The organism is Streptomyces sp. NPDC023157 (assembly GCF_055560575.1).
On record NZ_JBVHIL010000014.1, the window covers coordinates 1 to 57,671 of the forward strand.

The following is a 57,671-nucleotide window of genomic DNA, read 5'->3' on the forward strand; positions in this document are numbered from 1 at the left end:
TCCGTGCGGTGAGTTCCTAGACAGCTCCCACCACACCGGAGGTCTTCGCCATGTTCAAGACCAGACCAGTGTCAACAACGCTCGTGATCAATACAGCTAGGGCCTGTTGTGAAAGTGGATCGGCTGTCAGACCTGCCTGGCATGCTTCGCGCATGGAGATGACAGTGCAGCTAACGATCGACTGCTCCGATCCGCAGAAGATGGTGGCCTTCTGGGCCGAGGCCCTGGGCTATGTGCCTGAGCCTGCGCCCGACGGGCATGCCACGTGGCGTGCTTATTGGGCGGCGATGGGGGTGCCCGAGGAAGAGTTGCCGGCCGGCGCAGGGGACATTCCGGAGTCGATCATCGATCCCGAGGGACGCGGTCCACGGGTGTGGTTCCAGGAGGTTCCGGAGCCGAAGGCCGCCAAGAACCGGTGGCACTTCGACCTGAAGGTCGGTGGGGGCCGTGACGTCCCACTGGACGTCCGCATACAGCGGGTCAAGGCTACGGTGGAGCGGCTGGTCAAAGCCGGCGCCACCGTGCTGCGGATCAAGGACGATCCGGATGCGGGGTTCTACGCCGCCGCCATGCAGGACCCCGAGGGCAACGAATTCGACATCGCCTGAGGGGCGTTGGAACGGTACTGGTCACAGCCATTCGTTGATGGCTGCGACCAGGACGGTTGCTTCGTAGCGGACGGTGAGTTTGTCGTATCGGGTGGCGACGGCCCGGGTGGCGTTTGAGGCGGTTGATCCCGCACTCGACCGCGTGCCGCTGCTTGTAGTCGTCCTTGTCGAACTTCGGCGGCCGCCCGCCGTGCGAGCCGAGCTTGAGCCGGTTGCGGCCCCGGTCCGCCGGGGCCGGGATCGTGGCCTTGACCCCGCGCCTGCGCAGGTAGGACCGGTTGCGGCGGGACTCGACCGCGAGGTGAATCTTGCTGGTCAGCCCGCCACGGGAGCGTCCGAGTCCGTGGTCGGCAGGCTCGACGAAGACCCCGCCGGCGGCTCCTTCTGAAGATCCCCCTCTTCACCGCCCCGGCGGCGTGCTGATGGGCCCGGCAGACGGTGGAGTCGACGTTCCCGGCCCAGGTGATCAGGCCCTTCGCGTCGGCTTCGGACTGGAGCTGGGTGAGGATCCTGGCCCAGGTGCCGTTGCGCTGCCAGCGCCGGACAGGTCGTAGACCCGGTCCCACGGCCCGTAGCGTTCGGGCACATCCCGCCACGGAGCACCGGTCCGGGTCCGCCACCGTATGCCGTCTATCAGCTACCGCCGCGTCCACACCTGCGGCCGGCCCGGTTTGATACCCGTCGGCAGCAACGGCGCAAGCCGGGCCCACTGGCCGTTCGTCAGATCCCCACGTCCCACGAGACGTGATCATCAACGAACAAGATCCACTTTCGCAACAGACCCTGGCGAAGCTCCCGTCCGTCGCGGGTCTGGTCGGCCGGCCACGGCGACGGCCAGACATGCTGCTGGCCGACCGGGGCTACGAGCATGACAAGCACCGGCGCCTGGTCTGGGCCCGAGGCATCAAACCGGTGATCGCCCGACGCGGTGTCCCGCACGGCTCCGGTCGCGGAGTGCACCGGTGGGTCGTCGAGCGCACGATCGCCTGACTTCACGGCTTCCGACGCCTACGCGTCCGCTGGGAACGACGCGACGACATCCACGAAGCACTCCTGGGACTTGCCCCCTGCCTCATCGTCCGCTGACACGTCCAGCGGCCTTGTCAGCACCGCCGACGATCGGGGAGGTGCCCGAACAGTGACAGACCCCATCGCCAGGCCACCCTCCTCCCTGCATATGCTGCTGAAGTGCAGTTGGAATTGAGACATCTCGAAGCTGTCTGCCGGATAGCGGAAGCGGGCAGTCTGGGGCGTGCGGCGGCCCTGCTCGGAGTGTCCCAGCCGGGCCTGTCCGCCCAGCTCCGGCGGATCGAACGCGTCACGGGCGGAGAGCTGTTCGTCCGCAGCCAACACGGTGTCGAGCCGACACCACTGGGCCAGTTCGTGCTGTCCAAGGCGCGCCGGGTGATCGGCGAGATGGACGCCCTCGCAGCGGGCGCCCGGGCCGCCGCCCCGCATCCGACCCTGCGGCTCGGCTCCATCCTGCTCGTCCTGACCGATCAGCTGCTCGGGCACCTGGAACAGGAACTGTCCGGCCACGAAATCGAGGTCGACATCGAGCACTCGGTGACCACCCTCACCCGCATGCTCGGCGCCGGACACTACGACGCGATCATGTACGGAGAGGTCGCCGACCACGAGGTACCGCTCCCCGACGGCGTGGCGGCCCGCACCCTCATCCCCAAGGAGCCGGCCTGCGTACGCCTGGCGGCCACCCATCCGCTGGCCGGACGGGACCAGATCCACCTGGCCGACCTGGCGGAGGAGACCTGGACGATCATCGTGGAGGAGGATGACGGCAGCCAAGAGGCCATGGTCGACGCCTGCCGCAGAGCCGGCTTCACGCCGAAGCTGCGCTACCGGATCGCCGACCGCAAGCTGCGCTGGGACCTGATCGCCGCCGGACGGGCCATCTCCCTGTGCCAGCCGACCTCGCCGCACGCCGAGGGGACGGTACTGCGGCCGCTGGCCGGCGACCCGCTCACCGGCCGCATCCGCCTCGCCTGGAACCGAGCCACGCTCTCCGAAGACCGGGCCCGGCTGCTGTACCGGGCAGCAGGACTTGCGTATCTCGACAGCGTGCCCCGCAACACCTTCTACCGTTCCTGGTGGGAGTCCCGTCCCGAGCTGCATCCGAGCCTGGACTGAACGCACCCCCGGCCACAGGGCGTTGTCGCGGGCCGCCGCCGTGTTGGCCGCGGCGACCGTCCGCGCGCTCGCTAGCGCGAACGCCCCCTAAGCCGTGCCCCGGGCGGCCGCGGCGCCCTGCGTCCGGGGAGGGTCGGAGACCCGGGGCAACTCGGCGGTCGACGAGGGCGGGATCCGCTGGACCGAGACCTCGCTGTACGACAGCCAGCGCAACCACGCGATCACCGACACTGGCTGGACGACGCCTACAAGAATGAGGCGGCCTTCCAGAAGCACATCGTGCTGCACGAAATCGGGCACGCGCTCGGGCTGTGCCACAAGGCAGACACTATCGACTCCGTCATGCGCAAGGCAGTGAACGAAGCGGTCGAATGTCGGCGAGTGACCGGACTACGCCCCCAGCCCATGTGTTCGGCCGGAACATCGGCTGGAATCGGCAGGGTGCAGGCGCCGCGAGGCTGGGCTGCGGTGCCCCTCAGCCGGTCCAGGACCGCGGTGCTTGAATGGACCGTCGTTCCTGGTCCGGCAAGGAGAACCGCTATGCCCTTGGTGTCTGTCGTGATGCCCGTGTACAACTCGGCCGCGACGCTGAGCTCAGCCGTACGCTCGGTGCTCACGCAGACCCACACCGACCTGGAGCTGCTGATCACCGACGACCGGTCCACCGACAGCTCCATGGAGCTGCTCCACGCGTTCGCGCAGCAGGACGAGCGCGTCCTGCCCGAGACGGCCCCCGAACAGGGCGGTGCAGGCCGGGCCCGCAACCTGGCGATCGAGCGTGCCCGCGGGGACTACATCGCCTTCCTCGACAGCGACGACATGTGGCTCCCGGAGAAGACCGAGAAGCAGCTCGCCTTCGCCGCGGAGGGAACCGCGCCGTTGACGTTCACCTCGTACTACAAGATGGACCCCGACCACACCGGCGAGGCCACCGACTGGCTGCCGAACGGACGCGTGATCCGCGCGCGCGAGCACGTGGACTACCGGGCGATGCTCGTCCGCGACCACATCGGCGCCCTCACCGCGATGTACGACCGCAAGGTCCTGGGCACGAGGCTCATGCCGGACATGCGCAAGCGCCAGGACTACGCCCTGTGGCTCTCGATCATGCGCGAGGGCGCCGACGCCCGCGGCCTGACGGAACCGCTCGCCGTGTACCGGGCCCACCAGGCGGGATCGCTGTCCTCCAACAAGGCCTCGCTCGTCCAGTACAACTGGGCCCTGTACCGCCGGCACGAGCAGCTTTCGGTTCCGCGGGCGACAAGGGCGTTGGCCGGCGCGGTGGTGCAGTCGCTGCGCAACTCGCGTATCTAGTCCCGGCCGGGCCTCCGCCCCGCAGGCGCAGGTCTCGCAGGGCAGGACTCGGCAGGCGCGCCCCGACGTGGGCACGGGGAGGCTTCTTCGGTCCAGGTGCCCCCATGGTGACCCCGCCCGGAACCCTGGGCATGGGTACGGCTGCTCCTCCCGGTCCACGAGGTATCCGGGTCCTGTGTTCCCGCACGCATCGCGTACGAACCGACGCACCGGATACCTCAGCGGACCCTCAAATCCCTTGCCCGGAGCGGCGCGAGGGCCCGAGCATGATCGTTGTGAGCGGATTTCTGAGCTGGGACAAGAAGACCGACGCCGTTCTCGTCGTCCGGGAGGCGGACACGATCACGGCCGCTCTGCGGGACGCGCTGGCCGAAGCAGCCCCCGACGAGCGACCGGGTCTGGAGCGTGCGCTCGCCCTGGCTGCGGCCGCCGCCGCGGTTCCGGACGCCGTGCGTCGGGCCGAGTGGGTACGTGGGCGGATCGCCGAGGTCGGGTTCACCGGGGACATCGGCTCCATCGCCGCGGTCAAGGCGCTGCGCCAGGCGGAGCCGAAGCTGAGCCTGCTGGCCGCGGTTCAGCTGCAGAAGGACGCGGTGGCGCACCCTTCCTGACACCCCAGGATCGGGCGCCGCCACCACCCCTCGACTACCCCCGGAATCCTTGGGGGCGGCCTCGGCCTCCGGGGTGTCGAGGTGCCTCGGTCGGCCCGGCCCCTGCCCCCTCGCGAGCTAACCTGGTTACGGGCAAGGGAAGTTCGGAACTGAAAGGCTCCGCGTGCGGAGCCGAACCGGGAGGACGGATGCTGGCCGAGCAGGTGACGGCGCTCGCCGGGGCGGGGGCGACCGCTCTGATCGGAGCCATGGCCACCGACCTGTGGCAGGGGGCCCGCGGTGGGGCGGTACGGCTCTTCGGGCGGGGCGGCGAGGAGCGGGGCAGCGCGATGGGTGCCCAGCTCGACGAGGACGCCGCCCTGGTCGGCCGCGCGGAGCCGGACGGTGCCGCGGACGAGATCCGGGCGGAGCTGCTGCCCGTGTGGCGCCGCCGGCTGATCCTGCTGCTCGAGGAGCACCCCGAGTACGAGGCCGATCTGCGCGCACTGGTCGAGAGCGTGCGCGCCGGGCTGCCCGACGGGCGCCAGGTCTGGACGCAGCACAACACCGCGCGCGACCAGGGCACCCTCTTCGCCGTCCAGGGCGGCAGCCTCCACTACCACCAGGCGAGCGGCGAAAACGTGCCACCACCCGAAGACCAGGACGACCGGGGCGACCGGGGCGGCACCGGCGGGGCCCGTTGACCGTGGACCTCCCAGACGAGGTCCATCAGCAAGTCCACGCCGTCGCCGGCTTCGCCTACGGCGCGGTCGGTGCCGACATCCACGTCTTCGGTGACGGCACACCCGTCTACCTCCTCTACGCCCGCGACACCCAGGTCTCCGCCGACCCCCTGCGGCGGGACTCGGCCTGGCTGCGCGCCCAGCCCAGCCGCATGCTCGACGCCCGCAGCGAGATCGTGGAGTTCACCGGCCGCGACGCGGACCTGGCAGGGCTGCGCCAGTGGCGGGACCGGCCCGAACGGTCGGCTGTGCGCTGGCTGCACGGCCCTGGCGGCGCGGGCAAGTCACGCCTCGCCGCCCGCCTTGCGGCCGAGAGCGCCGAAGCGGGCTGGCTCGTCGTGGACGCCGTGCACGGCACCGACACCTATCCGCCCGCCGAGGGCAGTCAGGATCTTCGCACCGACCACCGGACCGGCGTACTGCTGCTCGTCGACTACGCCGACCGCTGGCCCGACGCCCATCTGCGGTGGCTCTTCCACAACAGCCTGCTCCTCGGCGCACTCTCCGCCCGGGTCCTCCTCATCGCCCGATCCGTGCGGCCCTGGCCCGCCCTCCGGGCCCAGCTGACGCGCCAGCGGCGCGCCACCGACCTGTCCGACCAGCACCTGGGCCCGCTCTCCGGCCGGCAGGGCGGCGAACGCCTCCGCATGTTCGAGGCCGCCGGCCGCAGCTTCGCCGCCCACTACCCGGACCCCACCGCTCTGACCATGCCGCGTCCGCCGTACGAGGACCTCGCGCGTCCCGACTTCGGGCTCACCCTCGCCGTCCACATGGCGGCCCTGGTCGCCGTCGACGCCCGCGCCGCCGGGCGGCAACCGCCGTCCGACCTCACCGGCATGACCGCGTACCTCCTTGACCGAGAACACGACAACTGGCGCCGCCCGCCCACCGAGCACGACGCCCCCGGACAGTCGGCCCGCCGGTTGACCGGGGGCCACGACCGGTACTCCGTCGACCTCGCGCGGACCGTCTTCACCGCCGTCCTCACCGGCCCGATGCGCCGCGCCGACGCCCGCCCCCTCCTGGACCGGCTGCTCCTGCGCACCCCCGTGGACGCCCTGCTGAGCGCCCACGCCGAGCACTACCCGCCCACCGACCCGGCGGCCGCCCAGGTGCTCCAACCGATGCTGCCCGACCGGCTCGCCGAGGACTACCTGGCCCTGACCCTCCCGGGCAGCCCGGTCAGCGGTCATCCCACCGACCTGTGGTCCGTGACTGCAGTCGCCCGCATCCTGCGGCGCGAGACCGGGAACGCGCCCGCCTGGACCCCCCGCGCCCTCACCTTCCTCCTCGCCGCCGCCGAGCGCTGGCCGCACATCGGCCCCGATGTCCTCTTCCCGCTGTTGCGCCGCGACCCGGCCCTCGCCGTCCGGGGTGGCGACGCCGTGCTGGCCGCGATAGCCGCCCTCGACTTCGTGGATCCCGACGTCCTGGAGGCCGTCGTTCCCCTGGTGCCCCGGCGAGACGTACGCATGGGCGCCGGGGCCGGGGAACTCGCCGCCCGGCTCACCACCCGTAGGCTCCAGCGGGCCCAGGACCCGGCGGAGCGCTCCCGCCTCCACGCCGAGCTGTCCTCCTCCCACCTCAAGGCCGACCGCCGAGCCGAGGCCCTCTCGCACATGGAGGAGGCCGTACGCCTGGCCCGGGAGGCCGCCGAGCGGGACCCGGCGCACCTGCCCGACTACGCGGACGCCCTTCTCAACCTGGGGGGTCTGTTCCCGCACGAGATCCCGGGAGCACGGCGGGCCGCCCTCCTCGAGGAAGCGGTCACGCTGCTGCGGGCGGAGGCGGGAAGAAGAGCCGGAGCGAGGGTGCAAGGCGAGCAGGGCGAGCCGGAGGAAGAGGGGAGCGAAGGCGGCGAGGGCGGGGAGGAGCGACTGAGGCGGCCGGGCGCCGTCCTGGGCTCCCTCGGCATCGCCTACACCCGGTTGGCCGTCGCGCACTGGGAGACCGGGGACCTGCCGCGGGCGCACACCGCCCTCGCGGAAGCACATCGGGCCTTTGCCGACCTGCTGGACCACGACCCCTTCCTCTGGTGGTCCATGTCCTCCGACGTGGGCCTCGTGCAGACGATCAGGGGAGCCCTGCTGACGACCGAGGGCCGCCCGCAGGAGGCGCTCGAAGGCGCCGCGGTCGTGGTGGCGAACGCCCGTCAGATGGCCGAGCTCAGCCCCGCCCTCCACGGGCGCGATCTGGCCCATTCCCTCTCCATGCAGAGCCGTTACCTGTGGGAGGCCGGCCGCCGCGCCGAAGCCGTCGGCGCGCTGCTGGAGGCGCTGCACCTCTACCGCCAGCTCGCCGAGGTCAGCCCAGGCGACCGGGATGCCCTCCCCGGCCGGATCGACGAGGCCGCGGACCGGCTCATCGCGCTGGACCGGCACACCGAGGCGGTCCCGCTCGTCGAGGAGGTCCTCGCACTCCAGCGGGAGCGTCTGGCCGTCATCGGGCCGGAGCCGGGCGATGCCGCCGAGGCCGCGTTCACCGCCGTCCACAAGGCCCGGTACTACCTGCGCGGGCGGCGCGGTGCCGACCGGCTGCCCTGGGGCACCCCCGCCGAGATCGACGCGGAGGCCGAGCGGCTGGTACGGGTCGCCGACTCCGCGGGCCTGTGGCACCTCCTGCGCGCGGTCCCCGCCCCCGACGCGGTCCGTGTCGCCCACCGGTACGGCCCTGACCACTGGGCCCCTCCCGAGGACGGGTCCGGCCGACCGGCCGCGCTGCGGCTCGCCGCCCGGAGCCGGCGGCCGCACGCCGTCGCCCGTGCCGCCCGGGCCGCGGCCGCGCGGGCCGTGTGGCGGCTGCCCCGCACCGGCGGTCTCGGCGCACCGGAGCGAGTCTCGTTCGCGCCGAGGCGGCAGCCGGTGATGGCGTGGGAGACGTACCGTACGAGGAAGCGGCGCGGCCGCGGCCCGCACGCCACCCGCATCGACGTGTACGACCTCGCCGGCCGCTCGCTCCTCTGGTCGGCCGACCACGTCAGGACGGGGACCGATCCGGTGGCCTGCCTCGGGCCCGATGCCGTCCTCGCCCTGCGTACGGGCACTCTCTGGGCCCAGGCCGAGCTCGTCCTGTACCGGCCTGGCGGACGGACGGAGGTCCTGGCGAGCGACCCCACCCTCATGGAGCCCCGGATGTTCGCCACGGCCGCCGGGTTCGTCGTCCTGCCGCGGGGTGTGTCCGTCGCCCTGCTCGCGGAGGGGGACCGGCCGTTGCGCGAGGTCCGGCTGGCCGACCTGGGGCTGGTCCAGGGCTGTACCGCCTACGCCGTCGACCCCACCGGACAGCGGGTCCTGCTGGCGGGCGGCGACCGCGTGGTCCTGACCGACGCCGGCCTCCGGCCGGTGTCCGCCCGCGGCGGGTGGCGGCTGCCCGAGGGACACGGCCCGGTGGATGCCGCGGTGTTCCTCTCGCCGGACGAGGTGGTCACCTCCGCGTCGACCGGGGGCGTCCACCTCTTCGAACAGGAGGCCGACCGGATGCTGCTGACCGCCGTGTCCGACGCCCCTCGCATGGACCACCTGTTCGCGGTGCCGGGGTGGCGGGTGCTCGGCGGCCGGGCGGCGGGGGAGGAGACCATGCACACCTTCGACGCCGTGGACCTCGTCCCGGTGCCGCCCCCGCGTCCGCTCGCAGGGCCTTCCGGGCGCAGGCCGCGGACGGTCACCGCATCACCGGGAGGACGGTACGTGGTCCACGGCGCCGAGGTGCACGACCTCGGCCTCCCGCTCTCTTTCGCCGGTCGGCTGGTCGCCTCGCTGACCCCGGCCGACCGGGCGGCACTCGCCGCCTTCCTCGACGGCGGCGGCGCGACCCCCTCAGCGGTCGGCGAACTGCTGCGGCTTGTACGGGACCTCGCGTCCGCCGCATGACCACCCGCCACCGGTACGAGGAGAGTGACCGCGTTGTTCCGCAATAAGGGCGCCCAGGACGCCCCTGCCGATCCGCCGCGCCCCGACGAGCCCGGGGGGCCCGACGACCCGGGCAATCCCGACGACCCCGGTGTTCCCGCCGACCTCGGTGCTCCCGCGGAGCCCCTCGACCTCCGTCTGGACGACCACCGCGACGCTCCCTCGTTGCACCTGACGCCCGACTTCATGATGCAGCGGCACGACGAACTCGCGGAGATGGAGCGTGAGCTGGGCCCGGGACACGAGGACGTGCTGCGGGTGCGCAACAACTACGCGATGCTGCTGGGCTCCTGGTCCGCCGCGGCCCCACCGGGCGACACGCGGATGGCCGACCGGGCGATCGCCCTCCTGGAGGTGAACCTGGGCTATCGGGAGGCCTCGCTGGGCCCGGACCACCGCGACACGCTGAGCACCTGCCGGTCCATCGGACACGCCCATCTGACCGCGGGTCGGCCCACGCGGGCCATCCCGTATCTCGAACGGGCTCTGGAGGGACGGGAGCGCGCCACGGGACGGGACGACGAGGACACGCTGACCGCCCGCGAGAAGCTGTCGGACGCCTGCGCCGCAGCCGGGATGACCGACCGGGCGATCGCCTTGCTGGAGGAGACGGTGGCGGTCAGCGAGCGGCTGCACCCGCCGGGTGCCGAGAAGGTGCGGAACCGCAAGGTGAAGCTGTTCGACGCCCACCGCAAGGCGGGCCGGCGGACCGAGGCCATCGCCCTGTGCAAGGAGATCATCGGGGACACCGAGCGCTTCTACGGCCCGCACCACCTCGACACCTACATCTGGGTCGACAGCCTCGCCCACCTCCACCACGACGAAGAGGACCTCGACGCGGCCATCGCCTGCTACGAGCGGGCCATCGCGGGCCTGGAGCAGATCCACGGCCCGGACAGCGAGGCCCTCTCCTACCGCTACCACAACCTCGCCATCGCCCATCTGGAGGGCGGCCATCCCGACCGGGCCATCCCCTGTCTGGAAGCGGCCCTCGCGGCGTGCGAGCACTCCTTCGGCGCCGACCACGGCACGACCCTGGGCGCTCTTGTCCGCCTGATCGACGGACTCGACCGGGCTGGCCGGATCACCGAGGCCGTCGAGGCGGCCGAACGGCTCGTCGCCGCCCTGCTGCGCGTCGGCGGCCCCGACCACCCCAAACTCCCCGAGGCGCGCGACTACCTGGAGGAGCTGAGACGGTCGCTCTCCTAGGACGCCGGCCGCACGGCGACGGACCCACCCGCGCCTTCCTTCCGGCGGCCGGTCGTCGTGCGCGCCACACCGGGCTGAGACCGGTCTCAGGCTGGACGGGCGCACCCTGGCAAGCTGGCCTCCCTCCCAGGTGACGGCCGGCGAACCGCCGGGGAGGCAGGGAGGAGCCCGCGATCTCCCCGGCTTCGCCCGTGCGAGATCCCTTCATGCGGGCAGGAAGGCACTCAGGCGCCCATGGCAACTCACGAGGCAGAACAGGGCGGGCATCGCACCGGGCTCACCGTGACCGCGGCGGCGTTCGCCTTTCTCGTCCTACGGCTGTTCGCCGTGTCCGGTTACAACTGGCACACGGCCTTCGCGGTGCTCCACACCCTGGACCTGGACGACACCATCGGCCTGGTCCTCGGCACCGTCATGGCCGAGTCCCTCGCGGCCGTCCTGGTCCTCGCGCTTCTCGTACCCGTAGGCGACGACGGCCACGACCGCGACGAGGAGCAGCAGCGCGCCCGTCAGGTCCGGCCGTACGGCCTCAGCGCCGGCGGCCGGGGCAAGCAGGTCGCCCTGCGGGCCAGCCGGCACCTCGTGGCGCTGATCGGTCTGGCCATGCTGATCGGGGCCGCGACGATCACCACCCCATGGCTGCCACTGGAACGAATCGAACTGCGCACCGGGACGCAGCTGCGGGGGTTCGTGCTGGAAGCCGAGCCCGGCTTCCTGAAGGTACTGACCGAGCAGGACCGGGAGTTCCACATCCTCACGGACCAGGACGTCACTTCGAGGGAGGAGATCGCAGCCCACTGAGCCTGGTCGGTGCCTCGACCGGGGGCCGGCCGCGGGAGGCGCGAGGGGCGTGGAAAACGATGAGGGCAGGGAGAGTGATCTCCTTGCCCTCTTCAACTTATAGCGCAGTGGGGGGCTTGCGGCAAGGCCCCGGTCGCGACGCACAATCGTCGACCTGAGGCCGAGGCCCCGGCCCGCAGCGTTGCCGCACGGCGTGCGCGGGTCGTCTTCTCCGCAGTCTTCTCAGCAGTTCTCAGCAGTCTTCTCAGAGGTGGGTAGCGAGTGATCGAGCGGTACGTGGTGGACCTGCGGGACGTCGACGGGACACAGATCGCGCAGGTCGGCGGGAAGGGCGCGCACCTGGGCGGCCTGTCGCGCATCGACGGCGTCGGCGTCCCGGACGGGTTCTGCGTGACGACGGACGCCTTCCGGCGCGTCGTGGCAGGCGCGCCGGCGCTCAGAAGTCTGCTGGACCGGCTGGCCGGCCTCGACCCCGAGGACCTGGACGCCCTGTACACGCTCAGCGGGCGGATCCGCCGGACCGTCGAGCAGATCGAACTGCCGGACGACCTCGTGGAGGAGGTCACCGGCGGGCTCGCCCGGCTCGGCGTGGACGTGCCCTGCGCGGTGCGATCCAGCGCGACCGCGGAGGACCTCCCCACGGCCTCTTTCGCGGGCCAGCAGGACACCTACCTGAACGTCGCGGGGCCGACGGACGTCCTGCGGCACATCAGCCGGTGCTGGGCCTCCCTGTTCACCGACAGGGCCGTCGTCTACCGCCGACGCAACGGCATCGACGACCGTACGGTCCACATGGCCGTGGTCGTGCAGCGCATGGTGTTCCCGAAGGCGTCCGGCATCCTGTTCACCGCCGACCCCGTCTCGGGCAACCGGAAGGTCGCCACCGTCGACGCCGGCTTCGGGCTCGGCGAAGCCCTCGTCTCCGGACTGGTCAACCCGGACGTCTTCACGGTGCGCGACGACGCGGTGGTCTCCCGGACGATCGCTGCCAAGGAACGTGCCGTGCAGCCCCTGCCGGGCGGCGGCACCGAAGTCGTGGCGGTCGACGTGCGCCGACAGGACCTGCCCGCGCTGACGGACGCGCAGGTGGTGGAACTCGTACGGCTCGGACGGCGCATCGAAGAGCACTTCGGACGGCCGCAGGACATCGAGTGGTGCCTGGATGCCGACGGCGGCTTCCGGATCGTGCAGAGCCGTCCGATCACGACCCTCTTCCCCGTCCCCGTGGCGGACGACCGGGACAACCACGTCTACGTCTCGGTCGGCCACGGGCAGATGATGACCGACGCCATGAAGCCCCTGGGCTACTCCATGTGGCAGGCGACGGCCATGGTGCCGATGCACGAGGCCGGCGGACGTCTGTTCGTCGACGTCACCGCGCGCCTGGCCGCGCCCGCGGCCCGCGCCGGTCTCCTGGACGCCCTCGGGAAGGGCGACCCGCTGGTCAGGGACGCCCTCGAAACGGTCCTCGACCGCGGCTTCGTCCCGCTGCCCCCGGACACGGGAGCAGCGGGCGGCCCGGCCGCCGGGGGCGGGCGGAGCAGTGCGCCCAGCGCGGTCGGGACCGACCCCGCCGTGGTCGGTGAGCTGATCGAGCGCAGCCGGACCTCCGTCGCCGCGCTGGAGCGCGACATCCGGACCAAGAGGGGAACGGAACTCTTCGACTACCTGGAAGTGGCCTTCGAGGAACACAAGCGGGTGCTGGGCGACCCGCTGAACATCCAGGCGATCATGGCGGGCATGGAGGCCACCTGGTGGCTGAACGACAAGCTCCAGGAATGGCTGGGGGAGAAGAACGCCGCCGACACGCTCACCCTGTCCGCCCCCGACAACATCACCTCGGAGATGGGGCTGGACCTGCTCGATGTCGCCGACGTGGTCCGCCCGCACCCGGAGGTGGTCGCCTTCCTCCAGGACGTCCACGACCGGGGCGTCGAGGACGCCGGCTTCCTGGACGGGCTCGACCGGCTCCCCGGCGGTCCCGCCGCACGGAAGGCCGTCGAGGACTACCTCGCCCGGTACGGCATGCGCTGCGTCGGCGAGATCGACATCACCAGGGCACGCTGGCACGAGCGCCCCGGCGCCCTGGTCCCGGTGATCCTCGACAACGTCAGGAACTTCGAGCCCGGCGCCGCCGCACGCCGCTTCGAAGAGGGACGCGAAAGGGCGCACGCCAAGGCTCAGGAGGTCCTGACGCGTCTCCGCGAACTGCCGGACGGCGACCGCAAGGCCGATGAGACCCGGCGGATGATCGACACGGTCCGCGCCTTCATCGGATACCGCGAGTACCCGAAGTACGGCATCGTCAGCCGCTCCTTCCTCTACAAGCAGGCCCTGCTCCAGGAAGCGGAGCGCCTCGTGCGGGCCGGTGTCCTGCCCGAGCGGGACGACGTCTTCTACCTCACCTTCCAGGAATTCCGCGACCTCGTCCGTCGCGAGGCACACGAGCCCGACGCCGGTGACCGGTCCGCGCGGGCCGATCGGCTCGCCGAGCTGCTCCGGCGGCGAGCGGAGGAGTTCCGGTCGCACGAAGCACTCACCCCGCCCCGGGTGCTCACCTCGGAGGGCGAGGCCCTCACCGGTTCCTACCGGCGCGACGACGTGCCGCCCGGAGCGCTGACCGGCCTGCCGGTCTCCGCCGGAACCGTGGAAGGACGGGCCCGTGTCGTGCTCGACATCGCGGACGCCGACCTCGAAGCGGGCGACATCCTCGTGACCACCTTCACCGATCCCAGCTGGTCGCCGCTGTTCGTCGGCGTCGCGGGCCTGGTGACCGAGGTGGGTGGCCTGATGACCCACGGAGCGGTGATCGCCCGCGAGTACGGCCTCCCGGCGGTCGTGGGGGTGGACCGGGCCACCCGGCTCATCCAGGACGGCCAGCGGATCCGCGTGCACGGCACCGGCGGATATGTGGAGATCCTCTCCTGAACCGGTTGCGACGCCCCGACACCGGAGCGCGGTTCGCCCTGCTTTCCCCGGCCGGAAGCCGGCGGCCGAGATCTACTACCTGGCCCACCTCCGCCTGTTCGACGGCGCACCCCTCGCCATCGAACACATCCACATCCACATCCCCGCAGCCCTCGTGCCCGGCCTTACCGGTGACGAACTGGAACAGGGCGACCTGTACCAGCACCTGGCCGGACACGGCGGGCAGGTCATCCGCACCTCGTTCGGGACACGGAGTTCCACGCCGAGCGCCTGCGGAACGTGACCGGCCCGTACCGCCCCCCCCGTGGGCCCCGGCCGCATTCTGGTCTCGCGTACCCTTGCGCCCCGAAGCCGCCGGCCTGCCCGGCCCCGTTTGCTCGATCAGCGGCGGGGCTGCGGCCGGTCGCGGGTCACGGTCGGACGCCGGTCGGGCTGCTGGGGTTGCCGCGCGTCATTCCGGCTCTTCGACCCTGGTGAGCTCTGGTAGCCGGTGACGGTCTGCACCTCCTCCTCGCCGGTGTCGAACAGCTCGATGCGACCCATCAGCCAGACCGTGTCGGTCCCCATCGGCACCTGGAACACACCTTCGGGCAGCTCACCCTTCCAGTCGGGGCCCGTCAGCGCGTAGGCGTAGACCTCGGCGCCGGAGGACGGATCGGTGACCGGGTTCCCGAGCGGGGCGATGCTGCTGGGCGACTTGAACGAGGTGTTCGACCAGGCGTCCATCAGCTGCGTGAGCCAGTAGCGGTCGGTGTCCAAGACCGGCACCGCCAGAACCATCGGCTCGGCTGCCAGGTTGATCCACGCCTGCGAGTAGAGCGTGTCCACATTCGGCCGCACCACGTCCTTCGAGTCCGGCGTGGGCGGTGCGCCGTACTGACAGAACTGGTTGGTGGGCGCCTGCGTCGTGTTCACCTTCACGGTGTTCGTCTGCAGCTGACGGGTCAGCTCCATCATGATCAGTGCGTAGCCGAAGACGTAGATGTCCGTCGCCGCGGCCTGATCGGGGTGCTCGGGGCGGGGCGTTAAGGCCATGCTGTCGTCCCTTCAGGTGTGTTGGGGAAGCGACGCCAACCGCCGGTCCCGGCGCGCCGCAGCGAAAGAACAAGCCGATGTGAAGGGTGTCGCCACAATCGGAATGAGTGAATCCGCACGGGGCGCGGCCCGTCGTCGGTCAGCGGCAGCGACTCCCCAGGGGGGCGAGCGTTCCCGCCTGCGCGGGCACGTTCTCCGCACCTGACGGCATATCCAGTCATCGCAGCGACGGGCGCCACCGAACATCCGCCCCCAGTTTGGCGGCCACCGGTTCCTGTGCCAGAGGATTCCGCAGCGACGGCGGGTAGCGGCGCCGAGGGCCCCTTCCCCAACACAATGGGGTGCCGGGCACGCACTGATCGCCGTTCCGCCTGCTCTCAGGGGGCCCGCCTGGCTTCGGGCGCCGTCGATCCGGCGTGTTGTGACCGAAGTCAGGCGAGGACGTTGACGGCGCGGGCGACCACCAGCCCGAGGATCAGCAGGGAGACGAGGGACTGGACGCCCATGGTCATCTTGGCCCAAGGCGCCAGGGGCATCACGTCGGTCGGGCTGAACGCGGTGGCGTTGGTCAGGGCGAGGTAGAGGTAGTCGACGAACCGGGGCCGCCAGTCGGCGTTCGCCACTTCGGGGTTGAGCTGCTGCGGGAAGGCGAGCGAGGGCGTGCGGGGCATGTGGTGGGCTCGGGTGGCGGCCCCGCCGCAGTCGAGCTCGAAGTACAGCAGCGAGAACGCCAGAACGGTACACGCCCACACGGTGCCGCCCGACTGCAGCAGACTTGTGGCGGAGGCGGTCTCCTTGCCGCCCTTGAGGATGTCGTCGACCAACTGGACGGTGGACCAGACGGCGCTGAGCGCGAGGACGCCCACCAGGGCGATCGACATGGCGCGCAATACCGTCGAGCGCCGGTCGATCCGGCCCGGGTCACCGGCGATGAGCGCGATCAGGAGCAGTCCCTCGACGGCCGGGATCACCCAGCGAGGTGCCAGCCTGAGGTCGTCGGGAAGCAGGACGGTCAGCGCCATGGCGACGACGACGGCCGTGGCCATGGGCCAGCGTGCCTCGCCCACGGTCTCGCTCCGGTTCGGGATCGCTGGAGGCTCGGTGATGCGTCCGGTCACGGTGACGGCCCTTACGGTCGAGTGCGACGTGGTTGTCGCCGTCCTGCCCTCGGAAGATATAGCGATCCAGTGAGCGGTCGGCGGATCTCGGGCGCGGGCACGCCCCGCCCGCGTCGGGTGCCGACTGCGGCGGCCCCACAGGGGGCTCAGGCGACGGGAGGTCCGGGCGGTCTGCCGACCGGCGGGCTCGTCGGTCACCCGCCCTGCCGGGGCCGCTCTGTCGAGGCCCTTTCATCACACCGGGGCCGCCGGCGTCCGTTGCCCGCCGCCTCGCCCTGGGGTGGACCCGTTGGTGTCCCCACTGACGTGTCGTTGCCGCCGGGCCACGGCGGCCGTACCGCCGCCCACCCGCGCCGCTGTCGTGCTGCCGTGCCAGCCGCCCGCGGGCAGGTGTCCGTCGGGCGTGCGAGCGCCGTCGGGGCGGTCTGCCCGGGTCCGCGCCCGCCTGCCCGACATCCGTCTCCGGTCGGCCGGGGTGGCGTGGGCCCGGGGTGCCGTCGCGCAGTGCGCCGCTGCCATGTCCCGCCCGCCCGCGCTGCGCCGCCCTTACGCCGTCGGCCGCAGCTTCAGCCGGCTGTCACGCCGTGAGGACCAGCGTGCGGATGAGCCGCTCGACCTGGTCCCGAGCGCCTTGCGTCGCGTCGGCGGTCCCGGTCATCAGGAGGTGGTGCAGTGTCCCGACGAGCGCGAGGGCCACGGCCTCCGCATCCAAGGACCGCGCGACTCTCCCCATCTCCTGCTCCGCCCGGAGGTAGCCGCTGACCGCGTCCTGGATCGCGGTGAACCCCGGGGCGCCTGCCTGCCAGGCTTCGCGGACGCGCCGGGCGGCCAGGGGTCGGGTCACCACGAGCCCGACCAGACCGGGATCCAGGGACAGCACGGCCGTGGCCACCTGCCCGAGGCTGTCCTCCACCGACCCGGCACCCGCTCGGGAGGGCAGATCCTCCGACAACGCGGCCGTCGCCGCGAACCGATGCAGGACGAGCTCTGCGACGAACTCGTCCAATCCGGCGAAGTGCGTGTGCAGGACCCCTTTGGCGCACTCGGCTTCATCGGTGACGGCCCTGCTGGTCAGTGCCGCGGCTCCGTCCCGGGCAAGGACACGCTCGGCAGCGGCGAACAAACGCTCCCGTAGGCCTTCAATCGCGACACCGCGCGGTGACATCAACTTCCTCCCGAGAAAAGGACATTGCGAGTATGGGCACTCGCCCATACTGTTTGGGCACTCGCCCATACTAGGGCCGACACCCCCCGAAGCGGAGGTCATCTCGCATGCAGCAGACCGCCAACACCACCCAGGCGCAGGCTTGGAACGGCTACGAAGGCGCGCACTGGGCCGCCCAGCACGAGCGGTGGAACGCCGTGAACGCCGGTTTCAACGAGCCCCTGCTGGGGGCCGCCTCGATCCGTCCCACGGACCACGTTCTCGACATCGGCTGCGGCGCGGGCGCGACCACGCGCCTGGCCGCCCGGGCCGCGACGCGGGGGCACGCCACTGGCCTCGACCTCTCCGGCCCGATGCTCGAGCGGGCTCGCACCGTCGCCGCCGCGGAAGGCATCACCAACGTCTCGTTCATGCACGGCGACGCCCAGGTCCATGACCTGCCCCACGCCTTCGATGTCGTGATCAGCCGCTTCGGTGTCATGTTCTTCTCCGATCCCGCCGCCGCGTTCGCCAACATCGCCTCCGCCCTGCGCCCGGGCGGGCACGTCGCCTTCGTGAGTGCGGCGGAACCGGAGGCGAACGACTGGCTGACCGCGCTCACCGCGCTCAGGGACATCCTGCCGATCGGCGGCTTCGGAGTCCCGGACGGACCCGGGATGTTCTCCCTGGCCGACCCCGACAACGCCACCGGCCTGCTCCGTTCAGCAGGCCTTCACGAGGTGCGCGCCGAACACGTCCAGGCACAGGGGACATGGGGCCGTACCGCGCAGGAGGCGGCGGACTTCCTCCTCGACTCCGGCCCCGGACGTCACCTCCTGAGCTCGGTCGATCCCGACGCCCAGGCCCGCGCGCGACGCCGCCTCACCGAGATCCTCGGCGACCACGAGACCGAGGGCGCGGTACGACTCCGCAGCACCGGATGGCTCCTGACCGCCACTCTCCCCGCCTGAGCGGTCGGGGAGGGGCGAGTCGCCGGCTGTCGGGGGGTGGTCTCAGGGCGGCTGCCGCTGTCGCCGCTGCTGGGCCGGGCTCCTGTCCACCTGTCGTCGCTGCCTCCTCCTGCTCGTCGCTACGCCGCCCCCCCGCGGGGGTGCGGCAGGCATTCCTGCCGCGCCCGTACCCGCGCCCGCGCCGGGCCTGACGGCCACCCCTCGCCCTGGAAGGCCGCCTCCCAGCCCACCACACCGTTCACCGCGGCCGAAGCGGTGATCGCCGCGCGCCAGCTGCTCATCCCGGCCTGCCGATGCCCGTGCCGGGGTCGTCCGCACGCGCCGTCCGTCGTACCGGCAGCTGTCCACGTCAGGTCCGTTCGGCCGCCGCCGCCCCGGGGGTCATAGCATGACGCGCCATGGACACGAGTGAGGGCGGCAGACAGCCGGTCGACGGCCGCTTCGAATTGATCTCCCCTTTGGGCAGCGGCGGCATGGGCACGGTGTGGCGCGCCCGCGACATCGCACTGCACCGCGAGGTGGCACTCAAAGAGGTGCGCCCACCCGACCCGGCGATCGCCGCCGCCCACCCCGGACTCGCCGTGCAACTGCGCGAACGGGCCGTCCGAGAGGCCCGGGCCCTGGCCCGGCTCGCCCACCCGCATGTGGTGACGATCCACCACATCGTCGAGCCGGCGCCGCACGGCGGCGGACACCCGTGGATCGTGATGGAGCTGGTCAAAGGCGGCTCCCTGCATGACCGACTCGCCCAGGGACCACTGCCGATTCCCGACGTGACCCGGCTCGGCCTCGAACTACTCTCCGCCCTCAGGGCCGCGCACGCCGAAGGCGTCCTGCACCGCGACGTGAAGCCGGCCAACGTCCTGCTGCGCCCCGACGGCAGCGCCGTCCTCACCGACTTCGGCATCGCCACCCTGCACGGGGCCACCAACCTCACCGCCACCGGCGACCTCATCGGCTCACCCGAGTACATCGCTCCCGAACGCGTCCGGGGCCAGGAGGGCAACCCGTCCTCCGACCTGTGGTCACTTGGCATGCTCCTGTACGTGGCCGCGGAAGGCGTCCATCCGCTGCGCCGGGCCACCGGGCTGGCCACCGTCGTCGCCGTCCTGGACGAGCCGATCCCGGCCCCGGTGCGCTCCGGCCCCCTGGGCGCGGTTCTGCGGGAACTGCTCGTACGCGATCCAGCCGCGCGCCCCGACGCGGCTCGACTGGAGCACCTGCTCCGCACGGCGGGCGCCACCCTCGCCGCCGCGCCGGCCGTGCCCGCCGTCGCGCCGCCGCTCGGCAGCTTCGGCCCTGCCGTCCCCATCCCCACCGAGCTGGTGCAGGCGCCACCCACTCCGCCCGGCGGCTCCGGCGCCGCGCCCACGGTGCCGGGGCCCGGGCCGCAGCCTTCCAAGGTCCGCCGCAACGGCTTGATCGCGCTGGCCGCGGCGGCGGTCGTCGCGGGCGGCGCACTGGCCGCCGTTCAGTGGCTGCCCGACGGCTCCGGATCGGATCAGGGGGCGACGGGACCCGGCCGCCAGAACCAGAACCAGAGCCGGAGTCAGAGCCCGGCGCCGTCCGCAGGCGGCCCGACCGGCTCCACCGTGCCTACCCCGGCCGCCAAGGCCCCCGAGGGGAGCCTGATCAGCCCGACCGGCGCACGGGCGGCCGTCGAGGCGCTACGCCGGGAAACCGGCACCACCACCTTCCTCAACCTGCGCATATACGAGAACTACGTGCTTGCCGACGTCCCCGTCACCCCGGGCGCCAAGGCGACCAACTCGTACCGCTACAGCGACGGCAAGGTCAGCCGCTTCGGGCCGAACGGCATGCCGGTGCAGCAGGGCAAGCCACCGTTCGACATGACCAAGGTGAACTGGGACGCCCTGCCCACCCTCATGGAACGGGCCCAGCGCGACCTGGGCGTCGGTCACGTCAACCTGCGTTACGTCCTGGTGGAACCGTGGCTGATGGACGGCAGCCCCTCCATGCGCCCTTACCTCACCGACGAGACCGGAGACGGCGGCTACGTGCACGCCGACATCGACGGCAAGGTGGTCAAGGTCTACCGCAGCTGATCCCTGCCGCCGCCGCGGGTGGCCAGTGCACCCACGGTGGGCGTGCGCGGGTGCGTGACCGCGACGACGACGGCGATCTCCGCGAGTCCGCTCACGTGGGTCCAGATCCGAGGCGAACCGGGCAGGGCACGGGGGACGATCGCGTCGAACTGCCGGGGGACGGCGAAGTGGGCCGCGCCGGCGCCGATCAGGAGAGTCAAGCAGACCCTCGTTGAGGATGCTGCCCTCCCGACAAGAACTCACGCGGGCAGCTGTTCCACCACACTCGTGCCGTTGCCCGGCTGGGACTCCCAGCTCCACGTCTCCTCAAGGCGGAGGCGCCCGTCGGGGAGTTCGGTCACGAGCGAGGTGCAGCGTCCCGAGGCGGTCGTGGAGTCGAAGCGGAGTTGTACATAGCGGAATTCGAGGGTGTCACCCGTGCGGGTACCCACCAGATATCCGCGCGCGACGTCTCCACCGGCGTACTCGGCCCAGATCCGCTCGCCTTCCTCGTGGTACTCGAACCGGGTCTGCCGACCGACCTGCCCGGGCGCCTGGTCGGCGACCGGGGCGAAGACGAGACCGTCGAGCGAGCGGGTCATGAGAGGCTCCCAACGCGGAAGAGGATCCAGGGCCGGACCAGGCGCCTGAGCCGGATGCCAGGGTGGCGCGACTGTGCGCACGTTAGCGCGGCCATGGTGACGGTCCGACGCCTGGTACCCCGCTCCGGGCCGGTGCTGACGGCCGTAGGCCCGGACCTAGGACTGGGCGCCCGGGGCTGCTGGTCACGCATCGCGCGCCGCACGTTCGGATACAGCTGTCTTCGGCCGAACTCTCGCCGCCTTCCTCAGCGTTCTCGGGCGAGCCCGTCGCCTGTGCGAGGCAGAACCGGTGTGGCGGCGTGCTGCCGGGGCATACGGACGGCACCCTTCGAAAGGAGCCCGCACATGCTCGGCATAGCAGCCGCTGTACTGTTCTTCATCTCCTTCCTGATCAATGCCGCAGACATCGCCACCAACGATGCGTTCTCGTCGACGAACGTGATGCTCCTCGGGCTCACGGCTCTCGCTCTGCATCTCGCAGGCGTCGGGTCCGGGCGAAGCGCTCACAGCGCCGGCAGACGCCGACCCTGGTCCCGTTCCTGACCTGTCCGCTTGGTCGGCGTGGCTGTTCCGGCGTCGGCACCCTCATCGCCGTCCTGGCCACCACGCAGCTCCCCGCGGGTACCTGGCAGCCGGTACCCGGCCCGCGCCCGACCGTCACACCGATGGGGTGCCGGTCCGCCTGTCGTTGGCCCGGCGGCCGGCCGCCACGTCGGCGAGCGCCGCGGCGAGGGAGGCCGCGACGAAGGCGATCGAGACGAGCAGGCCGTGGTCGTAGGCGGCGGCCCAGCCGTCCCGGGAGAGGCTGGCGAAGAAGACCGAACCGACCGCGGCGATGCCGATGGCCGAGCCGACGCGCTGACCGGTCTGGAGAGTGCCGCCGGCGGTGCCGGCGCGGTGCACCGGCACCTCGGAGAGGGTGAGGGTCTGGTTCGGGGAGATCACCAGGCCGCTGCCCAGTCCCGCCAGGAGCAGCGGGGCGAGCAGCGCCCAGCCCACGCCCCGACCGGGCACCAGGTGCACCGCGAGCGCCGCCCCGGCGAAGCCGACCGTCACCATGACCAGGCCGACGACGACGAGCGGCCGGCCGAAGCGATTCACGAGCCGGCCGCCGATCCCGGCCGCGACCCCCGATCCCAGGGCGAAGGGGGTGATGGCGAGTCCGGCCTGGAGGGCGGTGTAGTGCAGTCCGTTCTGCAGGTAGAGGGTGCTGACGAAGAAGATGGAGGTGAAGCCCGCGAAGTAGAACAGGATCAGCAGCGAGCCGAGCCAGTAGGACCGGAGGCGGAAGAGCTCCAGGTCCACGAGCGGCTCGGTGCCCGACCGCGCGCAGCGGCGCTCCCATGAGACGAAGGCCGTGAGCAGCACGGCGGCGACGGGGAGGAGCAGGTACTTCGCGTTCCCGGGCCACTGCTGGGACTGGACGAAGGGCAACAGCAGGGAGAGGACGGCGGCGCCGAGGAGCACCACGCCGACCGGGTCGAGGCTGCGGAGCCGCACCGGCTTGGCGTCCGGCGTGTCGGGCAGCAGCCGCCGGGCGAGGATCAGGCACACGATCCCGATTGGGAGGTTGACGTAGAAGACCCAACGCCAGCCCTCCTCGGCTCCCGCCCCCTGGATCAGCAGCCCGCCGAGGAGCGGCCCGACGGCGGTGGAGATGCCGACGACGGTGCCGAACATCCCGAAGGCCCTGCCCCGCTCGGCCCCCCGGAACATCTGCTGGATGAGCGCCGAGATCTGCGGTGAGACGAGGCCGCCGGCCGCTCCCTGCAGCAGCCGCGAGACCACCAGCCAGAGGCTCGACTGCGCCGCTCCGCAGGAGGCCGAGGCGAGCGTGAAGAGTGCCAGGCCGACCATGAACACGGTGCGCCGGCCGCGAGCGTCGCCGAGCCGTCCGGCCGGGATGAGGACGAGACCGAAAGCGAGCGCGTACCCGGACAGCACCCACTGGAGGTCAGATTCGGGGGTGTCGAGCCCGGAGCGGATGGAGGGCAGCGCGACGTTCACGATCGACACGTCGAGGAGGGTCATGAAGCCCGCCACGAGGCAGACGCCGAGCGCCTTCCAGCGGTTCGGGTCCGGTTCCTCCTGCTGCCGGCGCGGGGCCTGCGCCGACTCTTGCCGGGTCACGTGTCCTCCTCGGTCCGTCGGGTACGGCGCGGTGGACGGCGTGCGGTACGGACCGTGAGCGCCGCCCGGCCTGCGAAGGCCCGGGTACCCGGCGCGCGCCTTCCCGATGCCTCCTTCCCTCCGGGATCATCCGTTGACGTCGGCAAATGCCGCACCATGCCCCGTGGTGCCCGTGAGGGAGCACGGAACGGACCGGGGATCCGGGACCGGCGGGGCCGCCCCGGCAGGCGAGAGGCCGGGCCCTGGATGGGGCAGCCGGAGGAAACGGGACCTTGGTCCTGTGTGAAGTGATTCCGAACGGATATCCGTATGTCGCCGGTCGTCCGCACGGAGCAACCGGCGGACAGCCTCGGCGGAACCCCCGCCGGGCCGTCCACAGCACACCTACAGCAAAGGACGCACACCGTGGGCATCATCGCCTGGATTCTCATCGGCCTCATCGCGGGCGCCATCGCCAAGGCCGTCACGCCCGGCAAGGACCCGGGCGGCTGCCTCGTCACGATGCTCATCGGCATCGTCGGCGGTCTGCTCGGTGGCTGGCTCGGCAAGGTGATCTTCGGCGTGCACTCCATCAACGGCTTCTTCCACCTCTCGACGTGGATCGCCGCGATCGTCGGCTCCGTGATCGTGCTCCTGCTGTACCGCCTCTTCACCGGACAGCGTTCGCGCTGACCGCGCTCTACCTGCGCTGGCAGCCGGTCCAGGGACGCCGTCACAGGTCAGTGAGTCGCGTGCACCACGTCGGGGCGAAGAGGAGCTGATCTGTGCGGCTGACGGCCGTTTCCCTGGTGGGCTGTGAGGTCCTGGGCGGGGGCGGGGGCGGAGCTGGACGGGGCTGGGCTGGGCTGGACGGCAGTCACGCGAACGGGTCGCCTTCATGCCCTGGCGGTGAGGCGCGGTACGCAGCCCTATGGGCACGCCGGACACTCATCCGGTGCCCGACACCCTGTGCCTGTGGTTACGACACGAGACCCGACCGAACGAGCACCGTGCGGCCCTCGTCCCGGCGGACGCCCGGCGGTTGGTCGAAGCCGGGATCCGCCTGACGGTCGAGGAGTCGACGCAGCGTGTCTTCCCGGTACACGAGTACGCCTCCGTAGGCTGCCAGATCGCGCCCCAGAACAGTTGGCCGAGCCGCTGCCCGGCACAGGGATACGTCCTCGGCCTCAAGGAATTGCCCGATCTGCCTGCCCGGTTGAGGCACCGGCACATCTTCTTCGGGCACGCGTACAAGGGGCAGACAGGAGCGGAGGCCCTGCTCCGGCGGTTCGAGGCCGGAGGGGGCGTACTGCTCGACCTGGAGTCGTTGGTGGACGCGGACGGCCGCCGTCTCGCTGCGTTCGGACACTGGGCCGGGTACGCGGGTGCGTCCCTCGCCGTTCTCCACCGGAGGGGTCGACTGGTCGCGCCTCTTGCCCGTCTCTCTCGGCCCGAACTGGACGAGAGGCTGCGTTGCTCTGTGGCCGGGGAGAGCCTTACGGCTGTGGTGATCGGTGCTCATGGACGGAGCGGGCGAGGAGCCTGCGAGGCGCTCAGGACCGCCGGCGTCGAGCCGAGCCGGTGGAACAGTGCCGAGACCCGGTGCCTCGACCGTGACGCGCTCCTCGCGCACGACATCCTCGTGAACGCCATCGGCACCAGCGTTCCCGTGGGCCCCTTCCTGACGGAGGAGGACCTGTACGACCCGCGGCGTCGCCTGTCGGTGATCGGGGACGTCACCTGCGACGTGGGATCGCGCCTCAACGCGCTCCCGATCCATGACCGGGCCACCGACTGGGAGCACCCCGTGGAGCGGCTGTGCCGGCGACCCACCGCACTCGACGTCATCGCCCTCGACAACCTGCCCTCCCTGCTTCCCGCCGAGGCCAGTCGGGCCTTCTCCGCCGAGCTCTGGCCCCTCCTCCTCGAGCTGAGGGAGGATTCACCGGTGTGGGAGCGCTGCCTGAACGCCTTCCGGCGAGCCGCCGGCTCCCTCACCGATGAGTGACCAGCCCCAAGGCGCGTACCGGGCGGGCGCCGGGGACCTCGGCCCGCCACAGGGCGTAGAACGCGGCCTCGTCGTCCCACGCTGAGCGCGTCCAGAGCGGGCCGGGACGTGACCCGCCCATCGGGACGGAGGACGGCGGTGCTGATTTCAGGAGTCCCCCTGGACTCGTGGCCGGGTCGGCCCCGCGCGGCGGCCGGATCACGGGATCTGCGCCCCCGGGGTCCCTCCATGCGCCCCAACGCGCCTGCAACGGGCAGGAGTTACTCGGCCCGGCGGTGTCAGTGGCGAGGGCTACCGTCGTAGGAGTGCCCACTCGGGCCTGCTCTCTCCGTACCTCCCGCCCCGCCCGACCTGAGGAGTCGCTGATGGCGCACGTCCGTGGCCACCACCGAAAGGACGGCAGCTACGTCCGTCCGCACACCCGTCGGACCAAGGCGTCGGCCGCGCGGCCGCGCGTACAGCCGGCCGTCCCGCCGTCGGTCCCTCGCCCAAGGCCCGAGGGTGCGACCACCTCGGTCCGAGCCCACTACCGGCAGGATGGCACCTACGTCCGTCAGCACCGGCGCCGGTTAGGTCCGGTCGGGCCGATCGCGCCGGTCGCGGCGACCACGGGTGGGGGCGGGGTGCTGCTTCTTGTCGTGGTCCTGCTCGCGCTGTTCGCAGGCGCCGGTGGAGAGCCCCCGACGGCGGGGCCGACCCCGTCGGCGTCGCTCAGCAGCGCGCGGGTGCCCCGGTAACGATCGGCACGACGCGGGCCCCGGACGCACCGCCCGGGGCCCGCGTCGTCGTGTGGGGTCAAGGAAAGCGGCTGGAGCTGGCTGCCCCGCCCGCCGTGTGTCACTCGTCTGCGGTGGCCCCCTCCTGCATACGGCGACGGGTCTGTCCTCGGAGGTAGAGGCGGCGCGGCAAGTGAGCCACGGCTGCCGCGAGAAGGCCTCCGAGGGCGTGGCCCAAGACGTCCCTGCCGAAGGCCGTGAGGACCTGCGCGATGCCCGAGGGTTCCATGTTCCCTCGTCCCTTGGGCGTGCCCGAGGGACCGATCAGCGCGCCCAGCCGGCTGAGGATAGTTGTGCCGGCTCCACCTCCCTCGCCGTGCCTTCGGGTTCCCTGGTCGCCCGGCCCTCCTGGGTGTCGGAGGGCCGGGCGGGGGTGTCAGCCGTCCAGGCCGAAGTAGCGGCCGAGGTAGTCGACGATTTCGACGGCGTGCGGCAGGAGTTCGGGCAGTTGGGTGGCGAGTACCTGCCGGGTGGCGGCGGACAGTGCGCCGGTGCTGGTGGCAGCCGGGCGGACATACGGTTCGAGGCGTCGGATCAGCTCGTAGTTGCTGTCGATGTTCTCGGCCCGCATCGCCTGCTCCAGCGGCGGCGCCCCGGGCGGCGGGACGGGCGGGAGCACCCGGCTGACGTAGGTGACGCGGTGCAGGATCCGCCAGCACGGGGGCTCGGCGGAGCTCTGCCGAGCCTGTCGGAGCGCGGCGGCGTCCGGGGCGCCGCTACCCTGCAGCCAGATCGGGTCGACGACCTTGCGGTAGAAGTCGTCGAAGTTGGCGCTGGCCTCGCCGAGGTAGAAGGTGAGGAAGCGGTAGGCGTCGACCTTGCCCGGCACCAGTACCGGCCGGGCCGCCGCGTCGTACGTGGCGGCTGCGCTTGAAGCACGCCTCAAGCACCGGCTCGAGCTTGCCGCCTACCAGCACGAACCGGTCGCACAGCAGGGTGTCGCGCACCAGCGGCACCTTCGCGCCGCCACTGTCCAGCACGTAGTCCGAACGGGACGCGTCCCCGGATGAGCCGCCCCCGGCCAGCTTGTACACCGCCCCCGGGTCGCCCGCGCCCAGCACCGTGTAGACGATCCGGCGCGCCGCATCCATCGCGAAGGCGACCGTCGTGCCGGTCCCTTGCCTTCTGCACCTGCCCGCACACGCCGGCCCCTGTCCGTCTGGGGGCGCCGCCTGATCTCCTTCGCCACGGGTGTCGCCCTGGCCCTCACGGGGGTGGTGGCGCTGGGCGCGCCCGCGCACGCCGCGACCGGCCCGTTCGCCTACGTGGCCAACATCGGCGGCAACACGGTTTCGGTGATCGACACGAGCACCAACGCCCTCACCGCCGGCGTCACGGTCGGCAGCAGTCCCGCCAACGTGGTGCTCTCTCCCACCGGCACCCGGGCGTACGTCACCAACCTGGGAAGCAACACCGTCTCGGTGTTCGACACCGCGACCAACGCGGTGACCGCGACCGTGCCCGTCGGCAGCGGCCCGCTCACGGTGGCGCTGACCCCGTCCGGAGCGCTCGCCTACGTGACGAACAACGGCACGGACACGGTCTCGGTCATCGATACCGCGACCAACACGGTCAGCGCCACCGGCACGGTCGGGACCGCCCCCAACGGTGTGTCGTTCAACGCGGCCGGCACGCGGGCCTACGTCGCCGACTACGGCAGCGGCACCGTCTCCGTGATCGACACCGCGACCAGCACCGTCACCGCGACCATCGCGGTCGGCAACAATCCGGCTCAGGCGAGGATCAACCCGTCCGGCACGGCCGTCTACGCCACCAACCAGTCCGACAACACGGTTTCGGTGATCGACACCGCTTCCCACACGGTCACCACCACGATCACCGGGTTAACCGGCCGTACGGCATGGCCTTCGAGCCCGCGCCGCAGACGGCGGACATCGCCGTCGCGCTCGCCGCCCAGCCGCACCTGGGCATCCTGGTGCCCTCTCTCGGCTACACCCTCACCGCCCGCAACGCCGGCCCCGGCGCCCTCACATCAGCGACCCTCAGTGCCCCACTTCCGGCCGGCGCCTCGGCCACCAACCTCGCCGTCGGATGCACCTCCGTGACCACCACGGTGACCTGCACCTACGGCCCCATCGCCGTCGGCGCGAGCGTGAGCAAGACCTTCCGCGTCCCGCTGAGCCTGCTGACACTCGGCCCGGTCACCGTCACCGGCGTGCGGACCGCCTCCGCACCCGTCGACCCCAACCCGGCCAACGACACCGCGGCTGTCACCTGCACCGCCCTCTCCGTCGTCCTCGTCAGCTGCCCCTGACCTCCCACACCCGGCTCACCGCCACCCTCGACGCGCACTACGACGAGGACCTGAAGGTCAGCGACCTGATCCGCCCGGACCGCTGGAAGCGGCGGTCGCTTCTGCAGCGGGCCCGGGAGACGGCGGTGCTCCCCATCCGCCGTTACGTGTAGGAGAGGCGACGGTCCCGGCTTCGGCCGGGGCCTCGTCGGTTCGATCGCCTGGCCGGGCGCGCACGGCGTTGAACTGCGCGCCGGCGAGCAGGGCCAGGTTGCCGAACCACAGCCACACGAGGAAGACGACGATCCCCGCCAGCGAACCGTAGAGGCGGCTGTAGGTCCCGAACTGCGTGTACAGGGTGAAGATCCCCGAAGCGCCGAGCCACAGGAGGGCTGCCAGGGCCCCACCCGCAGACGCCCGGCGAAGACCGCGGCCCTGCACCGGGCCCGTCCGGTAGAGGATCAGGATCAGTGCGGTGACGATCACCAGGAGTACCGGCCACCGCAGAAAGGCCATGGCGTCCGTGCCCGGGTAGCCGGCGGCCGCGGCGAGCCGGCGGGCCACGGGGCCGGTCGCGACGAGGCTCGCGGCGCCCGCGACGAGCAGGGCCAGCAGCGCGCCGGCGGTGAGGACGAGGACGTGCGCCGAGCGCAGTGGCGGCCGCGTGTCGGGCAGGCGGTGCATCGTGTGCAGGGCGCGCCGGAAGACCGCCAGATAACTGGAGGCCGACCACAGGGCGCTCAGGACGCCGCTGATGAGCAGCGGCCACAGGGAGGAGGGCGCCGAGGTGAGGCCCTCCAGGGCCTCCCGGAGCACCTGGGCCGACTCGGGAGGAGCGTACGAGGTGAGGTCGCGGATCAGACGTCCCCGGGTGCCGGTCCCGGCCAGCCCCACCAGGGAGACCGAGACGAGCAGGGCGGGCACGAGCGCCAGCACCGCGTAGTACGTGAGGGCCGCGGCGAAGTCGGCGATGTTGTCGTCCCAGAGACGCACGGCCGTCTTCCGCAGGTTCGAGCGGGTGCGCCTCATCAGCTCGACGGACCGGTTCCCTTGAGTGCTCCGGTGCGTGCGGAGAGTGTTCGATGTCACGGTGGACTCCTGCCCTGCGTCACCGCTCTCACCCTTCGTACGCGGTGGTGGGTGCCGTCGACGGAGGAGTGCGGACGACGATCGGGGGCAGCGCAGGGGTAAGACCCTTGTTTCTTCGAACGAGGGAGACCCTGATGCAGGGCACACACGAGCCGGAGCTTCCCGACCCCGTTCCCGCGACGCAGGACCCCGTCACTCCGGACCTGCCCGCACGGGGGCCGGAGGCGCCGGGCATCCGGATCGGCGCCAGAGAGCGCCCACGGACCGGCGACACCGACGAGGAGGACGAGCCGCAGAAGGACGCCGGGGGCCAGGACGAGGACCGTCCGGCCGCCGGCCCGGGCACACCGGCGCCCCAGGAACAGCCGGGCTAGCAGGCCCTACCATCACCTCCTGCGGCCATCCCCGGCAAGGCGTCGGGCGTCGTGGTCGGGGTGACGGACGTCGGCACTAAGCGTCGCCGCCGCGTTGTCGGGGCGCCGGCGGGAGCAGCCGCGACGCCGCGCACCGAGCTCGTCCACGACATCGCAGGGCCCCGGGCACGGTCCCACGGCCCACAGCGGTGAGCGGCGCCGGGGCTGGGGGAGACTCAACGCGTGCGCGGCGGGATGCCTTGTCTGACCAGGCCGCTACTGTCCGTGGGTGTCCAGCTCGGCATGGATTCGGCGAAGGAGAGGGTGCGATGGTGTTCGTCGGGGTGCATGGGGAGTGGGGGCGGATCGACGCTACCCAGGCCGACCTCGGGTGCGGGCAGGACCGGGAGAGCATCTATAAGGCGAAGCCGCCCGCGCCGCTCACCTGCTACGAGTGCGCCTGGCGCCTTCATCTCGTGCACAAGACCGACGGGCCGTACGACCTGTGGTTCCTGCGGCACGCCGCCAACGCCCCGCACTGCGGGGCGCGGCTCGCGGGGGAGGGCATGGCTCACCACCTTCTCAAGCTCGACCTCGCCCACCACGCGCGCGCGGCCGGCTGGAGCGCCGAATACGAGGTCGCCGCCCCGGATGGCTCCTGGCGCGCGGACGTCCTGGCCACCTCAGCGGACGGGACCCGTAGGGTGGCCCTGGAGGCGCAGATGGCTGCCATCTCCATCACCGAGATCAAGGCCCGCACCGACCGCTACACCGTCGCCGGCGTCGAGGTCTGCTGGTTCACCGACCGCAAGACCGTGCCTTGGCTCGATGTTGTGCCGTCCGTACAGATCGTTCGTCCCCAGGACGGCGGCGCCGTCCAGGTCACGGCCGGCGCCGTCCGCTTCGAGCCGGAGTGGTGCCACGACCGTGCCGACTGCGACTGGAACAGCGGCTACGTCAATGGCGCCTTGCCGTGTGGCGGCCACGGGAAGTGGGCGGCGGTCGAGCCGTTCCCCCTCGCCCGGTTCGTCACCGCCATCTGCGCGAACACCAGCCGTCCGCACCGCCTTCGAGTGCCGAGCTGGGAGAAGAACGAGACCTGGAGGTGGATCACCCGGCGGTACTTCGAGCTCGAAGAGGAACAGACCCGGGCCACGCTCTGGAGAAGCCAGGCGATGGAGCGCCTGGCTGCTGTTCAGAGGCGTCAGCAAGAAGTCAGGGCGGCAGCTGAGCAGGAGCACCTGGCAGCGATCGAGGCCCTGCTCCAGCGTCAGAAAGCCTTGGTCAAGCCGGTGGTCGAGTTCGTCTTCCACGAGGCCGGCGCCTACCCGACCGTCGGCCGTGACGGCATCCCCGAGTTCGCCATGGGAGTGCCCGTGTACGTCGGCGGAAAGCCGTACGCGGTGATCTGCCCCGTGGCAGGCCGCGTCTCAGCCCTACGCGACGCGCTGGCTCCGCTCATCCTCTTCGCCGCCACCGAACACGAGCGCGGCCGGCTTGCCGCCCAGGCCGCCCCCGGCCAGCGCGTCGAGGTCCTCTCGGTCGAACTCCCGCCTCCTGCGCCGGTCCCCGCCCAGCGAAGCCAAGAACGGCTCACCGTCAAGCAGGCCGTGAACCGGATGTTCGGCCTCGACCGGATGTGAGTAGGTGGGTGTCCTGTCGCCTTCCATGTGGCAGGCGATGAGGCCCTGGCCTGCGGGGCTGCCATGGGGCGTGAGAGGGCGAGGTGGCATCGCTCTCAAACGAGTCGGCCTTCGCGGAAGCCGGTGGTGGGACGCCCTGAACGTGGATCTGTGGCGCACCTCGCGCACTTCGCCGATCAGCGAGCCGAAGGTGCCCGGCCACCCGCCGACACCCTTCATGGACCTGCCATACGAGCGTGACAGGCAGGCACTGTTCGTGAGCGCCTGAGCGCCTGAGCGAAGGTGCACGGGCAGGGCAGGGCCGCCGCCCTTCACCCTCGCCCATCGCCCATCGCCCATCGCCCGTCGCCCGTGACGGGGTCGGATCGTGCCGTCGGGGTCGGATCTTGTCCGGAAAGGACGTACGAACGACCGTGCCCCTGAACTAGCGTTCGGCAGTGCAGCGGGGTGGGGGTCCTGGACGACGACCTGTGCCCCGGAGAAATCCGGTGGTACGGGGGCCCTTTGATGACTGTCCGACGCGCCTTCCGCGGCAGAGCGGGCGTGACGCTCCTCCTGGCCATGGTGCTCACCCTGTCCGGGCAGACCGCGCCCGACGCGCTCCGCGCCGCCGCTTCGTCGGTGCCGGACGCCGGGGCGTCGGTCACCGGGCCCGAGGGGCCCGAGGGCACGTCGTTCAACCCGAACCAGATCAAGGACATCAAGGCGGGCGACCCCGGCTCCGGCGTGAACCTGATCGAAGCCCCCTCGGCGAACAGCAGCGGTGACGCACGGCTGTCGTACCCGCTGGAGGTGCCGAAGGGCCGTGCGGGCCTGGAGCCGAGCCTCGCCCTCACCTACAACTCGTCGGGGGCCAACGGGTGGCTCGGCGTCGGGTGGGACGTGACGACCCCGACGCTCACCGTCGACACACGGTGGGGCGTGCCGCGCTACGACGCCGGGCTGGAGACCGAGACGTATCTGCTCGACGGTGAGCAGCTGGCCCCGGTGGCGCACCGGGGCCCGGTGCAGGCGCGCACCGCGGAGAAGGTGTTCCACTCCCGGGTGGAGAGCCGGTTCGACCGGATCGTGCGCCACGGCGACAGCCCCGCGAACTACTGGTGGGAGGTCACCGACAAGCAGGGCGTCCGCACGCTCTTCGGCGGCACCGCCGACAGCACGCTGGCCGACGGCCAGGGGCGCGTCGCGACCTGGGCGGCGCGGGAGATCCGCGACGGCAACGACAACGTCCTGCGCTACCGGTACGCCAAGGTGACCGACGGAGGCACGGCGAACTCCACGGTGCCGGGCAGCGACCTGTACCCGCAGAAGATCACGTACACCGGCCGCGGCGACACCGACGGCAGGTACTCGGTGACGTTCATCCGGGACCGTGAGCGCGGCGAGCCCCGCCGTGCGGACGTGCGGATCGACGCCAAGTACGGGTTCAAGAAGGTCACCGCCGACCTGCTGCGGCGCGTCGAGGTCAAGCTGGACGACCAGCTGATCCGCGCCTACGAGCTGAACTACCGCACCGGCGCGTTCGCGAAGACGCTGCTCACCTCGGTGTCGCAGTTCAGCGAGAGCAACCAGCTGTTCAACACCCACACGTTCGACTACTTCGACGACGTGCGGGACGCGTCGGGAAACTACAACGCCTTCGCGAACGGCGCGGGTTGGTCGGTGCCCGATGACGGCCTCGGGGTGAACATCCGCGAGGGCGAGGCCAGCGCGATCTCGGCGAACACGTCGGCCGGCTTCGGCGCGCACCTGTTCGCGGGCTACAACGTGCAGGGCCTGCCGACCAAGGAGGGCTCCGTCGGGTTGAAGGTCGGCTTCAGCGCGGGCCAGTCCGACGGCCTGTCGACCCTCACCGACATGAACGGCGACAACCTGCCGGACAAGGTGTTCCGCAAGAACGGCGACGTCTACTACCGGCCCAACCTGGCCAAACCGGGCGGCGAGCCGAAGTTCGGCGACACACCGGTCAAGCTCACCGGCCTGCCGGGCATCTCGACCGAGCGCACGCTGTCCGGCACCATCGGCATCGAGTCGTACGTCCTCACCACCTCGGCCCAGCTGGACTTCGTGGGCACCACGACCACCTCGGACCGTTTCTTCAGCGACGTCAACGGCGACGGCATCACCGACCTGGTGAACAACGGCGGCGTGCTGTTCGGCTACCTGGACGCCCAGGGGCAACCCGCCTACAGCGCCGACTCCGGCCGCACCCCGGTGCCGGTCGGGGACGGCGCGGTGACCGGCGAGATCGTCGGCGACCAGACCGCCCAGTTCAACCAGCAGGTGGACAACTCGCCGCTCCTCGACACGGTCCGCCGCTGGGTCGCGCCGTACGACGGCAACGTCCGCGTGGACGGGCCCGTCCAGCTGACCCAGGACCCCTCGGCGGCGCGGGCGGCGTACACCAAGGCCGACGGCGTACGGGTCACCATCCAGCACAAGGACGCCGAACTCTGGGCGCAGCGGATCGGCCCCGACGACCACACCGCGTTCGCCCCGGGCAATGTGGCGTCGATTCCGGTGAAGAAGGGCGACGCGCTCTACTTCCGCACCCAGTCCATTCTGGACGGCAAGTACGACACCGTGGCGTGGGACCCGGTGATCACCTACACCGACCTGCCGGCCGGCACGGACGCCAACGGGCTGGCGAACACCGTGTTCCGCGCCTCCTCCGACTTCACCTACGGCGGCCGGCCGTCCCTGGTGACCGTGCCGGTGAACGGCACGCTGCGGCTCACCGGTGACGTCGTCAAGTCCAAGGCGACCTCCGACGACGTGACCGTGGTGATCGAGAAGGGCAACGGCGTCCACCCCGGCACGGAGGTGCTCCGCAAGGTCCTGCCCGCCGCGTCGACCGGGACCACCGCGATCGACCTGAGCATCCCGGTCAGCACGTTCGAGAAGCTGTCGTGGAAGCTGAAGACCGACTCCCCGATCGACGCCTCGGCCGTGAGCTGGGCCCCGAAGGCGTACTACACGGCCGCGCAGGGCGTCGAGTCGGTCGTCGACGCCAAAGGCGAGCCCACCATGGTGATCACCCCGCCGTACGACCAGAGCATGTACCCGGCGGACACCCTCACCGCACCGCAGCAGACCTACAAGGCGACCAAGACCGGCCAGCTGAAGGTGCGGCCGAAGCTGAACTTCAACTTCAACCTCCTCGGTGACGCCAAGATCGCGTTCACCGTGAAGAAGCGCGGCGGGCAGCTGGTCGGCAAACGGATCTTCCAGGCCAAGGACGCCTCCCCCTTCGGTGGCCCGAACCTGGACCTGACCGTGCCGGTCACCGCCGGCGACGACCTCTACATCGACTACTCCACGGCGGAAGCCGGACTGCTCCCCCTGCTCGTCGACCAGTCCGCCTCGGTCACCTACGACGTCACCTCGTCCTGGCCGGCCTTCACCCCGGCGCCCAGCGCCATGCACGGCTCCGTCGGGCAGGGTGCCTTCGCCCAGCCCTACCGCGGCTGGGGCGTGATCGGCTACCAGGGCAACCGCGACCGCGCCACCCAACCGCTGAAGCAGGCCGAACTCACGCTGGACCAGAGCTTCAAGGACGCGCTCCCCAAGGAGCCCAAGGAAGCGGACGTCCCGGCGTTCGCCGCGAAGCCCCGGCTCGCCATGCCGCGCCTCGCGGTGTTCGCCCCCGTTCCCGCCAAGGGCGGCTGGGCCGCGCAGGACGAGTCGTCCTGGGTCACCGCCGCGATGGCGACGAGTTCCCGCCTCGGCGCGGACACCATCGACATCGTCACCGACGCCGACGTGGCGGGCGACCGGGCGGTGATGCGCCGAGGTGTCACCGGCCAGGTGTCGGCCACCCTCGCGGCGGGCCCGTTCGGCGGCACCGTGGTCGGCGGGATCACCGCGGGTTCGGTCGACTACCTCGACCTCAACGGCGACGGCTACCCCGACGTCGTCGGCGCCAAGGAGATCCAGTTCTCCGACATGACCGGCGCGCTCGGCGCCACGCGCGGCACCCTCGGCGGCAACGTCCGCGAGGCGGACAACGTCTCCGGCAACGTGTCGCTCTCCGCCGGCAGCGAGACCGCCACCATCGCCAGCGCGCTGGGCATGGCCGCGCCCGACGCGGGCACCAGCGCCAACACCGCCACCACCGGATCCGTCCAGCCCTCGCTCGGCATCGGCGGCAGCCTCGGCGGCGGCGAGTCCGACGCCCGCGTCGACCTCATCGACATCAACGGGGACGGACTGCCGGACAAGGTGTACGCCAACGGCGACGTCCAGCTGAACCTCGGCTACTCCTTCGCCGCCCGCGAACCCTGGCCGGCCGGCCCCCTCAACGACGCGTCCACCCGCAACGCCGGCGTCAACCTCGGCTTCAACATCGACCGCTATGGCTTCGCGGGCGGCGTCTCCGCCGAGCTGGGAACCTCGTTCACCAACGCGAGCATGGCCGACGTCAACGGCGACGGCCTCACCGACCGGGTGTTCACCGATGGCGCCAACCCGCTCAAGGTCGCGATCAACACCGGCACCGGCTTCACCCCGCCCGCCCCCTTCCGCGGCAGCTTCCCCGACATCGCCGTCGACAAGAACGCCAGCCTCGGCGCGGGCGTCTACTTCACCGTCGGCCTGCCCACCCCCGTCGGCGTCTTCATCTTCAACCCCGGCGCCAACGTGACCACCGGCATCAGCCGCGCCGAGACCAGCCTCCGCGACGTCAACGGCGACGGCCTCGCCGACCACGTCAAATCCACCCGGGACGACGAACTCCTGGTCGCGGTCAACAAGACCGGCCGCACCAACCTCCTGCGCTCGGTCAGCCGGCCGATGGGCGCCCGCATCGACCTCGACTACACCCGATCGGGCAACACCGCCGACATGCAGGAGAGCCGCTGGGTGCTCTCCCGCACCTCGGTGTTCGACGGGCTCGCCGGGGACGGTGCCGACACGCGGCTGACCACCTTCCGCTACGAGAAGGGGCGCCACGACCGGCTGGAGCGCGAGTTCCTCGGCTTCGGCCGCGTGGTGACCGAGGACCGCGATCCGGGCGCGGACAACGCGCTCCGCCGCACGGTGACCGACGAGTACCGCACCGACGGATACGCCGGCCGGGGCCTGCTCGCCCGCACGCTGACCGAGGACGCCGCCGGACACCCGTACCGAGAGACGCTCAACACGTACCGTCTGATCGACACCTCCACCGGCCAGGAAGCCGACCCGAAGAGCCGTACCGCGACCGTCTTCCCGCAGCTCACCCGCATCGAGGAGAAGCACTACGAAGGCGCCGCCACCGCGGGCGAGTCCACCTACACCGACCTCTCCTACGACGAGTACGGCAACGTCGTCCGCACCTTCGACGCGGGAGACCAGGGCACGGCGGACGACCTGGAGACGGTCTTCGCCTACAGCGCCTCCGACGCGCGGTGCCGCGACCGGTACCTCGTCGGCATCGCCGACGGGATACGGCAGAAGGCCGCGGCCACCGGCGCCCTCCTGCGCCACCGTGAATCCACCGTCGACTGCGTGACCGGCGCCGTACGCCAGACCCGCGAGTACCTCGACGACGACACCCCGGCCGTCTCCGACCTGACGTACCACCCGGACGGCAACCTGAAGTCGGTGACCGGTCCGGCGAACGCGAAGGGGCAGCGCTACACGCTGGAGTACGGCTACGACACCACCGTCGGCGTCCACGTCGAGTCCGTCGAGGACAGCTTCGGCTACCGCTCGTCCACGGCCTACAACCTCAAGTACGGCCAGCCGGAACGGAACACCGACCAGAACGGCCAGCCGCTCCGGATGACGTACGACAGCGTCGGCCGGCTGGACAAGGTGACCGGACCGTACGAGAAGGACGGCGACCGGGCCACGATCACCTTCGGATACCACCCCGAGGCGCCCGTCCCGTACGCCACGACCCAGCACCTCGACCGTGCCGCCTCGGGCGTACGCGACGACACCATCGACACCGTCACCTTCACCGACGGCCTCAAGCGCGTCCTCCAGACCAAGAAGGACGCCGCGGTGTCCGCCGCGCCGGGGGCCACGCCCACGCAGGTCATGACGGTCTCCGGCCGGCTGAAGTTCGACCACCTCGGCCGCGCCGTGGAGAAGTACTACCCGGTGACCGAGGACAAGGGCGCCGCGAACACCACGTTCAACGCCTCCTTCGACTCCGTGGCACCCACGAAGGAGACCTTCGACGTCCTGGACCGCTCGGTCAGGACCGTGGAGCCGGACGGCGTCACCACCAGCACCGCCTACGGTTTCGGCGCGGACCGGGCGGGCACGACCCGCTTCGAGCGGACGGTGACCGACGGCAACGGCAAGGAGCGCCGCACCTACACCGACGCCCGGGGTGCCACCACCTCCGTGAAGGAGTTCAACGGCTCCGCGGTCATCTGGACCAGCTACGCGTACGACCCCACGGGTCAGGTCACGACGATCACCGACGACAAGAACAACGTCACGCGGGCCGGCTACGACGCACTGGGACGCCGCACCTCGTTCGACAGCCCGGACGCCGGGCGCTCCGAGACCCGCTACGACCTCGCCGGCAACGTCACCTCGAAGACCACAGCGAACCTGCGGGCCGCGGACAAGGCCGTCGAGTACGACTACGAGTACTCGCGGCTGAAGGCCGTCCGCTACCCGACGTTCCCGGGGAACGACGTCTCCTACACGTACGGGGCGCCCGGCGCACCGGACAACGCCGCCTCACGCGTCACCGAGGTCCACGACGCGGCGGGCACGGTGAAGCGCGCCTACGGGGCGCTCGGCGAGGTGGTCAAGGAGACCCGCACCATCACCGCGGTCCGCGACGCCCCGCGCACCTACACCACGGCCTGGCGCTACGACGCCTTCAACCGCGTCCTGGAGATGACCTATCCCGACGGCGAGGTCCTCACCTACACGTACGACTCCGGCGGCCAGGTCGGCCGGGCCACCGGATCCAAGAACGGCACCGCGTACACCTACCTGGACCGGATCGACTACGACAAGTTCGGCCAGAAGATCCTCCAGCAGACCGGCAACGGGGTACGCACCACCTACGCGTACGACGCCGAGGACCGCCGGCTCGCCGGACTGAAGTCCGTGGCGCCGGGCGGCACCGCGTTCCAGAACCTCGGCTACGCGTACGACAAGATCGGCAACATCACCTCGCTGGTCAACAACGCGCCGCAGGGCGGCGACATCGGCGGGCCGAGCAGCCAGACGTACGGATACGACGACCAGTACCGGCTCACCTCCGCGTCCGGCCGCTACACGGACAAGAACAACGCGGTCAACACGTACACCCTGAACCTCGGCTACGACTCGATCCACAACACCACCAGCAAGTCGCAGACCCACGAGGTCACCGGCGGCACCCCCGCCTTCCCCCTGACGAGCCGCGCGGCCGGGCCGATCGAACCCGTCGACGACCCCTCCAACCCGACCGACGTCCAGGACCGGACGACGTACGCGTACACCTACGCCTACGGCGCCCGGCCGCACGCTCCGACGAAGGTCGGCCCGGTCGACCACGCCTACGACGCCAACGGCAATCTCACCAGCACGGTCAACACGGCGGCCGCCGACTGGCGCCGGCAGTACGTGTGGGACGAGGAGAACCGCCTCGTCTGCAACCAGGACACGGCGACCGGCACCCTCACGCAGGACCCGAGCGGCTGCGCCGGCGCCACCGTCTCCTACGTCTACGACGACAAGGGCGACCGGGTCGTCAAGCGGAGCGACGACGGGCTCTCCCTCTACCCGAACCGGTACTACAGCGAACGCGACGCCACCGGCTACAAGCACGTCTTCGTCGGCGACAGCCGCGTGACCACCAAGGCCGTCGAGACCACCGGCCCCGAGGACGCCCAGCAGTTCTTCCACGCCGACCACATCGGCTCCTCCGGGTACGTCACCGACAAGCAGGGCAAGGTCGTCGAGCACCTGGAGTACTTCCCGTACGGGGAGACCTGGGTGGAGGAACGGACCGGACAGGCGGACACGCCCTACCAGTTCACCGGCAAGGAACTCGACGAGGAGACCGGGCTCTACTACTACGGAGCCCGCTACTACAACCCGAGAACCCAACTGTGGGCGAGCACCGACCCGGCGCTGCCCGACTACCTCGACGGCGACATGGCGGGCGGCATCGCCGAACCGCGCAACCTCGCCGTCTACACCTACGCCCACAACAACCCGGTCAAGCTGATGGACCCGACCGGCAAGTGGCCGAAGATGCCGTCCTGGAAGACGATCGGCCACACCACGCTCGACGTCGTCGGCATGGTCCCGGTCGTCGGCGAGGTCGGCGACCTGGCCAACGCGGGCTGGTACGCCGCGGAAGGCGACTACGTCAACGCCGGCCTCTCCGCCGCCTCGGCCATCCCGGGCGCGGGCTACGCGGCGAACGCCGCCAAGTACGGCAACAAGGCCCTCGACGCCGCACAGGCCGCCAAGACCGCCAACAACGCGGCCGACGCGTCGAAGGCGGCCAAGGCGGCCGACACCCCGCCCGTACCGAAGGCGGCGGACAGCCCGCCCGCGCCGAAACCGGCGGACAGCGGGGCGGGGAGCGGGACGGGGGGCTGCGGCGCCGGCAACAGCTTCACCCCGGACACCAAGGTCGTGATGGCCGACGGCGGCCAGAAGCCCATCGCCGAGGTCCGCGTCGGCGACGAGGTCACCGCCACCGACCCGGTCACCGGGGAGACCGGCCCGCGCACGGTCACGGCCCTGATCACCGGCCAGGGCGAGAAGCACCTGGTGGCGATCACGGTCACCACCCCCGAAGGCAACCAGGGCACGCTCACCGCGACGGAAGGCCACCCCTTCTGGGCCCCCGCCCTGGGCAAATGGCTCTACGCCAAGGAACTCACCCCCGGAACCCTCCTCCGCACCGGCAACGGCTCCTACACCCAGGTGACCGCGATCCGCACGTGGACCCAGCAGAAGCGGGTCCACAACCTGACGGTCGACGAGCTGCATACGTACTATGTACTCGCTGGTCAGACGCCGGTTCTCGTTCACAACAGCAACTGTGATCTTCCTGAGGGGTACACGTCTTCCCCGGCGCTCAAGGGTGATCCGTATCATCCGGACTCGGTAGCCGCGCGAAGTGCGCAGAGCCGGGAGTTGTACGCCGGAACCGTAGGGGACAGGGCGGGGGCCCTTGGGTACAGGACGAGAATCCCTGCACAGAGGGCTCCGTTCGATTCGCACGGACAGGTGGTCTTCTCGAACGGGAGGAACTACATCACGCCAGATGTTGACGGGCATAATGTGTCGGACGGCTGGAAGATGTTCAACCGCAGGGGCCAACGGATCGGTACTTATGACCCAGACCTCAACTATCTCAAGGAATAACCGATTCGCGATCGAAGTGATCGGTGATCCCGCCTCGGAGGGTGGCGTCTCGTCGCCTTCCGAGGCCGCTGGTAGGGTCACAGTCGGGGATTTCTCAGAATCATTCCCGATGGACCTGAGCTTCTGGACGGTGGCTGACTACTCTCGAAGTTGGGAGAGAGCCCTGAGGGAGCTTGAGGCGAGCGACAATTCGACCTCGTGTCTCATCTCTTCGATCACAGATCCGGAGACCGCCAACTTCATCTTCTGCTGGCCCATTTATCGGGAAGGGGAATCTGTCCACGTGCAAAACTCGATCATCTTCCTGGATGGCCTCGAAGAAGAGTTCAACCCGCAAGAGCCTTGGCGATATGTGGAGGCCCGGAATTTGGTTGACGAGGACGGGAACCAAATTTCCGAGTGGTCGACGACCATCTCTGAGGTGCGGCGGTTCCGGGAGTCCATCTGGGGCCGGTAGCTCACGTACACACGCAAATCTGAAGCCCCGCCAGGCAGTGCTTGGCGGGGCTTCAGCGTGCTGTGACGGCAGTAGTTGACGGCAACGTCAGCGGACGGGGGCCGCGCAGAGTGGTGGTTCGTCGCCGTCGTCGGGCTTGCCGGTGATCTCGGCGGGGTTGCGGAGGGCGTGGCCGCGGAGGTCGATGGCGTCGCGCTGGAGACGGTGCCGGACGTGGGCGTATACGGTGGCGGTGACGCCGATGTGGGCGTGGCCGATCAGTTCCTTGATCACGACGATTTCCACTCCCTGTTCCAGAAGGAGGGTGGCGGTCGTGGGCCTTGGCCCTCGGTGAGGACGCCCGTGGGGGTGGTGCGGAAGCAGGCCGACGGCAGCGGCCCGCATTGCCCGCCGGGGGCGGACGCCCGCGCCACAGAGGGCGCGGGCGTCCAGACGGGCCGGGGATTCGACGGGCCGGCGCTGCCGGTCTGCGCGGCCGCGATGGCCGTCAGGACCTGGGCGCGGGCCGCCCGCCGCGCGGGCAGAACCGGCACAGCGACCCCGGGCGGTACCACTGGGGCGATGGTGCGGAGACGTCTCGGTCCGGGCCGGGAGCCGCCCCCGACGCCCCTCGCGTCCTCGGCGCCGGCCGCTCGGCCCCACCGGGTGGCGTCAGCACAGTCCACGCATCCTCAGGACGATGGTTCCGGCGAGGCCGAGGCCGGTGCCATAGGCGAGGCCGCGGAGGAAGTGCCCGACGGCGAGGTGGAACTGGAGACGGACGTACCGTCCGAGGCGCTCGTGGGGAGACCCGGCCGGGCGCACGCGCGCGCACTTCAGGGTGGCCCTTGCCCGGTGCGGGGCCGGGGCGGTCCACGCCGGCCGTATGGCGCAGGACACGGATTCCCCGACTGAGCCATGCGCATGCAGAATGCCTGGCTCGCACGGGAACGGGATGAGCCCCCGGCGCCTCGCGGGCGCCGGGGGCTCATCCGTGTGGAACGGGACCGGTCAGTGCTCGGTGCTCAGCGACCGCTGAGCACCGAGGCGCCGGTCATCCGAAGGACTTGATACCGCGCCAGTCCGCCGAGAGCACCGTCTTGACGGCGGCGTTCGTGTTGGTGGCGGACGGGTAGTAGACCTTGATGTTGCCGGTGTCGGCGTAGCGGACCCACAGGTCGGGGATCCGGTCGCCGTTGACGTCGGGGATGGCGACGATCGCGGAGATGTTGGTCGTCGTCCAGTTGGACCCGTACGTGGTGTCGGAGCCCTGACGGGAGTTGCCCGCCAGCTTCAGCGACTCGATGTCGACACTGCCGGCAACCGGGCCGGGCTTGCCGTGGCGGATGTAGATGGTGCCGGAGTCGAGGCTGCGCCAGAGCAGGTCGGGCGCTCCGTCGAGGTCGATGTCGGCGATGTTGACGATCTCACGGGGGCCCCAGGCGGTGCCCTCCATGAGGGTGGCGGTCTGGAAGGTGGCTCCGGTGTAGCCGGAGAGCAGCCAGAACTGGGTGCCGACCTTGACGGCGACGTCGGTGAGCTTGTCGCCGGTGATGTCGCCGATCGCCTTCATCGACACCCAGGTGCTGGGGGCCGGGGTGTTGGCGGGGAGGCGGATCGGGAGGCGGTCGTCGACGTTGAAGGTGCCGTAGCCGTCGCCCGGGTACAGGTAGAACGTGCCGTCCGGGTCCACCGCGAACAGGTCGGTGGAGCCGTCGCCGGGGTAGACGTCGGCGTAGTGGGAGATCAGCGCGGCCTTGGTGCCGTTCCACCACGGGGTCTTCGGCGCCAGGACCGGCTTGCCATCGGTTCCCATGGTGTAGGAGCCGGTGAGGCCTCCGTACAGCTCGCCGCCCTGGGTTCCCGGGTAGGAGAACAGGTTGCCGTTGGCGTCGATGATCAACAGGTCGGCGATGCCGTCGCCGCCGACGTCACCCGGGCCGTCCGCGGCGTCCCGCGGGGGCACGTAGGTGGCGTAGTCGGTGCGGGCGCTGACGTTGCCGAGCGCGTCGAGCGCGAACAGGTGCATCCAGTTCGGGCCGGCGTGCGGGGGCGTGAGGTTGGTCAGCGTGTAGGCGCCGTTGGTGGCGGTGACGTCGGCGTAGGACATGCCCTCCCAGCCCCAGCGGAACTTCGCCGCACCGGGGGAGGTGATGGTCATGTTGCCGGTGCCGCCGAACTTCACGCTCGCCCAGGTCGCGCCGTCGGAGGTGGCGCGCTTGAACGGGGTGGTGTCCTCGTCGACGGTGGGCGGCGGCGGTGCCGATCCGTCGACGGTGAGGGCACAGTTCTCGGCGGTGTTCGGCGGGAAGTACGAGGAGGCGGCGCCGGCCCCGTCCTCCGCGCGCACGGCCCAGTAGTACGTGGCCTTGTCCTCGAGGGAGGTCGCCGGGATCGTCGTGGAGGCCCAGCCGCCGCTCGGGGTGACCAGGGTGCCGGCGGGGACGGCGGCGCCGGCCTTCCAGAACTTGAACCGCAGACCGGTGAGGTTGCCGTCGTTGTCGGAGGCGTAGGCCTTCAGGACGATGTTGGTCTTGCCGACCGTGACACCGGCGCCCGGGCCGACCACGCAGGCGCCACCGGGGGTGGAGGTGCCGCTGGTGGGCTCGTTCGGCGGAGTGTTGAAGTCCACCTCGAACGTCGCCGACGTCGCGCGGAACTTGCGCCAGGTCTGCGTGTCCGACTCACTCGTGGCCCGCATGCCGAAGGTGATGTTCGACCAGCCGCCGGTGGCAGCCTGCTGCGCCGCGGCGACGACGGCGGAGTTGTTGAACGTCTCGTAGTCGTCCGGGCAGGAAGTCGACCAGCCGTGCGCGAAGGACTTCGACTGCAGGTGCGTCGTCCAGGACGGCTGCGCGTTCCACGTCGTACCCGAGGAGATCGCCCCGGTGAAGTAGAACTTGAACTCACGGCTGGTGCAGGACCAGGAGTGGTTGTTGAGGACCTTGAAGGCCGCCGAGGTGACGGTGGCGCCCTTCATCTTGGCGTCGAAGCCCATGCGCCAGAACGAACGGCCCAGACCGCCGGTGTCCGACTCGTAGCCCACGCGGGCGTCGGAGGTGCCGGAGGAGAAGTTGGTGCCGTTGTAGAAGCTGGAGTTCGGGTACGGACGGTACGCCGTGGTCCAGGCCTGCCAGCCGGAGTTCATGGTCGGGTCGACGAAGACGGGGTACTTCACGCCTTCACGGGCGAGCAGGCCCGAACCGGCGACGTTCAGCGCGAGGCGCGCGTCCCCGGTCTTGTCACCGGCCAGCTCGACCGGCAGCTGGGCGGACTTGGCGCCGGGCTCGATGCCGGTCAGGCCGGACAGCTTGAGGACGTCGCCGGAGGTGGCGGTGGCGGTGCGGCTGACGGTGCCCTCGGGAAGCTCGGGGTCGCGGCCGCTGGAGTCCCAGGCGAAGGGGGTCGGGATGGAGCCGACCTCCTTTCCGGCCTTGTCGAGGACGAGGACGCGGTTGGCCTTGGTGTCGTGCCGGAACGTCGCGGTCGCGGAACGCAGCCCGTACGAGACGGACTTCAGCGCCTCCTGCTGGGCGGCCTGCTCGTTCTTCACGATGAGGACCTGGGCGAAGCCGCCCTCCTCGCGTGCGACGAGCAGCAGGTCGACGCCCGGGAGCACCTCGGAGTAGAGGGCGCGCGGACCGTCGAGCACCGGCTCGGGCAGGGCACCCGGCCAGGTGTACGCGATGGTGTGGCCACCGAACTCGACCTCGGCCAGCAGCGACTGACCGGGCGTCTCGGCGCGGACGAACGAACGGTCCGCGCGGGCGGCCTGCTTGGTCCCGCCGGCGAAGCGCACCGGAAGGGCCGCGTTCACGGGCGTGATGCCGAGCCCACGAGGTGCCTTGTCCGAGCGGGTGAGCTTGTTGTCGATCGGGGCCCAGTTGCCGGCGGCGTTCTTCGCCCGCTGGGGGAGTGCGTGCATCTGCGAACGCATCTGCCCGTTGGGCAGGGCCCACGTGAGCGAGGTCGCCGTGGTGGCGGTGTCGACGAGGACCTTCTTGCCACTGCGAACGGCCTCGGCCCTCGCGGCGACTTCGTCCTTGGGGCCGGTGGATACCCGCTTGGCCTCGGTGGTCTTGCCACCGGCCGTCACGGGCGCGGAATCGGGCTGCCACCAGGGAAGGAGGGCAGCGGTGAGTGCGGCCAGAACGAGGCCGATGGTCAGAGACAGCCGCGTGCGCGTGCGCACGAAGGGGCTGAGATAGGGCGGCGCGGTCACGGCGGTCTACTCCCGTGTGAACCAGACGGATTGAGGACAACACAAACAGCCCCAGACGGCAGGCCGCGGGGCAGAGAGCGGACACACGATCACACACCCGCCACACAGCGTCCACACATGAGAATTTTATAAGACCGTTACGCCCTCCAGGGGAAGCCTTGGGGTGGCCATGACCTGCCCTCCGAGTTGTCGAATTTGGTGGTGTTTGGGGTGTTCGGGAGTCGTCGATGTCTGGATTGGTGCATCTATCGCATAGATCACCGCTAGTGATCGTCTGGCCTGAACTGGGGCGTGACTCACCTCACTTCGCACATGCGCAACCGGGAACTCGTGATCTTGCCCTCGGTGCTGCTCATGACAGAAAGTACCCACGCACGCGCCTGAACCAGGCGTGTGCATTTTGGTGTTTCCGCACCTCATTCGATGTCTGTATTGCCAGGGTGGGAGTCGAACGCGTATGCGTGCTTCAGGTCCGTTGTCATGGCTGGGGCTAGGACGCCCAGCCATGACGGAGCCACAACGACGGCGCTTGCGGCGAAGCCGTGTAGCGACCGTCCTTCTGTTGTCCTCGACACTGACCGTGACAAGCCTGGGCGGGCAGGCGCTCGCCATCCCCGGCCCGGGCATGAGCCGCGAGGAGTCGACCACGCAGGTCGACCTCCCCGACATACCGAAGAGCACAGAGCTCGACGGTGACGCCGAGGCGCAGAAGACGCTGACCACGGCACCCGAGGTCCCGGTCGACAACTACGACCCGAAGGCCACCACCGCGTGGCCGTCGGGCACGGGTAACGCGACTCTGACGGCGGGCACCGCTCCCGGCGCCACGGTCCCGGTCACCAACGGTCTGCCCGTCGCCATCGGTGTACCCGCGGGCACGGACCCGGCCGCCGTCGCCGGTGACTGGCAGGTCGGCCTGGCACCCGCCACCACGTCGCAGGACGCCGGCGTGTCGGGTGTCGTCATGAAGGTGACGCCGCCGGCCACGGTCGACCCGGCCGCCGAGGTCGCGCTCACCGTCGACACCACCGGCTTCGCCGACCTCTACGGCCCGAACGCCGCCGAGCGTTTCGGCCTGATGCTGCTCCCGGAGTGCGTCTACTCGTCCCCGACCACGGGCGACTGCGCGGACGACGGCGGCACGACCCCGATGTCCGGCAACGACGACGCGTCCGGTGACGCCGAGCGCCTGCGCTCCACGGTGAAGACCGTGGCGGCGAAGGACGCGCCGACGAAGTCGACGGCGGCGAAGAACGCGAAGACCCGCCAGATCGTCACCGGCACGGTCCCGGTCTCCAGCCTGCTCGGCGAGGGCTTCGTGCCGCAGCCGACCAAGGCCTCGCTGCGCGACGGCGTCCAGCCGGCCGCGAACGCGGCCGGGGGCTCGGCGGTCGGTCTGCTCGACACCGGTTCCTCGGTGTCCGGTGACTTCACGGCCTCGCCGCTGCTGTCCGCCGGCTCCTGGTCCTCGGGCTCCTCGTCGGGTGCGTTCACGTACGGCTACCAGGTGCAGGTCCCGGAGACCGCCGGCGGTCTCATGCCGAAGGTGAACCTCTCCTACTCCTCGCAGTCGGTGGACGGCCGTACGTCGTCGTCGAACAACCAGGCCTCCTGGATCGGTGACGGCTGGGACTACAACGCGGGCTCCATCACGCGTACGTACAACAACTGCCGCCAGGACTCGAAGAAGGCCGGCTCCAACAACGCCACCCACAAGACGGCGGACCTCTGCTGGGGCTCGGACAACGCCACCCTCTCCCTCGGCGGCACGACCACCGAGCTGGTGTGGGACGCGACCCAGGGCAAGTGGTTCACGGCGAACGGCGACGGCTCGAAGGTCGAGCGTGTCACCGGCCAGGCCACGGGCAACGGTGCGAAGGACGGTGAGTACTGGGTCGTCACGACGAAGGACGGCATCCGCTACCACTTCGGCCTGAACAAGCTGCCGGGCTGGTCCGACAACGGCACCGCCGCCGACGACCCGACCACGGACTCCGTCCTGACGGTCCCGGTCTTCGGCAACCACGCGGGTGAGCCCTGCTACAAGGGCTCGACGACCGAGGACTGGAAGAACTCCTCCTGCACCCAGGGCTGGCGCTGGGGCCTCGACTACGTCGAGGACATCCACGGCAACGCCATGTCGCTGTGGTGGAAGAAGGACCAGAACTACTACGCCAAGAACTTCAACTTCAAGGCGCCGGTCATCTATGACCGCGACGGCTACCTGTCGCACATCTACTACGGCCAGCGCAAGGACTCGATCTTCTCCGCCACCGCCCCGGCCCGCGTCGGGTTCACGGTCGCGGAGCGCTGCTACAAGGTCGGCACGGTCGACTGCACCGAGGACAACTTCAAGTCGAAGGACCCGGGCAACTACCGTCCCTGGTTCGACACCCCCGCCGACCTCCGCTGCGAGTCCGGCAAGAAGTGCTGGAACGCCGGTCCGTCGTTCTGGACGCGCAAGCGCCTCGACAAGATCACGACCTCGGCTCAGCGCCGTACCGACACCACGGCCCGTCAGGTCGTGGACGAGTACCAGCTGAAGCAGTCGTTCGCCGAGCTGAAGACGGGCCCGAACACGGCCCTGTGGCTGGAGTCCATCAGCCGTACCGGCTACGCCCGCAACGGCACCACCGACGCCAGCGTCTCGCTCAATCCGGTGCGCTTCGAGCCCAACGTCGAGGACATGCCGAACCGCGTGAAGGCGGTCAACCCGCAGCGCCCCGGCTTCTCGCGCCTGCGCATCGCGCGTGTCATCAACGAATACGGCGGCGAGACCGTCGTCACGTACAAGCCGATCGAGGGCAAGTGCCTCTCGGGCGCCGGTCTGCCGTCGAAGACGGACACCGCCGGCCTGAAGGCCAACAGCGAGCTCTGCTACCCGTCGTTCTGGAACCCGGACCCCGAGGTCGAGGACATCGACTGGTTCCACAAGTACGTGGTCCAGTCGATCGAGGAGCTCCCGAACGTCGACGGCGCGTACGCCACCAAGACGGCGTACGAGTACAAGAACCCGGCCTGGAAGCTGGCCGAGTCCGAGTTCACCAAGAAGTCGACCCGCACCTACTCGCAGTTCGCGGGCGCGGAGCAGACCACCGTCATCACGGGCGCCGAAGACCCGGCCATCGGCAGCAAGCAGTCCAAGTCGGTGAACCGGTTCTTCCGGGGCATGGGTGACACCGTCCCGGTCAAGGACGTCCACGGCAACGTGCTCAAGGCGTCGGACGGCTCGACCGTCTACGACCGTGAGGCCTTCGCCGGCCGGATCTCCGAAGAGCTGACCTACACCAACCCGACCGACGCGGACACCGACTGGCTGAGCCGGAGCGTCACGGTTCTGGAGGCCACGCAGCTGGCCAAGCGGGATCGCGACGACGGTCTGTCCCCTCTGCGTTCCTGGCGCGTCACCGAGCCCGAGGAGGTCGCCTACACCAAGTCCTCGGGCACGAACACGGACGACCCGCGCAACGTACGCGAAGTCCGGACGAAGACGACGTACGAGTCGACGTACGGTCTGCCCACGCAGGTGGAGGTCCTCGGCGACATCGGCAAGACCGGTGACGAGTCCTGCACCAAGCTGGAGTACCTGCACCAGACCGCCAAGAACCTCATCGGTCTGTCCAAGCAGGTCCTCGCCTCGCCGACCACGTGTGCCAACGCCAACTGGGCCGATCTGACGACCCTGAGCGGCGCTGCCCGTACCGCGTACGACAACACGGCCTACGGCACCGCCATCGCCGCTACCACGCGCGGTCTCGCCACCGAGACCTGGTCGCTGAACGGCGCCGGCAACGCCTTCCAGAGCAGCGGCACGACCGGCTTCGACGCCATCGGCCGTGTGACCAGCGTGACGGATCCGGACGGCAAGGTCAGCGCGACCACCTTCGACCCACCGACCGGTCAGGTCTTCAAGGTCACCCAGACCAACCCGCTCGGTCACACCCAGGTGCAGGAGCTCGAGCCGGGTCGCGCGACCACGCTGAAGTCGACCGACGCCAACGGTTACGTGAGCGAGGCGAAGTTCGACCCGCTGGGCCGTCTCGCCGAGGCATGGGCCCCGGGCCGCACCCCGACCGAGGGCGCCGTGCCGGACTTCCGCGCCGAGTACACGATCCCGAAGCCGGAGACCGACCCGAGCGACTCGACCCGTGAGATCCGCAAGCCTCCTTACGTCACGAGCTACGCCCGTGGCTACGAGGACCGGGTCGACACCTCCGTCACGCTGTACGACGGCCTCGGCCGTGAGCGCCAGTCCCTGGAGGAGGCCGACGGCAAGACCGGCTACCTCGTCACCGACACGCTGTACAACAGCTCCGGTGAGGTGTGGCAGACCAACAACGCCTACCTGACCAAGGAGGCGAAGCCGGGCGAGCTCTTCACCCCGCTCGCCGACACGGCCATACCCAACATCACCCGCTACACCTACGACGGCCTCGGCCGCGTCCTGACCGAGACCCCGTACATGAAGTACGTGGACCCGGTCACCAAGGAGGCCTCCTCCAAGGCGTACCCGGAGCGGGCCACCCGCTACGAGTACGGCCAGGACTGGTCCAAGGTCATCCCCCCGCAGGGCGACTCGTCCTACCGCGTCTGGACCGACGCGACGGGCCGCACGGTCCGTACGGACACGTTCAACCCGGCGGCGCCCGGTGGCTTCACGTCGACGCGTTACGAATACGACGTTCGCGGCCAGCTGGTAAAGGGCACAGCCTCCGCTGACCCGACGCACCCGTGGACGTGGACGTACGACAACAAGGGACGGGTGCTGACGGCGACCGACCCGGACGCCGGCACGACCCGCAACGACTACGATTCCCGCGGCCGGCTGCTCACACTCACCAATGCCCGCGGCGTCAAGATCTGGAACAGCTACGACGAGCTGTCACGGCCGAAGCAGCAGCGCCTGAACGACGCCAACGGCACCCTGCTGGCGGACTTCACCTACGACACCGCTCCGGGCGGCAAGGGCATGCCCGCCACCGCCACGCGCTACACGGACGGCCTGGCGTACACGCAGAAGGTCAACGGCTTCACGAAGGACTACCAGCCGACCTCGACCACGATGTCGCTGCCGCAGTCGATCGCCGACACGTGGGGCTTCGCGAAGGACTACACCTACAGCTCCTCCTACTCCGACACCGGAGCGCTGGAGGAGACCAACCTTCCGGCGGTCGGCAACCTCGCCGCCGAGAAGCTGGTCGTCCGCTACAACAAGGACGGCAAGCCGCTCTCCCTCTCCGGTAAGGACTGGTACGGCTCGGAGACCGTCTACTCGCCGTACGGCCAGGTCCTGCGCTCGACCCTGGGCTCCCAGCCCTACCGGGTCTGGACGCAGAACTCGTACGACGAGGGCAGCGGTGAGCTGAAGGAGCAGGGGGTCTACCGGGAGAAGAACGACGCCTCCCTGGTCGGCGGCAACCTGGTCTCGAACCGGGGCTACACCTACGACCCGGCCGGCAACGTCACCTCGATCCAGGAGAAGTCCCTCGGGATCGAGGAGCGCCAGTGCTTCCTGTACGACCCGGTCGGTCAGCTGAAGAAGGCCTGGACCGACAAGAACCAGGACACCTGCTCGGCGGACCCGAAGAACGCCGACGGCACGCTGAACGTGGCGGCCGGCAAGGACAACTCGGGCTACTGGCAGGAATACGAGTACGACCTTCTCGGCAACCGCTCCAAGCTGACCGAGAAGGACCTCTCGGGCGCCACCGCCAAGGACGCCACCAGCACGTACGCGTACGGCAAGGGTGCCGCCAAGGACCAGCCGCACACACTCACCAAGGTGACGAAGACCTACACCACCCCCGCGGGTGCGCAGGTCACGGCCGAGGCGGAGCGTCTGTACGAGCTGACCGGTGAGACCAAGTCGGTCACGTCGATCCAGAACGGCGACAAGCAGGACCTGAGCTGGACGTACGACGGCAAGGTCGACCGGATCACCGGCCAGGGCTCGAACGGCAAGACCCCGTACGTCGGTCTCGGCCAGAAGTGCATCGACCTGAAGTCGGGTCTCGCGGCTGCCGGCCAGCCGGTGTGGCTGTACGGCTGCAACGCCACGGTGGCGCAGGCCTGGCACTTCGACCCGGCCCCGGGCCAGGCGGACGCCAACCTGGGCACGATGGAGGTCTACGACACCTGGTGCCTCCAGCCGGCGGCCAACACCGCGGGCTCGGCGGTCCAGATCCAGAAGTGCAACGGCACCACCGCGCAGCAGCTCAAGCGCAACGCCTCCGGCCAGCTGATCCACCCGGCCTCCGGCAACCTGTGCCTCGCGGTGCAGGGCGCGGCGAACGTCAACCAGACGCCGATCGTGCTCGCCACCTGTGACGCCGCTTCCACGGCCCAGCAGTGGCTGCCGCAGAACGACACCCGTCACATCTACGGCCCCGACGGCAACCGCCTGCTGACCATCCAGGGCAAGCAGGCCACGCTCAACCTGGGCGAGGCCCAGGTCACCGTCCAGCAGGGCGGCATCCTGGTCCGCACCGAGCGCACCTACACGGCTCCGGGTGGCGCGGTCATGCGCTACACCAACGGCACCGGCGGTGAGACCCTGGTCGCCCAGACCTCGGATCACCAGAACAGTGCGTACACCGAGGTCGGCCTCTACAGCGGCATGCCGGTCCGGGTCCGCAAGCAGGACCCGTTCGGCAACCAGCGCGGCGCCGACACCGCGGGCCAGAACGTTCAGAGCCACAAGGGTTTCCTGGGCATGACCCGGGACGACGCCTCCGGCTTCCAGCCGCTGGGCGCCCGTCTCTACGACCCGGCCGTCGGACGCTTCCTGTCCGCCGACCCGCTGATGGACCTGAACGACCCGCAGCAGGCCAACGGGTACGTGTACGCGCACAACAACCCGGTGACGTACTCGGATCCGACCGGTCTGTCCATCGTCCTGACCGCCTCCGAGCGGGCCGCGGCCCTCGCCGGCGCGGGTCTGTCCGCGGCGCAGGTCGCGCAGGCCGAGGCCATGCAGGGCAAGTCCCTCACCTCCGTCATCCTGGCCGTGGCCTGGGAGACGCTGAAGGACTTCATCGGCATCAACGACGCCATGGCCTGCTTCGGCGGTGACATGTGGTCCTGCGGCAGCATCATCCTCGACGCCATTCCGTGGACGAAGCTCGGCAAGATCCCGTCGGTCCTGAAGGCCATCAACCGCACCATCGACGCCATCCAGGCGTTCAAGGCCGCCAAGAAGGCCGCCGAGGCCGTCCTCAAGGCCGCGAAGGCGGCCGAAGAGGCAGCCTTGAGAGCCAAGAAGGCCGCCATCGAGAAGGCCAAGAGAGAGGCTGCGCAGAGAGCGAAGAAGAAGGCCGCGGAGGAGGCCAAACGAAAGGCCGACGCGGCAGCCGCCGCGAAGCGGAAGACGGGTAACCCCGTCCAGAAGAAGTCCCAGGCCAAGGCTGCCCCGAAGGCATCCTCCCAGCCCAAGGGCTCCGGCGGCGGCAAGGGCTCCGGCGGCAAGGTCAGCACCAGCAAGCCCGGTGGCTCCTCCGGCGGTTCCTCCCGGAACAGCGGCGGCTCCAGCGGCAGCGGTGGCTCCGGCAAGGCCGGCTGCAACAGCTTCGTGCCCGGCACGAAGGTGCTGATGGCCGACGGCTCCACCAAGCCGATCGAGAAGGTCAGGAACGGCGACAAGGTCCTCGCGACCGACCCGAAGACCGGGGAAACCCGTGTCGAGACGGTCACGGCCGAGATCAAGGGCCAGGGCCTCAAGCACCTGGTCAAGGTCACGATCGACACCGACGGCAGGGCCGGCTCGAAGACGGCCACGATCACGGCGACCGCCGGCCACCCGGTCTGGGTCCCCGAGCTGGGTCGTTGGCTCAAGGCCACCGACCTGAAGTCGGGCCAGTGGCTCCAGACCAGCGCCGGAACGTACGTCCAGATCACGTCCGTACAGCGTTGGACCGCCCCCTCGGCGACCGTCCACAACCTGACCGTCAGCGAAGTCCACACGTACTACGCGCTGGCGGGGGCGACCTCGCTCCTCGTTCACAACGACTCCTGCCCGACGGGCGATCGCGGTGACGGGGTCGAGAACAAGGCGACCAGCGAGTACCACCCGGACGAGCACTACGAGAACGCCTCGATCCAGGACCGGGCGCAGGACATGTCCGACCTGGGTGAGTTCTTCTCCGTCCCTGACGAGATCCACGAGCTCGTGGCCATGTTCCGGGCCAATCCCAACATGGCTCCGCGGGACACTCCGGGTGGTGGGATCGACATCTTCAACGGGATGGACCTCAATGACCGTCAGCGGAGGTTCTGGGGTTCCTGGGTGAACAACGCGACGATCTACTGGAACTACCGGCCGAGCAACCAGACAAGGATCATGGTCAACAACACGACCGGTGAGATCGCCTGGTTCCCGATCAAGCGGAGCGGCGGGCACAACTACGGCTCTCCGCACCTCTACAGGTGGTAAGAGGCGAGAGCCCCTTCACCTGGTAGTAGATTAGAAAGAAGCAGTGCACGGCCCCCTGGGGCCGTGCACTGCTTCGTCCATGTGTCCTTGGATTTCATCCGAGGGACTTTCGAAAGGTTTTGAGCAATGGACCACGCTGGGCGACTCACCCCCGCTGGACTGGTCTTCCTGGGGCTGGTGGACCCGGCAAGTCCCCTCATCCCGCCGACGCTCGCCAACGCGGCCACGGGATATGCCCCCCCATCAGGGGGATGGCGGAGGTCGGTCGTCGAAAGAGATGCCCCGGATTTCGTCGCCACGGCGAACAAGGGCTGGTTCGACCTTTCCCGCGAGGGGGGTCTTTTCGGGGACGACCGGGAGTTCCTGGTCGCCGTCGAGGTCCAGGGCGGCGACTTCTGGTGGGCGCGCGTCAGGCTGGACGAATCCTGGGATGTCGTGGGTGCGGGATCCGCCGATGCTCTCGGCATTGGTTTCGGTGCGCCGGAGTTCGTCATGCTGTCGGTTTCCGGAGATGTCATCGTCGCCGGCCGGACGGGGGATTCGTCGGTCGGTACTGTCCTGGTGACCGGATTCTCGGACGTCGTCGGCCTTTGCGAACACGCGGAGTGGAAAGCGGGCTGGCAGGGGACGCCGCAGCAGGAGAAGGCGGCCATCCGGAGATGGCTTGAGGCCATCGGCCGCTGAACCCCACGAGCCCGGAGGCGCCCCCAGCAGTGGGTGCTTGATCCGCTGGTGAGGGTGGGACCGACCGGGGTCCCACCGCTGGTCCCCGGCCCCGGCGCATCGCCGGGGCCGGGGCCAGGGCCGTCATGACGATCCGGACGTCAGCTGACGCCGATCTCGCCGAGTTGCATGTAGTAATCACCGAACTGGTCGGCGCTGAGCTTGGTGCCGGTGATCTTCACGTAGCGGGCCTTGGTCCGCGCGAACGAGAAGGTCTGGGGGCCGGCACCCGGCCTCGCGTGGTCGTGCTCGTCGGCGACTGTGGTCCAGGTGGTGTTGTCGGCGGAGACCTGGACGGTGAAGTCGACGGGGAAGCCGAGGCCGGTGTTCACGCCGTCGGTGCGGGGGGTGAGCCGGACCTGGCTGATCAGGCTCGGTCCCTGGAGGTCGACGGTGATCGACTCGTTGGCCGTCGGCGTGGGCGACTTGAGGCTGCTCCAGCCCATCGAGTAGCCCTGCGCCGAGTTCCGTACGCCGTCGGTGGCGGCGGTGCGCTTCCAGCCCGAGCCCTCGATCGAACTTGATGTGTTCACCGGCTGGTTGGCGGCCAGTTCGTCGCCGGCGGCCTCGATCTCGGCGAGCTGCAGGTGGTAGTTGCCGTGCGGGTCCTGGCGCAGCTTCGTCCCGGTGACCTTGACGTAGCGCACATCGGTCGGCGCGAACGGGAAGGTCTGGGCGGACGCGTCCGGTCGCGGGCGGCCGTGCTCGTCGGCGACGGTGGTCCAGGTGGTGTTGTCGGCGGAGACCTGGACGGTGAAGTCGACGGGGAAGCCGAGGCCGGTGTTGGCGCCGTCGGCGCGGCCGAAGAGGTCCAGGCGGCCGATCCGGCGGGCTGTGCCGAGGTCCACGGTCACCGACTCGGGGTGGTCGACGGACAGGTTGTCGATGCTGCTCCAGCCCATGGTGCCGGTGGGCAGGGAGCGGCGGCCGTCGGTGAGGGCGTTCCTGCTCCAGCCGTCGTCCTCGTAGCTGCTGGAGGCGGTGACGGCGGCGCCCTCGGCGGGGTTGGTGCCGGGGTTGAGTCGTACGTTGTCGAACCGGGCACTCGCCCCGCCGGTCGCGAGGCCGACGTTGCCGACGGGGTAGCTCTGGTCGGTGAGGGAGAGCAGCTGCGTCGCGCCCGCGTACACCGTGAGGGTGGAGCCGCGGGTGACGGTCCGCAGGGTGACCGTCTGGCCGGGGCTGTAGCCGGGCACCTGCGCCTTGGCGAGGGTGACGCCGCTGCGCTGGACGAAGACCTCGCCGTTGTCGCGCAGGGCCACCAGATAGCCGGTCTGACGGTCGGTGGGGTTCTGGCTGTGGACGGTCAGGCCGGCCCAGTTGGTGTTGCCGCCGTCGGCGTTGACGCCGGTGATCCGGACGTCGACGGAGGCGGCGACGTCGCCGTAGGCCCGCCCGGCCACCGCGGAGACCGTGTCCCAGTTGGCGGCGGTGTCGCTCTGCGCGTACGCCTGGTCGCCGGTGACCGCCCAGGAACCGCGAGTGTGCCGCCACTCGCTGTCGGCACCGGAGGAGAAGGCGTCGGCGAACGGGTAGGAGGCGTCGGCGCCCTGGGTGGTGAGCGCGTCCAGGATCTGCTTGTGGCGGTGGTCGAGTTCCGCGCCCGAGGTGGTGGTCTCGGTGGTGTTCGTGATCAGGGACGAGGTGAGAGCCCGGGCCAGGACCGGCTTGACGGCGGCGAGCTGGTGGAGCAGCTCGTAGTCCTGGATGCCGGCCAGCAGCGCCTCGCTGCGCATGCTGTCGAAGACGTCGAGGGCGTCCTTGTTCGGGCGCACCAGGAACGGGTCCCCGTTGGTCCAGCCGTCGAACGTGTCGATGTGGTCGTAGCGGGTCGCGGGGCTGCCCACCGGCCAGGTCCAGATGTTCCAGCCCCAGTGCAGGGCTCCGTTGCCGCCGACCGCCGACACCATCCACGGTGTCAGACGGGAGTCGGAGAGCGGGTAGCTGATGAAGCGGTTGAGGTGCCGGTCCTGCGGGCCGTTGCAGTAGTAGAGCCAGAGATCCTTGCCGGCGAGGCGCTGGCTCTGGTAGTAGCCGGCGTTCTCGTCGTAGTGATCGTTGGCGAGCGGCGTGATGGTGCCGAGGACGTCGTCCAGGGCGGGTACGGCCTCGTGGTGCGCCTCGTTCGACTGCCCCTGGGGGAAGTACGCGTGGAAGCGCTCGTAGAGCCAGCGCGCGGCGGAGACCTGGGTCTGGTCGGCGCGGTAGGGCTCGTCGACCGCGCTCATATAGAACACGTCGCTCCACCGGCGGCCGGGTGCGCAGGTCGGCCCCGCGTCCAGGCACTTGGAGTCGAGGTGGGCCTTCAGCGCCGGGAGCACCGTGTCGAGGTACGCGGTGGCCTCGGGCGTGCCGGGTGTCAGATAGTTCATCTTCACCCCGCCCTTGCCGTCGCTGACGAGCGCCTCGACCTTGCGGCCGGCGTCCTCGATGAGGGTGGGGGTGTAGATGTACTGGAGTGCCCCGGAGTCCTGGAAGAGCTGGACGAAGCGGTCGAAGTTCGTCCAGGTGAACGTGTACTTGCCGTTCACGAGCGTGGTGTCCGGAATGGACAGGGCCTGGAAGTCCGCGTAGATGACGTTGTTGCGGTGCTTGGCGTGGTTCTTGGCGAAGTTCCCCATGAGCGTCCACCACTCGGGGGAGAAGGCCGCGACGCCGTACTGGTCGGGGATGGACGTCGCCGTCCACTGGTAGTCCCAGCCTACCGAGGTGAACCAGTTGTTCATACGGAACGTCGAGCGGTTCGTCGGGGGCAACTCGGTGTCGTACACCGTCACGGACACCGGGACATCCACCGGACCGGCCGAACTCTGCACGGTGGCCCTGCCGGTGTAGGTGCCGGGCGCCTGCCCGGTGGGCACCGCCACGCTGTAGTGGTAGGGCTGCGTCGTGTTCGGCGCCAGCTGGTAGGGGGCGTTGCCGACGAGCGCGTCGTAGTAGCTCGTGCCGCCGTTCGGCGGCTCCTGCTGGCGTCCGGTCTGGACCTTCGCGATGTTCGGGTGGTTGTACTCACGGTTCACGGTGATCCGGGAGGACGGGATCACGGCTCCGTCCGGCCCGGCGAGGTCGCTCGCCTGCACCGACACGCCACTCAGCGTCTCGCCCGAGCGGACGACGACCTGGGCGGCCTGGACCTCGTTGCGCG

General features: G+C 70.4%; 33 protein-coding genes and 4 pseudogenes (1 of these 37 running past the window's edge). 24 read left to right on the forward strand and 13 right to left on the reverse strand.

Annotated elements, in window-relative coordinates:
• Nucleotides 1-152: 152 nt before the first annotated feature.
• Nucleotides 153-608, forward strand: coding sequence for a VOC family protein (locus ACZ3ZE_RS35120; protein ID WP_361176391.1), 456 nt, complete (start codon nt 153-155; stop codon nt 606-608).
• 21 nt (nt 609-629) lie between these two features.
• Here the strand turns inward: ACZ3ZE_RS35120 and ACZ3ZE_RS35125 are convergent.
• Nucleotides 630-1,347 (reverse strand): annotated as a pseudogene (locus tag ACZ3ZE_RS35125) (IS5 family transposase).
• Nucleotides 1,348-1,415: 68 nt separating this feature from the next.
• On the opposite strand from ACZ3ZE_RS35125, the pseudogene ACZ3ZE_RS35130 reads away from it, so the two are divergent.
• Nucleotides 1,416-1,694, forward strand: a pseudogene (locus tag ACZ3ZE_RS35130) (transposase); the annotation flags it as partial.
• Between the two features lie 102 nt (nt 1,695-1,796).
• Nucleotides 1,797-2,756, forward strand: coding sequence for a LysR family transcriptional regulator (locus ACZ3ZE_RS35135; protein WP_467261883.1), 960 nt, complete (start codon nt 1,797-1,799; stop codon nt 2,754-2,756).
• 87 nt (nt 2,757-2,843) lie between these two features.
• Here ACZ3ZE_RS35135 and ACZ3ZE_RS35140 read toward each other — a convergent pair whose 3' ends face one another.
• Nucleotides 2,844-3,074 carry a hypothetical protein gene (locus tag ACZ3ZE_RS35140; RefSeq protein ID WP_361629680.1) on the reverse strand — a complete coding sequence of 77 codons (231 nt, stop codon included), beginning with the start codon at nt 3,072-3,074 and terminating at the stop codon, nt 2,844-2,846.
• 222 nt (nt 3,075-3,296) lie between these two features.
• On the opposite strand from ACZ3ZE_RS35140, the gene ACZ3ZE_RS35145 reads away from it, so the two are divergent.
• The 8 genes and pseudogenes from ACZ3ZE_RS35145 to ACZ3ZE_RS35180 all read left to right on the forward strand — a co-directional run.
• Nucleotides 3,297-4,070, forward strand: coding sequence for a glycosyltransferase family 2 protein (locus ACZ3ZE_RS35145; RefSeq protein ID WP_361176387.1), 774 nt, complete (start codon nt 3,297-3,299; stop codon nt 4,068-4,070).
• Between the two features lie 266 nt (nt 4,071-4,336).
• Nucleotides 4,337-4,681: a hypothetical protein gene (locus ACZ3ZE_RS35150; RefSeq protein WP_442306015.1), complete on the forward strand. Its 345-nt coding sequence runs from the start codon at nt 4,337-4,339 to the stop codon at nt 4,679-4,681.
• A gap of 188 nt (nt 4,682-4,869) precedes the next feature.
• A complete protein-coding gene (locus tag ACZ3ZE_RS35155) occupies nt 4,870-5,364 on the forward strand; it encodes a hypothetical protein (protein ID WP_467261885.1) in 495 nt (164 codons plus the stop codon).
• 2 nt (nt 5,365-5,366) lie between these two features.
• Nucleotides 5,367-9,272, forward strand: a complete 3,906-nt coding sequence (locus tag ACZ3ZE_RS35160; protein WP_467261887.1) for a hypothetical protein — start codon at nt 5,367-5,369, stop codon at nt 9,270-9,272.
• 33 nt (nt 9,273-9,305) lie between these two features.
• Nucleotides 9,306-10,520 carry a tetratricopeptide repeat protein gene (locus tag ACZ3ZE_RS35165; protein ID WP_442306013.1) on the forward strand — a complete coding sequence of 405 codons (1,215 nt, stop codon included), beginning with the start codon at nt 9,306-9,308 and terminating at the stop codon, nt 10,518-10,520.
• 234 nt (nt 10,521-10,754) lie between these two features.
• Nucleotides 10,755-11,321 (forward strand): hypothetical protein, encoded by a 567-nt coding sequence (locus ACZ3ZE_RS35170; RefSeq protein WP_361176377.1) that lies wholly within the window; start codon nt 10,755-10,757, stop codon nt 11,319-11,321.
• A gap of 261 nt (nt 11,322-11,582) precedes the next feature.
• Complete coding sequence (gene rph / locus ACZ3ZE_RS35175; RefSeq protein WP_361176375.1) at nt 11,583-14,249, forward strand: rifamycin-inactivating phosphotransferase; 2,667 nt, start codon at nt 11,583-11,585, stop codon at nt 14,247-14,249.
• A 49-nt stretch (nt 14,250-14,298) separates the two neighbouring features.
• Nucleotides 14,299-14,478 (forward strand): annotated as a pseudogene (locus tag ACZ3ZE_RS35180) (UTRA domain-containing protein); the annotation flags it as partial.
• A gap of 152 nt (nt 14,479-14,630) precedes the next feature.
• On the opposite strand, the gene ACZ3ZE_RS35185 reads toward ACZ3ZE_RS35180, so the two are convergent.
• From ACZ3ZE_RS35185 to ACZ3ZE_RS35195, 3 genes are all read right to left on the reverse strand, one after another.
• Complete coding sequence (locus ACZ3ZE_RS35185; protein WP_361176373.1) at nt 14,631-15,284, reverse strand: DUF1254 domain-containing protein; 654 nt, start codon at nt 15,282-15,284, stop codon at nt 14,631-14,633.
• A 431-nt stretch (nt 15,285-15,715) separates the two neighbouring features.
• The gene (locus ACZ3ZE_RS35190; RefSeq protein ID WP_467261889.1) at nt 15,716-16,402 is read right to left on the reverse strand and encodes a hypothetical protein; all 687 of its coding nucleotides are present in this window, start codon (nt 16,400-16,402) and stop codon (nt 15,716-15,718) included.
• 577 nt (nt 16,403-16,979) lie between these two features.
• Entirely contained in the window at nt 16,980-17,567 is a 588-nt protein-coding gene (locus tag ACZ3ZE_RS35195; protein WP_467261891.1) for a TetR family transcriptional regulator, read from the reverse strand.
• 107 nt (nt 17,568-17,674) lie between these two features.
• On the opposite strand from ACZ3ZE_RS35195, the gene ACZ3ZE_RS35200 reads away from it, so the two are divergent.
• Nucleotides 17,675-18,517, forward strand: coding sequence for a class I SAM-dependent methyltransferase (locus tag ACZ3ZE_RS35200; RefSeq protein WP_467261893.1), 843 nt, complete (start codon nt 17,675-17,677; stop codon nt 18,515-18,517).
• A 398-nt stretch (nt 18,518-18,915) separates the two neighbouring features.
• A complete protein-coding gene (locus ACZ3ZE_RS35205) occupies nt 18,916-20,583 on the forward strand; it encodes a serine/threonine-protein kinase (RefSeq protein ID WP_361176365.1) in 1,668 nt (555 codons plus the stop codon).
• Here ACZ3ZE_RS35205 and ACZ3ZE_RS35210 read toward each other — a convergent pair.
• Together ACZ3ZE_RS35210 and ACZ3ZE_RS35215 are read right to left on the reverse strand one after the other, a co-directional pair.
• Nucleotides 20,571-20,783: a DoxX family protein gene (locus ACZ3ZE_RS35210; protein ID WP_467261894.1), complete on the reverse strand. Its 213-nt coding sequence runs from the start codon at nt 20,781-20,783 to the stop codon at nt 20,571-20,573. The two genes, ACZ3ZE_RS35205 and ACZ3ZE_RS35210, sit on opposite strands and share 13 nt — an antisense overlap.
• A 39-nt stretch (nt 20,784-20,822) precedes the next feature.
• Entirely contained in the window at nt 20,823-21,164 is a 342-nt protein-coding gene (locus tag ACZ3ZE_RS35215; protein ID WP_363292947.1) for an avidin-fold protein, read from the reverse strand.
• A gap of 345 nt (nt 21,165-21,509) precedes the next feature.
• Here ACZ3ZE_RS35215 and ACZ3ZE_RS35220 point away from each other — a divergent pair, with 345 nt between their 5' ends.
• The gene (locus ACZ3ZE_RS35220; protein WP_363292946.1) at nt 21,510-21,707 is read left to right on the forward strand and encodes a hypothetical protein; all 198 of its coding nucleotides are present in this window, start codon (nt 21,510-21,512) and stop codon (nt 21,705-21,707) included.
• 114 nt (nt 21,708-21,821) lie between these two features.
• Here the strand turns inward: ACZ3ZE_RS35220 and ACZ3ZE_RS35225 are convergent, their stop codons facing one another.
• Nucleotides 21,822-23,294 carry an MFS transporter gene (locus ACZ3ZE_RS35225; protein WP_467261896.1) on the reverse strand — a complete coding sequence of 491 codons (1,473 nt, stop codon included), beginning with the start codon at nt 23,292-23,294 and terminating at the stop codon, nt 21,822-21,824.
• A 405-nt stretch (nt 23,295-23,699) separates the two neighbouring features.
• On the opposite strand from ACZ3ZE_RS35225, the gene ACZ3ZE_RS35230 reads away from it, so the two are divergent.
• Nucleotides 23,700-23,966 carry a GlsB/YeaQ/YmgE family stress response membrane protein gene (locus ACZ3ZE_RS35230; RefSeq protein WP_361176357.1) on the forward strand — a complete coding sequence of 89 codons (267 nt, stop codon included), beginning with the start codon at nt 23,700-23,702 and terminating at the stop codon, nt 23,964-23,966.
• 262 nt (nt 23,967-24,228) lie between these two features.
• Nucleotides 24,229-25,281: a saccharopine dehydrogenase gene (locus ACZ3ZE_RS35235; protein WP_467261898.1), complete on the forward strand. Its 1,053-nt coding sequence runs from the start codon at nt 24,229-24,231 to the stop codon at nt 25,279-25,281.
• Between the two features lie 1,152 nt (nt 25,282-26,433).
• On the opposite strand, the gene ACZ3ZE_RS35240 is transcribed toward ACZ3ZE_RS35235, so the two are convergent.
• The gene (locus ACZ3ZE_RS35240) at nt 26,434-26,943 is read right to left on the reverse strand and encodes a hypothetical protein (RefSeq protein WP_467261900.1); all 510 of its coding nucleotides are present in this window, start codon (nt 26,941-26,943) and stop codon (nt 26,434-26,436) included.
• 409 nt (nt 26,944-27,352) lie between these two features.
• Between ACZ3ZE_RS35240 and ACZ3ZE_RS35245 the strand changes: the two are divergent.
• A pseudogene (locus tag ACZ3ZE_RS35245) lies at nt 27,353-27,856 on the forward strand (YncE family protein); the annotation flags it as partial.
• Between the two features lie 62 nt (nt 27,857-27,918).
• Nucleotides 27,919-28,332 carry a hypothetical protein gene (locus ACZ3ZE_RS35250; RefSeq protein ID WP_467261902.1) on the forward strand — a complete coding sequence of 138 codons (414 nt, stop codon included), beginning with the start codon at nt 27,919-27,921 and terminating at the stop codon, nt 28,330-28,332.
• Nucleotides 28,333-28,389: 57 nt separating this feature from the next.
• On the opposite strand, the gene ACZ3ZE_RS35255 is transcribed toward ACZ3ZE_RS35250, so the two are convergent.
• Nucleotides 28,390-29,340, reverse strand: a complete 951-nt coding sequence (locus tag ACZ3ZE_RS35255; RefSeq protein ID WP_467261904.1) for a YihY/virulence factor BrkB family protein — start codon at nt 29,338-29,340, stop codon at nt 28,390-28,392.
• Nucleotides 29,341-29,534: 194 nt separating this feature from the next.
• On the opposite strand from ACZ3ZE_RS35255, the gene ACZ3ZE_RS35260 reads away from it, so the two are divergent.
• From ACZ3ZE_RS35260 to ACZ3ZE_RS35275, 4 genes are all read left to right on the forward strand, one after another.
• Nucleotides 29,535-29,774: a hypothetical protein gene (locus tag ACZ3ZE_RS35260; protein ID WP_467261906.1), complete on the forward strand. Its 240-nt coding sequence runs from the start codon at nt 29,535-29,537 to the stop codon at nt 29,772-29,774.
• A 308-nt stretch (nt 29,775-30,082) separates the two neighbouring features.
• Nucleotides 30,083-31,396: a competence protein CoiA family protein gene (locus ACZ3ZE_RS35265; RefSeq protein ID WP_467261908.1), complete on the forward strand. Its 1,314-nt coding sequence runs from the start codon at nt 30,083-30,085 to the stop codon at nt 31,394-31,396.
• Nucleotides 31,397-31,903: 507 nt separating this feature from the next.
• Complete coding sequence (locus tag ACZ3ZE_RS35270) at nt 31,904-40,717, forward strand: SpvB/TcaC N-terminal domain-containing protein (protein ID WP_467261910.1); 8,814 nt, start codon at nt 31,904-31,906, stop codon at nt 40,715-40,717.
• Nucleotides 40,686-41,174 (forward strand): hypothetical protein, encoded by a 489-nt coding sequence (locus ACZ3ZE_RS35275; protein ID WP_361176341.1) that lies wholly within the window; start codon nt 40,686-40,688, stop codon nt 41,172-41,174. The genes ACZ3ZE_RS35270 and ACZ3ZE_RS35275 overlap by 32 nt, the downstream gene beginning before the upstream one ends.
• Nucleotides 41,175-41,261: 87 nt before the next feature.
• On the opposite strand, the gene ACZ3ZE_RS35280 is transcribed toward ACZ3ZE_RS35275, so the two are convergent.
• Nucleotides 41,262-41,447 carry a hypothetical protein gene (locus ACZ3ZE_RS35280; RefSeq protein ID WP_361176339.1) on the reverse strand — a complete coding sequence of 62 codons (186 nt, stop codon included), beginning with the start codon at nt 41,445-41,447 and terminating at the stop codon, nt 41,262-41,264.
• Between the two features lie 760 nt (nt 41,448-42,207).
• A complete protein-coding gene (locus ACZ3ZE_RS35285) occupies nt 42,208-45,375 on the reverse strand; it encodes an FG-GAP repeat domain-containing protein (protein WP_363293441.1) in 3,168 nt (1,055 codons plus the stop codon).
• A 625-nt stretch (nt 45,376-46,000) separates the two neighbouring features.
• Here ACZ3ZE_RS35285 and ACZ3ZE_RS35290 point away from each other — a divergent pair.
• Together ACZ3ZE_RS35290 and ACZ3ZE_RS35295 are read left to right on the forward strand one after the other, a co-directional pair.
• A complete protein-coding gene (locus ACZ3ZE_RS35290; RefSeq protein WP_361630427.1) occupies nt 46,001-53,803 on the forward strand; it encodes a ricin-type beta-trefoil lectin domain protein in 7,803 nt (2,600 codons plus the stop codon).
• Nucleotides 53,804-53,929: 126 nt separating this feature from the next.
• A complete protein-coding gene (locus ACZ3ZE_RS35295) occupies nt 53,930-54,487 on the forward strand; it encodes a hypothetical protein (protein WP_363293442.1) in 558 nt (185 codons plus the stop codon).
• 140 nt (nt 54,488-54,627) lie between these two features.
• Here ACZ3ZE_RS35295 and ACZ3ZE_RS35300 read toward each other — a convergent pair whose 3' ends face one another.
• Nucleotides 54,628-57,671 carry the 3' portion of a discoidin domain-containing protein gene (locus ACZ3ZE_RS35300; RefSeq protein ID WP_467261912.1) on the reverse strand. It continues 187 nt past the right edge of the window, so the window shows 3,044 of its 3,231 coding nt (coding positions 188-3,231); its start codon lies beyond the right edge, outside the window; it ends in the stop codon at nt 54,628-54,630.

Excerpts from the sequence above, each read along its gene's own strand:
- ACZ3ZE_RS35185 (WP_361176373.1), bottom strand. The coding sequence starts at position 15,284 with ATGGCCTTAACGCCCCGCCCCGAGCACCCCGATCAGGCCGCGGCGACG.
- ACZ3ZE_RS35205 (WP_361176365.1), top strand. The coding sequence starts at position 18,916 with ATGGACACGAGTGAGGGCGGCAGACAGCCGGTCGACGGCCGCTTCGAA.
- ACZ3ZE_RS35170 (WP_361176377.1), top strand. The coding sequence starts at position 10,755 with ATGGCAACTCACGAGGCAGAACAGGGCGGGCATCGCACCGGGCTCACC.
- ACZ3ZE_RS35250 (WP_467261902.1), top strand. The coding sequence starts at position 27,919 with ATGGCCTTCGAGCCCGCGCCGCAGACGGCGGACATCGCCGTCGCGCTC.
- ACZ3ZE_RS35220 (WP_363292946.1), top strand. The coding sequence starts at position 21,510 with ATGCTCGGCATAGCAGCCGCTGTACTGTTCTTCATCTCCTTCCTGATC.
- ACZ3ZE_RS35155 (WP_467261885.1), top strand. The coding sequence starts at position 4,870 with ATGCTGGCCGAGCAGGTGACGGCGCTCGCCGGGGCGGGGGCGACCGCT.
- ACZ3ZE_RS35145 (WP_361176387.1), top strand. The coding sequence starts at position 3,297 with ATGCCCTTGGTGTCTGTCGTGATGCCCGTGTACAACTCGGCCGCGACG.
- ACZ3ZE_RS35295 (WP_363293442.1), top strand. The coding sequence starts at position 53,930 with ATGGACCACGCTGGGCGACTCACCCCCGCTGGACTGGTCTTCCTGGGG.
- ACZ3ZE_RS35195 (WP_467261891.1), bottom strand. The coding sequence starts at position 17,567 with ATGTCACCGCGCGGTGTCGCGATTGAAGGCCTACGGGAGCGTTTGTTC.
- ACZ3ZE_RS35265 (WP_467261908.1), top strand. The coding sequence starts at position 30,083 with ATGGTGTTCGTCGGGGTGCATGGGGAGTGGGGGCGGATCGACGCTACC.
- ACZ3ZE_RS35215 (WP_363292947.1), bottom strand. The coding sequence starts at position 21,164 with ATGACCCGCTCGCTCGACGGTCTCGTCTTCGCCCCGGTCGCCGACCAG.
- ACZ3ZE_RS35255 (WP_467261904.1), bottom strand. The coding sequence starts at position 29,340 with ATGAGGCGCACCCGCTCGAACCTGCGGAAGACGGCCGTGCGTCTCTGG.
- ACZ3ZE_RS35290 (WP_361630427.1), top strand. The coding sequence starts at position 46,001 with ATGAGCCGCGAGGAGTCGACCACGCAGGTCGACCTCCCCGACATACCG.
- ACZ3ZE_RS35275 (WP_361176341.1), top strand. The coding sequence starts at position 40,686 with ATGACCCAGACCTCAACTATCTCAAGGAATAACCGATTCGCGATCGAA.
- ACZ3ZE_RS35260 (WP_467261906.1), top strand. The coding sequence starts at position 29,535 with ATGCAGGGCACACACGAGCCGGAGCTTCCCGACCCCGTTCCCGCGACG.
- ACZ3ZE_RS35150 (WP_442306015.1), top strand. The coding sequence starts at position 4,337 with ATGATCGTTGTGAGCGGATTTCTGAGCTGGGACAAGAAGACCGACGCC.
- ACZ3ZE_RS35270 (WP_467261910.1), top strand. The coding sequence starts at position 31,904 with ATGACTGTCCGACGCGCCTTCCGCGGCAGAGCGGGCGTGACGCTCCTC.
- ACZ3ZE_RS35120 (WP_361176391.1), top strand. The coding sequence starts at position 153 with ATGGAGATGACAGTGCAGCTAACGATCGACTGCTCCGATCCGCAGAAG.
- ACZ3ZE_RS35200 (WP_467261893.1), top strand. The coding sequence starts at position 17,675 with ATGCAGCAGACCGCCAACACCACCCAGGCGCAGGCTTGGAACGGCTAC.